Raw genomic sequence first — 57671 nt, 5'->3', positions numbered from 1 at the left:
ATAGTTCCGCGGCAGCTTTCGTAAAGTTGAGCCTAAGTGCTACGGTATAAAAAACTTTTAGCCTAAAATCCATTTTTAAATAATTAAGGTATTGTTTGCATTACGGTCATTGAAAATATCCTGTTATTTTTTAAACACCAAATTATTTCATAAGATTCTGAACCGTCTCCTCCTGATACAATAAGATACAATTCTCCATTTTTACCCAGAAACAAACTTGTAAATTCTACATTTAAATCATACAAATGAGCAAGTGCCTCTTTTGGAAAATTATAAGTATTATTGTTTTGTATAATTTTTATAGATTTAAATTCGTTTCGGGGAATTGAATTACTAAATCCCCAAAAATCAGATTTATTATCTATTATATATCCGCCATCTTTTATTCTGGAAATAGTATGTTTCGTTTTATCAAAAGCTTTTATTTCAACATCAACCTGTAAGTTATCTTTCTTAAGAGTACTTTTATTTGCATTTTGATTTAGCAAATTTAGTTTCTTTAATTCATTCAAATATAAGATTCTGCTTTTATGAATAAAACCTTCTTCGTTTATACTTTTATATCTTAAAAATTCTTTTATTTTTGGATCAGGATTAACAGGAAGCCAAACTTTCAACCATTCCCCTTTAGGCTCCGGATCTTCATATAAACTAATGAAAAACACCTGACCTTCAATAATTTTTTCAATTACTTTAGATTTTACCGTTTCTCCCTGCCTAACATTAACATAGCCATCTTTGTCATAGATAACAGCAAGTTGGGCATGTGAAATAAAACTTAGAAGAAACAGTGTAAAAGTCAATACTACACTGGAAAAATTTTTAGAATACATTTAGAAATATGATTTTTAATTTTCTCCGAATTACAACAAACCATTGTATTTGCGAACAAACCATTCTGTTGTTAGTAAAGCTGCAATTAAAATCAATAACCAAACCCAGTCAATTATAGGCGTTTTTGTCGAGATATTTTTTTCAATCGATTTGTATTCTTTATTTTCAATCAAGGTTTTGATCAAGTCATCTGCCTGATCTTGAAAAAATGCTTTCCCATTTGTTTGCAATGCCAGTTGCTCCAATTTTGAAACATCCGGATTTACAAATTGTTTTTCTATATCGAAATCTAAAATCTCAAAATGACTTGAATACGAAGTGTTTGAATTCAGTTCTTTTATTGTAAAATTATACTTGCCAGCCTGTAAACCATCTAAATTTGCCGAAAATGAATTATTGCCTTTCAACAAGTCATAATTCTTAGCCTGCTTCGTTTCAACGTTGGTTACCGTTATTGTAAGTCGCGCTTTTTCGTCAAACTCATAATTTTTATTGAAGTACTGCGCATTTATAATAATTGCTTCTCCTGAATTATAAAAACTTTCATGCGTTACAACCAATGATTTTTTAGTTGTTGCCGAAGCAAGAAACTGAATTATTTTGTCTGTAAAAATATCATACTTAGAAAAAGATTGCTGATCTATATGACTTTGCAAACGCCATTTCCAGCTATTTTCTCCTAATAAAAATGCAGTACGTTTGCCTTGATTTTCGGCGAAAGCCAATAAAGGAGCATTTGTAGAAACATTTCTAATTTTAGACGAAAGCAAAACCGAAACATTTCCGTTTGTCGTAATGGTTCCAAATAAATTTTGTAATGGAGGGAAATTTTCAAATCCAATATTATCGACAGCAAACAAATTAAATTGCGACTGAAATTCGCTTAAATAATCTTCTCTCTGTCCACTCATTTTAAAAACCAGACTATTTTGCTGTTGATTTAAAAAATTAAAATCGGTATTAGTTCCTGTAATGATCAGCGTGTTTGTTCCTGCCAATTTAGTATTATCAAATATAGGTTTAAAAACGGCTGTTGGCTGGTATAATATTAAAATCGACGCCTCTTGCAACTGATTGATTTCATTTGGCTTAACCAAAATTACTTTACGCTGTGCATTCGATTCTATAGAACGTTTTAATGCCGCGATATCAGGATGATTTATGGCAGAAACAATAGCAATGGTCGATTTTTGATCTATTATTTCGACCGCAAAGTTTTTAACGTTATTGTAATTGTTTTTCTCTTTTAGGTTAGAAGAAATACTTGCTTTAAAAATCTGTAATCCCACTTTATCTGCAGGAAGCAAAAGATTTAAAGTCGCTGTCTTTTTAGAAGCAGAAAATGAAACTTTTTCTTTGACTAGCACTGAATTTCCTTGTGCAATTGAAAAATCTGCAGTAACACTTTTACCACCGGAATATTGAAGAAAAACTTCAACCGGGAATTTATTTTTATGGAACGCATATTTATTTACGTTCAATTGATTTATTTTTAAATCAAAAAAGGTAGTTGTATCTCCCACAACCAAAGGATATACTTTATTTGCAGGATCAAAACGGTATACGTAATCGTTTCCTGTAGTCTGATTTCCATCTGTTATAATAACCGTTGGGTAAACACTATTTTTATTGATGCTTTTTAAATTCCTGGCAACCTGATCTAAATTGGTTTGCTTTCCTTTAAAATCAAACTTATCCGAAATTTTTAAGTCGGTATCAAACTGATAAGACTGAATTTCAAATTTTTCCTGCAATGCAGGATTAGAAGCTAAAAGTTTATATAACTCCTCTACTTTTTTTTCCGACTTCAAGGCCGTGATAGAGCTGGAATTATCAACTACAAGAGCCAAAGGTGTTTTGGTTACTTCGAGTGCGTTTTTTGTCAATACTGGATTAATAAGCAAAACAAATAATCCAAAAATGGCTAAAAAACGCAATAAAGCCAAAAACAAAGTCATTTTTGACTTGCTTTTGGCTTTGAAATAATATTGAAAATACGACAGACCACCCGCTATTACTAAAGAAAGTAATAATAAAAAAATCGTGTTTGTAGTCATATTTAATTCAATTTATAGTTTTTAGTTTCTGGTTGCAGAACAATAAACTACAAACCATAAACAATTTAAGTATTAAGTAAGCATTCCTCCACAAACATTAAGAACTTGTCCTGTAACATAAGCACTCATATCTGATGCTAAGAATAGACATGCATTTGCAACATCTTCTGTAGTACCACCACGTTTCAACGGAATTCCTTCTCTCCATCCTTTTACAACATCCTCAGATAATTTTGCTGTCATTTCAGTTTCAATAAATCCTGGAGCAATTGCGTTACAACGAATGTTACGAGAACCTAATTCTAATGCTACTGATTTTGTAAAACCAATTGCACCTGCTTTAGAAGCAGCATAGTTTGTTTGTCCTGCATTTCCAGAAACACCAACTACAGAACTAATATTAATAATAGAACCAGCACGTTGTTTTAAAAATGTTTTTTGAATGGCTTTTGTCATATTGAAAACAGATTTAAGGTTAACATCAATAACCTGATCAAAATCAGCCTCAGACATACGCATTAACAAATTATCCTTTGTAATTCCGGCATTGTTAATCAAAATATCTACTGTTCCAAAATCAGCTAAAACAGCATCAACAAAAGTTTGCGCTTCATTAAAATCGGCAGCATTCGATTGGTATCCTTTTGCTTTTACTCCTAAAGCATTCAATTCAGCCTCTAAAGCTTCAGCAGAAGCAGCAGATGAGCTATATGTAAACGCAACGTTTGCACCATGTTTAGCGAAAACTTCAGCAATTCCTTTTCCAATTCCACGGCTAGCACCTGTAATGATGGCAACTTTTCCTTCTAGTAATTTCATATTCAAAATTAATGTTAATATTTATTTGTAGCTATTCCTGCTATCCGCTTGTATCTTTTCCTTGCAAAAAAAGCAAGAAAAAGGATACCGCTTCTATCAGGGCTATGAATGACATGTCAAATATATGATAATTCTCTTTTTAAAAAAATAACAATCGCAAATGATTTAAGGTATACCTCTCAAATTTAGAAATGAAACAAAAAAACCAGTAGCATTACACCACTGGTCATTTCTATATTCTAATCTATTTCTAATCCACCGCCTGGAAAAGGTTCTACCGGAAGAGGATCTGGTACCTTAATAATTGGAGGCAACACAATACATGGTCCATAATATGGATATGGTGTCCATTCTTTAGTGCAAATGACTGGGCCATTTCCATTAATGTTCATCTGTTCATTTGTACTAAGCATTTCAACACCTTTTAAATTCAAAAATGATTTCAACATAATAATTTAGGTTCTTAGAATTTGTTTGCTCAATCGTTTTATGTCTGTTGAGTTTTCAGACACTAAAAGCAAATTTACTTTCAAACCTAAATATACTAATAAGATCTGATTCTAAACAGATAATTGTAAGAAATTATTGTATTCACAAAATACATCGTGATTCTTCAACAACTTAGTAATCTTACAGTTCCTAATACTAAAGTTGATAATGGAGCATAAAAAAAGCACTTCAATTGAAGTGCTTTTTTTATTTTTATAGTGGCTTGTTAGCTTAGAAAGCAACATTCCATCTTGGTAATTTTGCGTTTTCATCTAAGAAATTTTGCAAAACTTGTCCTTCTACTGTAGTTGGAATTCCTTTTACATCAGCAGTAAAAGTTTCGTACCAAACCACTTCTAAAGCAGAAATGTTTTCTAACTTCATTTGTGCCGGCCAAGAATATTTTCTTCCTGTCTTTGCAAATTGATGTCCGTTTACGATTTTATCATATAAACCACCGTTTTTGCTTTTTAAAGTTCCATCGTTCTGAACAGTTCCTGTAGAACCCACCATGATTAATTCTTTTGCATCACCTTCAACAGCATAAACTACAAAAACTCCAGCACCAGATTCCGGTGCATTACATGCTTGCTCTAAACTATCTTCTACAGTAAAAGTAAAACTATTTGTTACTTTAAACTTCTCTAATTCTTTGATCATATTTCTATTTATTTTTAACCGAAGTGCTACGTTTACAATAAACTAAGCCCTCGCTAGCTGTTAGATTTCCAACAGGCTATTAATGTAAAAAAAGTCTCAACGAAATATTGAGACTTTTTTTCTGAATTTATTATTTTGAATATCAGATATTATCCTAATATTTCTTTTACTTTCTTTCCAATTTCAGCTGGAGAGTCAACAACGTGAATTCCGTTATCTCTCATGATTTGTTTTTTAGCAGCAGCAGTATCATCAGAACCACCAACAATAGCACCTGCGTGACCCATTGTTCTACCAGCAGGAGCAGTTTCTCCAGCGATAAAACCAACAACTGGTTTACGGTTACCATCAGCTTTAACCCATTTAGCAGCATCAGCTTCTAATTGACCACCGATTTCACCAATCATGATGATAATTTCAGTTTCTGGATCATTCATTAATAATTCAACAGCTTCTTTTGTAGTTGTTCCAATAATTGGATCTCCACCAATTCCGATAGCTGTAGTAATTCCTAAACCTTGTTTTACAACTTGGTCAGCAGCTTCGTAAGTTAAAGTTCCTGATTTAGAAACGATACCAACTGTTCCTTTTTTGAAAACGAAACCTGGCATGATACCAACTTTAGCTTCTCCCGGAGTAATGATACCTGGGCAGTTTGGTCCGATTAATCTAGAATTTCTTTCTTTAACATAATTATTTGCTTTAATCATGTCTGCTACAGGAATTCCTTCTGTAATAGCAATAATTACTTTAATTCCAGCATCAGCAGCTTCCATAATTGCATCAGCAGCAAAAGCTGGCGGAACAAAAATAATTGAAGTATCAGCACCAGCTTGATCTACAGCATCTTTTACTGTATTAAAAACTGGACGATCTAAATGGCTAGTTCCTCCTTTTCCTGGAGTTACACCACCAACAACGTTAGTACCGTACTCGATCATTTGAGAAGCATGGAAAGTTCCTTCGCTTCCTGTAAATCCTTGAACAATTATTTTGGAATCTTTATTAACTAAAACACTCATGATATATATTTTATGTAGTTTTTAAAATTGTGTTGCAAAAATAAGGTTTTGTAATGTATTTTCAGCCTTTTTAGCATCAAAAAATGCTAAGAAAATTGACTCATCTGATAACCTCTGTATAATTTATCGTCTTTAATTTGCCAAATCGTAGCAAAATGGGCTAATAACATTTCTTCTCTTGGGTTTTCGATCGTTTTCACGTAGTGCGAATATCGGATTGAAACCAAATCATCTTCAGCAATGATATGACTAATTCGAACTTTAGAACGCACATAAGCACGACTCAATTCGTTCGCCATCTCAAGCATCGAATCATAATTAAGAATAATTAAGCCTTTTGTACTATTCCAGTCTACCACAATATCAGGGTGCAAATAAGTTTTCATTATTTCACTATCAATTAAGGCATCTGACTTATAAAATTTTTGAACAAATTCTTTAATAGACATATTACTTCAATTTATTTAAAATTTCAGGAATCTTCTTAATATTGGCTAATTGTTTTAATTTTTCTCTTGATTCTTCAATTGGCGTACCAAAATAAGATTTCCCTCCTTCTACAGATTTTGTAACTCCGGTTTGTCCCATAATAACAGCCTTAGCTCCTATCGTAATACCACTTGTTGTACCCACCTGACCCCAAATAGTTACTTCGTCTTCGATTATAACACAACCTGCAATTCCGGTTTGCGATGCAATTAAACATTTTTTGCCTATTACAGAATCATGTCCAACATGTACCTGATTGTCAATTTTGGTTCCTTCTCCGATGGTTGTATCTCCTGTAACACCTTTGTCAATGGTACAAAGGGCTCCAATACCTACATTATCTTCAATAACAACTCTTCCACCGGAAATAAGCTGATCAAAACCTTCAGCGCGTTTTTTATAGTAGAATGCATCAGCACCTAAAATAGTTCCGGCATGAATAATAACATTATCACCAATAACAGTATGATCGTAAATGGAAACATTTGAATGTATCAAACAATTTTTACCAATAGTAACATGATTACCAATAAAACTATTAGGCTGAATTACAGTTCCTTCTCCAATAACAGCAGAATCTGCAATCGCAACATTTGCATATTGAAACGGTCTAAAATGTTTTGTAAGCGTATTAAAATCTCTAAAAGGATCATCAGAGATTAGAAGTGCTTTACCTTCAGGGCAGTCTACTTTTTTATTAATTAAAACAATTGTAGCGGCAGATTGTAACGCTTTGTCGTAATATTTAGGATGGTCAACAAAAACAATATCACCAGGTTCTACAACATGTATTTCGTTCATGCCTAAAACCGGAAAGTCTTTGTCCCCAATAAATTCGCATTGAAGCAAATTTGCAATTTCTTGTAAAGAATGGCTCTTTTGAAATTTCATATTCTATAATTAGAAAATGTATCAATCAGAAAATAAGTCAACTAGAAAATGTGTCAATTAGAAATGAAATTATTCCGCTTCTGTTAGGCATTACTTTCTAATTGACTCATTGACCAATTATTTATTTGATAAACTACTCTTTAACACGCTCCATGTAAGAACCTGAAGCAGTATCAATTTTAATTTTATCTCCTTCGTTAATAAACAATGGAACGTTTACAGTTGCTCCCGTTTCTACCGTAGCAGATTTAGTAGCATTTGTAGCTGTATTTCCTTTTACTCCTGGCTCTGCATAAGTAACTTCAAGAATTACTGATGATGGCATATCTACTGATAAAGGCAAATCAGTTTCAGTATTTACCTGAACCATTACGCTTGTACCTTCTTTCAATAATCCCGGAGCATCCAAGATATTTTTATTTAAAGAAATTTGCTCAAAAGATTCTGTATTCATAAAATGAAATTCATCTCCTTCAGCATATAAAAACTGGTAGTTATGCGTTTCTACACGCACATCGTCAATTTTATGACCAGCAGAAAATGTATTATCTAATACTCTTCCTGTAGTTAAACTTCTTAATTTTGTTCTTACGAAAGCTGGACCTTTTCCAGGTTTAACGTGAAGAAATTCTACGATTTTATAAATATCATGATTAAACTTGATACATAATCCGTTTCTAATATCTGATGTAGATGCCATTTTTTTTATTTTAGATTTTAGAGTGTAGATTTTAGATTCTAAAAAAATACTGCTCTTTTATTTTTATACTATATTACTATTCAATTTATTAAAATTCTAAGTTAGAAATCTAAAATCAGAAATCTAAACTCTAAAATTAATAATTTCCTGAATAACCTTTCATAATTCCTCTTGATGAATTTCTGATAAAATCTAAAATTTCATCTCTCTCCGGAGTAGCTTCCATCTCAGCTTCAATAATACTTAAAGCCTGAGTTGTATTGTAATTCTTTTGGTATAATATTCTGTAAATTTCCTGAATTTCTCTGATTTTATCAGTACTAAAACCTCTGCGTCTTAAACCTACAGAATTAATACCTACGTATGATAACGGCTCTTTTGCTGCTTTTGTATATGGCGGAACATCTTTTCTTACCAAAGATCCACCAGAAATCATAGCATGATCTCCAATATGAATAAATTGATGAATAGCAGCCAAACCACCGATAACAGCATGATTTCCAACTACAACGTGACCTGCCAATGCAACACCGTTTACAATAATAGCATTATTACCAATTTCGCAATCGTGTGCAATATGTGCGTAAGCCATAACTAGACAATTGTTCCCAAGAATCGTTTGTCCAGATGCAACAGTTCCTCTATTGATAGTTACACATTCTCTAATCGTACAATTATCTCCAATAATAGCAAGAGAATCCTCTCCGCCAAATTTTAAATCCTGCGGAACTGCGGAAATAACAGCGCCTGGAAAAATATTACAATTTTTTCCAATACGCGCGCCTTCCATAATAGTCACATTTGAACCAATCCAAGTACCATCACCAATAATAACATTATTGTGAATTGTTGTAAAAGGTTCAATTACAACATTTTTGGCGATTTTAGCGCCAGGATGAACATAAGCTAATGGTTGATTCATCTGTATGTTTTATATTTTTAATTAAAAATAGTCTGATTTTAGGTCACAAACCTAAACAATAAATTTCATTAAATATTATTGTTTTTTTACAATTTGTGCCATTAATTCTGCCTCAGTTACTAATTTTCCGTTTGCGTATGCATTTGCCTGCATGTGGCAGATTCCTCTTCTGATAGGAGAAATCAATTCGCATTTAAAAATTAATGTATCACCCGGCAATACTTTATGCTTGAATTTAACATTGTCTATTTTCATGAAATAGGTTAAATAATTTTCAGGATCCGGAACAGTACTTAATACCAAAATTCCTCCTGTTTGCGCCATTGCTTCTACAATTAAAACTCCTGGCATTACTGGTGCTTCCGGGAAATGTCCAACAAAGAAATTCTCATTCATTGTAACATTCTTTAAACCAACAACATGACGATCAGACATTTCTATAATTCTGTCAATCAACAAAAATGGTGGTCTGTGAGGCAACATTGCCATGATTTTATGTATGTCCATCAAAGGCTCTTTATTCAAATCATAAACAGGAACCTGGTTTCTTTGCTCAATCTTAATGATTTTACCAATCTTCTTAGCAAATTGAGTATTTACATAGTGACCTGGCTTGTTTGCAATGATTTTTCCTTGAATTCTAACACCAATCAGTGCTAAATCTCCAACAACATCAAGTAATTTATGACGTGCCGCTTCGTTTGGATAATGTAACGTCAAGTTATCTAAAACACCATTTGGCTTAACTGAAATTTTATCTTTTCCAAAGGCTTTCTTTAAATTTTCCATTGTAGCATCTGAGATTTCTTTATCTACATATACAATAGCGTTATTTAAATCACCACCTTTAATCAATCCGTTCTCTAATAAAGATTCCAATTCATGTAAAAAACTAAAAGTTCTTGAATTTGAAATTTCATTTTTGAAATCTGCAATACTTTTCATAGTTGCATTTTGAGTACCTAAAACTTTAGTACCAAAATCTACCATTGCAGTAACTTGATAGTCGTCACTTGGCATAACCAAAATCTCACTTCCAGTTGCTTCGTCAGTAAAGGAAATAACTTCTTTTACTACATAAACATTACGTTTTGCATCTTGCTCTTCTACTCCTGCTTTTTCAATAGCTTCAACAAAATATTTTGAAGAACCATCCATAATTGGCAGTTCTGAAGCATTTAATTCTATGATAACATTATCCAGATCACATCCAACTAATGCAGCTAAAACGTGTTCTGGTGTCTGAATTTTTACACCTAATTTTTCTAAATTTGTACCTCTTTGCGTATTAACAACATAATTAGCATCTGCTTCAATTACAGGATGACCTTGCAAATCTATTCTTACAAAAGTGAAACCATTATTAATAGGAGCTGGTTTAAAAGTCATTGTAACTTCTTTTCCAGTATGTAATCCAACTCCTGTTAGTGAAATTTCATTTTTGATGGTCTTCTGTTTAACCATTATTTCCATTTTTTGGGTTTATTATTTGTTTTTTCAATTCTTCAACTTCGGCTACTATCTTAGGCAGATTCTTGAAATGCACATACGATTTATTAAAATCTGTATAAGCAAGTGATGGTGTTCCCTGCAAAATTTCATCATCCTTGATATTTCTTGCAACTCCTGACTGTGCCTGAAGTCTAACATTATTACCAATAGTCAAATGACCTGCAATACCAACCTGTCCGCCAATCATACAGTTTTCACCAATTTTTGTAGAACCTGCAACACCACTTTGAGCTGCTATTACAGTATTTTTACCAATCTCCACATTGTGTGCAATTTGTATCTGATTATCCAGTTTAACTCCTTTTCTAATAATTGTAGAACCAAGAGTTGCTCTGTCTATCGTTGTATTTGCGCCAATATCTACATTGTCTTCTATAATAACGTTTCCAATCTGTGGAACTTTACTATATACTCCTTCTTCATTCGGCACAAAACCAAATCCATCTGCTCCAATAATAGTTCCAGAATGTATTGTACAATTATTACCAATTATTGTTTCAGAATATATTTTGGCGCCGGCAAAAATAAACACATTATCTCCAATAACAACATTATCACCAATAAAACTGTTTGGGTAAATTTTTACGTTATCACCTAATACCACATTTTGTCCTACGTAACTAAAGCTTCCTAAATATAAATTTTCTCCATATTTAGTTCCTTCAGACATAAAAGACTGTGGTTCTATACCATTTTTATTTAATTTTACCTGATTGTAAAACTGTAAAAGTTTAGAAAAAGAGGCATAAGCATCTTCTACTTTTATTAACGTGGTAGTAATCTCGGCTTCGGGTACAAAGCTATCATTAACAATTGTTACTGTAGCTTTTGTGGTATATATATGATTGATATATTTCGGGTTAGCCAAAAAAGTAAGCGACCCTTCCTCGCCTTCTTCTATTTTAGATAAGCGAGAAACTTCTGCATTGGGATTCCCAACAACTTCTCCTTCTAAAATTCCTGCTATTTGTTCTGCTGTAAATTTCATCGCGACAAAAATATAAAAAATAGATTTTAAATGTTAATTTTAGATAAGTTGTTTTGGAAAACAGATATAATATTTTGTCACCAATTTAGATAACGATTTCAAATTCAGCTGATCAGAAGCTTCAACGACGTCCTCAATTGTTTTATCTTTTTTAAGAATTCTTATCGGTTCTGCTGCTTTACTGTAGGCTTGGTTTTTTATTTTACCACTAAAAATAAAATAATCCGCTTCTGAAAGCGTAATACTATGCTCTTTTGCAAAATTTTCTCTTAAAGATTGTGTTTCTTCTGAAGGAATCTTCTCTGCACTCATTTTAATTTTTAGCAAATCTCTGTTAATGATCATTTTACTTAAAGTTGAAAGTATAAAATCATTCTGGTTTTGCCAAGCCTTTAAAGCACTAATGATATCAAAATCATCTAATTGGGCAAATAAGTCTAATATATCAGCATCGAAATTTTCCAGTGTAACTTTATTTTTCATAAAATACAAAAGAGGTTCGCTACATGGTAGATCAATACCTTTTAAGGTTAACTCTCTTGCTCTCTTTAAAACTTTCATTAAAATCAGCTCGGCAACCAAACTTGTTTTATGTAAATAAGCCTGCCAGTACATTAATCGTCTGGAAAGCAGGAATTTTTCAACAGAATAAATTCCTTTTTCTTCTATAACAAGCACACCATCAACAACATTCATCATCTGAATCAATCGTTCAGAATTTACATTTCCTTCTGCTACACCAGTGTAAAAACTATCTCGTTTTAAATAATCCATACGATCCATATCCAATTGACTGGATATTAATTGCAGCATGAACTTTCTATGATAATCTCCTTTAAAAACCTGAATTGCGAGGCTTAATTTTCCTTCAAACTCATCATTTAACTGATTCATGAATAATAAAGAAATAGCTTCATGATTTACATCTTCTACAATGCTTTTTTCCATTGCATGCGAAAAAGGTCCATGTCCAATATCATGCAGTAAAATAGCAATAAGTAATGCATTTTCTTCTTCCGTTGAAATTACAACACCTTTAAAACGAAGCGTTTCAATTGCTTTTTGCATCAAATGCATACATCCTAACGCATGATGAAAACGGGTATGATTTGCTCCGGGATATACTAAATACGACAATCCCATTTGGGATATACGACGCAAACGCTGAAAATACGGATGCTGAACAAGATCGTAAATAAGCTCATTTGGAATAGAAATAAATCCGTAAATGGGATCGTTAAAAATTTTTAATTTATTTATATAGGTCACTATCAGATTCTTTTTAGGTGAACAAATATAAGTAAATAACTATAAATAGATTTCTGTTTTTAACTTAAAAAACAGTTCGATAAGCCTTAACATTCTGAAAATTAATTCAAACATAGCCAAAACTAAAAAAAACTAAATTTCTTATTCTGAATTTTATACTATTTTTAATACTTTTTAAGTTCTATACTTTTAAATTGCATTAAAAATTAAAATCATTTATGGATAAGATAAAAATACTTTGGGTCGATGATGAAATCGATCTTTTAAAGCCACATATATTATTTCTTGAGAAAAAAAATTACGAAGTAACAACTTGCAACAATGGCTTAGATGCTATTGCACTTTTTGAAGAGGATAATTTTGATATTGTATTTCTTGATGAGAATATGCCGGGAATGAGCGGATTAGAAACGCTTTCTGAAATGAAGGAGAAAAAATCAGCCATTCCGATGATCATGATCACTAAAAGTGAGGAAGAATATATAATGGAGGAAGCTATTGGTTCTAAAATTGCAGACTATTTGATAAAACCGGTTAATCCAAATCAGATTTTATTGAGTTTAAAAAAGAATCTGGATCATTCGAGATTAATTTCTGAAAAAACGACTTTAGATTATCAGAAAGAATTTAGAAAAATCTCTATGGAAATGGCGATGGTCAATTCTTATGAAGATTGGGTTGAACTTTATAAAAAACTAATTTTCTGGGAATTAGAGCTTGAAAATATTAACGATCAGGGAATGATTGAAATTTTGGAGTCCCAAAAAGTAGAAGCCAATTCTCAATTCGGAAAGTATATTGAACGAAATTATGAAGATTGGTTTGCTCCTAAAGCAGACAAACCAATTCAGTCTAATACTTTATTCAAAGAGCTTGTTGTTCCAGAAATCAAGAAGAAAGACAAGCCGATTTTGTTTGTTGTTATTGATAATTTACGTTACGATCAATGGAAATCTTTTGAAACTGTTGTATCTAATTATTATAAATTAGAAAAAGAGGTTCCCTATTATTCTATTCTTCCAACTGCTACACAATATGCCAGAAACTCTATTTTCTCTGGATTAATGCCTCTTGAAATGGAAAAGCAATTTCCGGAATATTGGAAAAATGATGTGGAAGATGGAGGAAAAAATCTTTATGAAGCTGAATTTTTAAGCGCTCAGCTAAAAAGGTTAGGTTTAAACATTAAGGAAGATTATTTCAAGATTACCAATTATGCGGGTGGAAAAAAACTTGCAGAAAATTTCAAAGCATTAAAAGGAAATGATTTGGTAACTATTGTTTACAACTTTGTAGACATGTTGTCGCACGCTAAAACCGAAATGGATGTAGTTAAAGAACTTGCTTCAGATGATAAAGCATATCGTTCCCTTACTTTGAGCTGGTTTAAAAATTCACCGCTTTTGGAAATCATACAGCAAGCACAACTTTTAGGCTTTAAACTAATACTTACTACCGATCATGGAACAATAAATGTAAAAAATCCATCTAAAGTAGTGGGAGATAAAAATACAAGCTTAAATTTGCGTTACAAAACCGGACGTAGTTTAACTTACGAGCAGAAAGATGTTTACGTAGTAAAAGAACCTAAAGCGATTGGTTTACCAGCTATAAATATGAGTAGTTCGTTTATTTTTGCCAAAAATGATTACTTTTTGGCTTACGTAAATAACTATAATCATTATGTAAGTTACTATAAAAACACGTATCAGCATGGTGGAATTTCGTTAGAAGAAATGATTATTCCATTCTTGGTTTTTAATCCAAAATAGAGAAAAAGCGCAACTACAGTTTTAAGTCATAAATTAAAACTGTAGTTGCGATTATAAAATAAATATACAATGAATATCATTTTTTCATTAGATCAAATTAATGAAGTAGCGGAAAAAATTCTAGCTCAGAATCCAAAGAAAATTATTCTATTTAATGGAGAAATGGGGGTTGGAAAAACTACCTTAATTAAACAATTATGCAAGACTTTGGGAGTTCAAGACGCTACAAGCAGTCCAACCTTTTCTTTAGTTAATGAATACTACACTACTAATAATCAAATTGTTTATCATTTTGACTTTTACAGACTAAACAAAGAAACAGAAGCTCTTGATATGGGAGTTGATGATTATTTATATTCCGGAAATTGGTGTTTTATTGAATGGTCTGAAAAAATCGAAAATCTAATTCCTGAAGAACATTCTGTTGTATCGATTACCTTATTGGAAGATGGAAATAGAGAATTGAAATTGATGTAATTGTGAGGAAATAATTTTAGAAAATCAATTTAATTTCATCACATAGTATTAGCAGAAAATTTGCATTAAATTTAAAACTTTTTACGTAATTTGTACTCTTAATTTTTCGCACAACACATGTCAATAACCTTAACTCCATTTACGAAACAACAATTGTTGCCACAAGAAGAAAAACTTGAAGTTGGTCGATTTAAAAGAGAGCTTTTCATTGGGATTCCAAAAGAAACAAGCTATCAGGAACGTCGTATTTGCCTGACTCCCGATGCCGTAAATTCGTTGACCTACGAAGGTCATCGCGTTATGATTGAATCCGGAGCCGGAGAAAGTTCAAGTTATTCAGATAAAGAATACTCAGATGCTGGTGCCGAAGTAACAAAAGATACTAAAAAAGTTTTTGGATGTCCTATGCTGCTTAAAGTAGAACCTCCAACATTGGCTGAAATCGAAATGATTAATCCCGAGACAATCATTATTTCTGCGATTCAGTTAAAAACAAAAAAGAAAGCGTATTTCGAAGCTTTAGCTCAAAAAAAAATAACCGCACTCGCTTTTGAATATATCAAAGATGAAGACGGGTCTTACCCTGCTGTAAAATCATTAAGTGAAATTGCCGGAACTGCTTCTATACTTGTTGCTGCAGAATTAATGATTACAAATGAATTTGGTAAAGGCCTTTTATTCGGTAATATTACTGGCGTCCCTCCTACTGAAGTTGTTATTTTAGGTGCAGGAACGGTAGGTGAATTTGCTGCTAAAACAGCCATTGGTTTAGGTGCTAATGTTAAAGTTTTTGACAATTCTATTACGAAATTACGTCGTCTTCAAAATAATTTAAACCAACGCATTTTTACATCAACAGTACAACAAAAAGCTTTACTCAAAGCATTACGCCGCTGTGATGTAGCTATTGGAGCAATGCGAGGAAAAGAACGTTGTCCTATCATAGTTACTGAAACAATGGTAGAACACATGAAGAAAGGTGCCGTAATTGTAGATGTTAGTATTGATACCGGAGGTTGTTTTGAGACGTCTGAAGTTACCACACACGAAAAACCTACTTTTATAAAAAGTAATGTTTTACACTATTGTGTACCTAATATTCCATCTCGTTATTCCAAAACAGCATCCCTTTCTATAAGCAATATCCTAACTCCGTATTTACTGCAAATAGCCGAAGATGGTGGTTTAGAAAGTGCAATACGATGCAACAAAGGTCTTAAAAACGGAATTTACCTTTATCATGGCATATTAACGAATAAAGCTATTGGTGAATGGTTCGATTTACCGGATAACGACATCAATTTACTTGTGTTTTAAAAGAACTTTAGCTTACCTTTGCAACAAAAAAAAATTCATGAAGTTCGTACATCGTTTTGCTTATTATTTGATTGGTTTAGTTATTGGGTGCTTTTTCGTAGCACTTGTGTTTAGTGGAAAAGATACTCGTTGCAACTATTTTCCTAATGCGAGAGTTTTGAATAATTTAAGGACAAAACCTTTTCATTATTCAGAAAAAGCGGTTCAGATTCTTAATGAAAAATGGGTTGATACCGCTGATATAAAAAATACATTAAAATTTGGTGATGTTGATTTTGATAATAGTAACGTTCCTTTCAACAAAGGAAAACTTTATATTATCGAAGGAAAGACACTTAAAAATCAAGAGATAATTCTAAAAATTACTAATTACGAAAACAAAGCAGTTTTAGAAGAAATTATAAAAAAATAGATAGATAATAAAAAAAGCCAGTTCTAAAACTGGCTTTTTTGTTACTCTTTAATAATACGTTTAATGTCAACTTTATTTTCTGAATCTACTACTTTAATAAAGTATATTCCTTTACTCAGGTTTTTTAAAGAAATCTGATCTTCATTCCCTTCTGCGGATTTGTTTAAAATTAGCCTTCCTGTATTATCATATAAATATAAAGAATGATTTGCATTATCTATCAAACTAATATTTACAATATCTGAAGCTGGATTTGGATATAGTACTACTTTTGCCACCTTGTCAAATGTTGCTATACTTAACGTAGTATTGTCTGTACCGCAATCTTCTGAAAATTTCATATCTAAGTATGACAATCTTTTTGTTAACCACTCGGAGATATAATCTATCTCGTTTTCATTGGCAGTGAAATCGGGCCACGCCATATTCTCTCTTTCATATATACCATTTTGCTTTAAAACATCATGATTTGAAACAAGCATTTCCATAATATTAGAATGAGTGATTATGGTACTTCTTAATTCAATCCATCTCGATTTTAATTTCTCATGAAAGCCGCCTTCTGAACAATCGTTAAATAGACGTTTATACAAACCGTTCTTTAATATATCATCTGTAATATTTTCATGCTGACCATTCCATATTGTACCAAAAGTACCATCTAAATCCCATGGAACATAAAAATAAGGTTCATTTGAACTGTATCTGGCAACATAAAGATTCTTCCCCGTGTTGTCTGTAGCTCTTAATACATTAAGAAATATAAAATAATCTACTGCATTATCAATTTGAAATCTACTTTTATAATTATTATTAAAAGTCTCTTCATTCGAATTTAAAATGAAATTAGTAAAATCATATAAATTTGCCCAATTTGTTTCTTCGTTTGGATATTTATATTCCATGCCACTCCATAACAAGCTATTGTTATCATAATCAGACAAAGCTGTAAATGTTGAAGCGCCACCCCAGGTATCACCTTTATAAAGCTCGCCCCTAATTTTACCATTGTGTTTTTTTAATTTGAGCAGCTTTCTTTTGACTTTTTCACCAACACAATATACACCTCGATATTCACCATTTACAAATAATTCTACATACTTCATTTCAATCCCGCTTACTGCATCAGGTTCAGAATTAATGTAATAAGGTTTATGAATTAATCTCCACAAATCATTGTTGGTTTTACTATGAAATCTAAGAGACTCATTATACATTGCTTGCAAATTCCACCCATCTTCTGCATGCATTCCAAGCAAACTAACATCATGAGTTTCAGTACCGTCTTCATCACTCCAAAATTCTATTTCCAGTGATTTTTTAGCCAATGTTTGAGAATATGCCCCTCTATACTGAATACCAATATTAGAAACAACACTATTTTGATTACTCTCAATCATTTTAAAAGTTGCCAAAACACTTGGCTCATCAACAATAGCATCAGTTACTCCAATACTAATTAAAGGCAGTTGAGTAAAATAAAGAATATAGACTTTACTATCAACTGAACTAATAATATTGTAAGGTGTACCAATTACAATACTATTAACCGGCGTTTCGAAACTGTAATCTGCATCTAATGCAATACTTCCTTTTTCACCAACCCAAGTAGTGTTAACGAAATTTACATTAAGATTAGTAACAATTAATGCTTTATTTAAATCAATATGAAATTGATTAGAAGGAATAAGAATTTTTTCATTTGCCTGAGAAATGTAGGTACAGCAAATCGCAAAAAGTAAAAGTAATTTTTGTTTCATATCGTGGTATTTGAATTCGAAACAAAAATAAAATTAACTTTTACATTTCCCACTTAATTTCAGAAATTCCTTTGGATTTCAAGAACGAATTTGTCTTGCTAAAATGTTTGTTTCCGAACCACTTCCCTTGATTGGCGCTCATTGGCGAAGGATGTCCGGTTTCTAAAACATGATGTTTTGACCTGTCTATTTTAATACCTTTTTTCTGAGCAAAACTACCCCATAATAAAAAAACTACATCCTCTTTCTGTTCCGAAATAGCTTGAATTACTGCATCTGTAAAAAGATTCCATTTTAGGTGCTTATGACTATTAGGACTATCCTTACGAACTGTTAAAGATGCATTTAGCAATAAAACACCTTGAGCTGCCCATCTTTCTAAATTACCCGACGAAGGCATAAAAACAGAATCGAAATCTGTATTTATTTCGCGGAAAATATTACGTAAAGAAGGAGGAATTTTTACATTATCATTAACCGAAAAACTTAATCCATTTGCTTCGCCTTCTCCATGATAAGGATCCTGACCAATTATTACTACTTTTAAATCATTAAAAGAACAATGATTAAATGCTGAAAAAACTAAATCTAAAGGAGGATAACAAGTATAATTTTTGCACTCCTCTTCTAAAGCAATAAGCAATTCTTTAAAATAAGGCTTACCAATTTCATCTGCTAAAACAACTTGCCAATCTGGAGAAAGGTTAATATTCATTGGGAATTAGATTTTAACTACAAATTACGCAAAGTTTTTTTCAAAGTACTAATTAATAGTGCAATTTCGTTTTAAAACTTTGTAACTTTGAACCTTTACAACTTACGATATAAATGATTTCCATTACAGAAAAAACATTACAAGATTTACAATTTCCAACAGTACTCGAAACTATTTCGGCAGGCTGTAACACAGATATAGGAAAAGAAAAAGCTTTACAAATAACACCATTCAGAGATAAAGAAACTTTGATGCAGGCTCTTATGCAAACATCTGAGTATGTTTCTTCTTTTCAAAACAATAACGCAATTCCAAATCACGGATTTGATGCCATCACTCATGAAATCAAATTTTTAGCGATTGAAGACAGTTTCTTAGAAGTAGGAAGCTTTAGAAAAATTGCTACACTTTCATCGACATCAAATTTCTTATTGAATTTCCTTAAAAAGTTTGACGATTATTATCCAAATTTAAATGCACGAGCTTCAAGAGTAGAATACACTAAAGACATTGTAACTTTAATTGATGCTATCGTTGATAAATATGGTGAAATAAAAGACAATGCTTCACCTGCCCTTTTAAGCATTCGCCAAAATATGAATATCGTTCGTGGTAAAGTCAATCAGAGTTTTGGTACTGCGCTTACACATAACAACAGTCTTGGTTATTTAGATGATATCAAAGAAAGTTTTGTACAAAACCGAAGAGTTCTAGCTGTTTTAGCAATGTATCGTCGTAAAGTAAAAGGTTCCATTTTAGGAAGTTCAAAAACAGGAAGTATTGCTTATATTGAACCTGAAGCTACTTTACAATATTCCAGAGAATTAAGCAATTTAGAATACGAAGAAAAAGAAGAAATAACACGAATTTTAAAGCAGATGTCAAATGCTATTCGTCCTTATTTACCATTACTAATTGAATATCAGGAGTTTTTAAGTGATATTGATGTGGTTGCAGGAAAAGCAAAATATGCTAATAGAATTAACGGAATTTTACCTACCATTACTGAAGAACGAAGATTATTTTTCAGAGAAGCTTATCATCCGATTTTATATCTTAATAATAAGCAAAAAAACGAGATTACGCATCCACAAACAATTGAACTAAAACAAGATAACCGAATAATTGTTATTTCCGGACCCAATGCCGGAGGAAAAACAATTTCTCTTAAAACAGTTGGTTTATTACAATTAATGCTACAATCAGGAATGTTGATTCCTGTTCACGAGCGTAGTGAAACATTTTTGTTTGACAGAATTTTAACAGACATTGGTGACAATCAATCTATTGAAAACCACCTTAGTACTTATAGTTACCGATTAAAAAATATGAATTACTTCTTGAAAAAGTGTAATAAAAAAACCATGTTTTTAATTGATGAATTTGGTACCGGATCTGATCCTGAATTAGGAGGTGCACTGGCTGAAATTTTCCTGGAAGAATTTTACCATCGTGAAGCTTTTGGAATTATTACTACGCATTATTCTAATCTAAAAATACTTGCTAACGAATTGCCTTTTGCTACAAATGCAAACATGATGTTCGACGAGAAATCGCTCGAACCGATGTATAAACTTGCTCTAGGTCAAGCTGGTAGTTCTTTTACTTTTGAAGTAGCACTAAAAAACGGTATTCCGTTTGGATTAATCAATCGTGCGAAAAAGAAAATCGAAGTTGGAAAAGTCCGTTTTGATAAAACAATTGCAACCCTTCAAAAAGAACGTTCTAAACTTGAAAAAACTTCTATCAACCTAAAAGAAGAGGAAACACGAGCAAGAGAGGAAAGTAAAAAGATGGAGAATATCAATGTAAAAATCAAGCAAAAATTGGAAAGCTATCAGGAATTGTACGATAGCAATCAAAAAACAATTTACATTGGTCAAAAAATAGAAGACATTTCAGAGAAATACTTCAATAATAAAAATAAGAAAGAGCTTATCGGTGAATTTTTAAAAATTATTGAAATTGAAAATTCAAAACGTAAAAAAGCAACTCCTAAAGAGGTTAAAGCAATAATCGAAAAGAAAAAAGAAGTTATTGCAGAAGTTTCTGTTCAGGTAGAAGAAATTAGAAAAGAGAAAAAAGAGAAAAAACTAAAACCTGTAATAGAAAAACCAAAAGCAATTTTAAAAGTTGGTGATCGCGTTCGAATGTTAGATGGAAGATCGGTTGGAAGTATCGATTCGATCGAAAAAAATAAAGCAACTGTAAATTATGGAATCTTTACTTCTAAAGTAAGTTTAGACGAATTGGAATTAGTTGAAGCTGCAAAAAAGTAATTTTTTTTATATTAAGATAAGATTTATAGTCGTCAAAAATGTAAAAATTAGTCAGAAATTAAAATAAACCCTTTAATTGCATCATTTTTTAAAATACAATCTAGAAGATGGATATTTTTAAAAAACAGCTTAGAAGTGATTTATAAAAGCCGTTTTTAATTATTTAAAATTATAAAAATTACTTATTTAATAGATATCATTGATAGTTGTTTTTTTTGCTATTTGACATATTTTCCAATAAAAACTTTAAGCCTAAATCTAGCAGTCCAATAAAATTTAAACAAAACTCCAGAATCCAAAACTTAGAAAATGCAAGATCTTCCTAAACAGAAAAAAATAATTCTCTTTGATGGTATTTGCAATTTATGCAATGGAGCGGTTCAGTTTATCATTAAACATGATAAAAAAGATATTTTTAGGTTTGTTGCTTTACAATCTGAACTAGGACAAGAAATTTGTAAGCATATAGGTGTCGATCAAACAAAAATCGATAGTATCATTTTGTACAATCCTGGTGTTGCTTATTATTACAAATCTTCGGCTGTTCTCGAAATTGGAGAAGATTTGGGCGGAATTTATAGCCTTGCTTCTATTTTAAAAATTTTCCCTGAAAAGTTCCGAAATTATATTTACGATTATATTGCTAAAAATCGGTACAAATGGTATGGCAAAAAAGAAAGCTGCATGATTCCGACTCCGGAATTAAAAGCTAAATTTTCATAGCATTTATCAAGCAAAAAAGCCTCAAATTCATCTGAATCTGAGGCTTTTAAATTTTTAAACAGAACGATTAGTTTCTGATTAACTTTTTGTATTTCAAACGTTTTGGAGTTAAATCTCCACCTAAACGTTTCTTCTTATTTTCTTCGTATTCAGAGAAACCACCTTCAAAATAGTATACTTCAGAATCTCCTTCGAAAGCTAAGATATGTGTACAAATTCTATCTAAAAACCATCTGTCGTGAGAAATAACAACTGCACAACCAGCGAAGTTTTCAAGACCTTCTTCAAGTGCACGAAGTGTATTTACATCTAAGTCATTGGTAGGCTCATCTAATAAAAGTACGTTACCTTCTTCTTTAAGTGTCATTGCTAAGTGCAAACGGTTACGTTCTCCACCAGAAAGCATTGATACTTTTTTATTTTGATCACTTCCTCCAAAATTAAAACGGCTTAAGTAAGCACGAGAGTTCACCTGACGTCCGCCCATCATGATTAATTCCTGACCATCACAGAAATTTTCCCAGATCGATTTATTAGGATCAATATTAGAATGCGACTGATCTACGTAAGCGATTTTTACAGTTTCTCCAACTGAAAATTCTCCACTATCTGTTTCTTGCTCTCCCATAATCATTCTGAAAATAGTAGATTTACCAGCACCGTTTGGCCCGATAACACCAACAATTCCAGCCTGAGGTAAAGTGAAATTCAAATTATCATATAATAATTTATCTCCAAACGCTTTTGCAACATTTTTAGCTTCAATAACATTTGTTCCTAAACGTGGACCGTTCGGGATATAGATTTCCAGATTTTCATCCAGTTGTTTTTGATCTTCGTTTAATAATTTGTCATAATTCTGCAAACGTGCTTTTTGCTTTGTCTGACGACCTTTTGCTCCTTGACGAACCCAGTCTAACTCACGCTCTAAGTTTTTACGACGTTTTGAAGCAACTTTTTCTTCAAGTGCCATTCTGCTTGATTTTTGATCTAACCAAGAAGAATAATTTCCTTTCCATGGAATACCTTCTCCTCTATCTAATTCAAGAATCCAACCTGCAACATTATCAAGGAAGTATCTATCGTGTGTTACAGCAATTACTGTTCCTGCATATTGCGCTAAGTGTTGCTCTAACCAAAGTACACTTTCAGCATCCAAGTGGTTGGTAGGCTCATCAAGTAACAATACATCAGGCTGTTGTAGTAACAAACGACATAAAGCTACACGACGGCGCTCTCCACCAGAAAGGTTTTTAATTGGTGTATCTCCATCCGGAGTACGTAAAGCATCCATTGCGATTTCAAGTTTGGTATCGATTTCCCAAGCTCCTAATGCATCAATTTTATCCTGCAAAAGTGCCTGACGCTCCATTAGTTTGTCCATTTTATCTGCATCTTCATACACTTCTGGCAAACCAAAACTATCATTAATTTGATTAAATTCATCCAGAACAGCCATCGTTTCAGCTACACCTTCACGAACAATTTCAATAACTGTTTTGTTATCATCTAATTGAGGTTCTTGCTCTAAATAACCAACAGTATAACCAGGAGCAAAAACTACATCTCCCTGATAATTTTTATCAACTCCCGCAATAATCTTCAAAAGTGAAGATTTTCCGGAACCATTTAAACCTAAAATTCCAATCTTAGCTCCGTAAAAAAAGCTTAGATATATATTTTTTAATACTTGTTTGTCGCTGCTTGAGTACGTTTTACTCAATTTTGACATGGAGAAAATTACTTTCTTATCGTCTGACATGCTTATTTATTTTTAGTTTTCTATTATTAGTTTTTTATGATCTCTTACGAAAATAAGTGATTTTACAAGCTACACTCGGCCTTTTAAAGCATTAAAAACCCATGCATTAGCAAAGAAACCAACACCTACAGCTACAAATCCCCAGCCTGATACATCTCTGTATCTAAAAGCGCCAAGACCTATTAGCAATAATCCCATAAGTATCATTATAAAAGTTGCCCATCCTAAAACGGTATTTTTATTCATTCCCATAATTGTGCAATTATATTTTTAAACGTGGTATATTTTTCGAAAAGCAAATATCGTGAATTTTCACGGCTTAATTAAATATTTTGTAAAGCATTTCTTTGAGTAAATCTGATTGCTGCAAAGCGTTAGCGCCTACCCCTTTACTTTTAAGATCAACATCGCGCAGTGCACCTACGATCTGACTTACTTTTCGCATAGGATAATTCTTAATAGCTAAATCATATTCCTTTAAAAAATAAGGATTTACACCAATAACAGCCGCAACATTTTTTGGATTTTTATCCTTCAATCCGTGATACTTTAATAGTTGAATAAAAAATCCAAATACCAAACCTGTCGTCATTACAAGTGGGTATTCTTTTGGATTGTGGGCAAAATTTTCTGCTATCTTATATGCTTTTAGCTGATTTCGTTCTCCAATCGCTTTTCGAAGCTCAAATACGTTATAATCTTTACTAAATCCAATGTTCTCTTCAATATGTTGTGGTGTAATCGTAGTTCCTTGAGGTAAAATTATCTGTAATTTTTCAAGTTCATTATTAATTTTACTCAAGTCAGTACCCAAAAATTCTACCAGCATCGCATTTGCTTTTGGATCAATAGTATACTTTTTTCCTGCCAAAACACGCTTTATCCAGTCACCCACCTGATTTTCGTACAGTTTTTTACTTTCGTAAACAACACCTTTTTGAGCTAATAATTTGGTAACCTTTTTACGTTTATCTAATGTTTTGTATTTGTAACAAAACACCAAAACTGTACTTTCCATCGGATTGTTAACATAAGCCTCTATCTTGTCAATATTCCTGGATAAATCCTGCGCCTCTTTTACAATAACAACCTGACGGTCAGACATCATTGGATATCGTTTAGCTGTCGAAACGATATCTTCTACAGATACATCTCTACCATAAAGTACGGTTTGATTAAAACCTTTTTCATCTTCAGAAAGTATATTTTGCTCAATATATTCAGATAATTTATCTATATAATAAGGTTCTTCACCCATTAAAAAATAAATTGGTTTAATATTACCCGCTTTTATATCATTAACAATTTTTACAACTTCGTCCATTCATTTCTTTATTTCAAGTTTAAAATTTCAAGTTTACATTTGAAAAGTCAAACTATTTTATATTTTTGCCTCATGTTAAAATTAAATTTTCCAACATATACTTTCCGATTCAAAAATAGCGAAAATAAAGTGTCTATTTTTGATGAAATAAGGAAAAAATTTATCATTCTCACTCCGGAAGAATGGGTGCGACAGCACGTTGTTCATTATTTAATTAAAGAGAAAAATTATCCTAAATCGCTCATAAACGTAGAGAAAGTTCTAACAGTTAACGGATTAAGAAAAAGATACGATGTTGTAGTTTATAATCCTGATGGTTCTATACATATATTAGTAGAATGTAAAGCCCCTGAAGTCAGGATCTCACAAGCAACATTTGATCAGATTGCCCGTTACAATATGACAATGAAGGCACGATATTTGAATGTCACCAACGGTCTGAATCATTTTTATTGTCAGATGGATTTTGAAAATGAGAAATACGATTTTCTAATGTCCTTACCTAATTACAAAGAATAGTTAAATTAATACCTAAATACTTTTGGATAAAATAGCAGTTGTCATTTTAAATTGGAATGGTGTAAAGTTGCTTGAGCAATTCTTACCCTCAGTAATTCAATTTTCGGCAGGAGCCACCATATACGTTGCTGATAATGCATCTACAGACGATTCTGTAAATTTCGTCAAAGAAAATTTTCCGACAGTACAAATTATAAAAAACACTGCCAATCATGGATTCGCAAAGGGTTATAATGATGCCTTAAAGAATGTGAATGCCGAAATCTATGCTTTGGTGAATTCAGATATCGAAGTAACCGAAAATTGGTTACAACCCATATTAGAAACTTTTAATACTGAAAAACATACTGCGATAATACAGCCAAAAATTCTTGATTTTAAAAATAAAGAATACTTTGAATACGCTGGTGGAGCCGGTGGATTTATTGACAAATTTGGTTTTCCGTATTGTCGTGGCCGAATATTTGACACCATCGAAAAAGACGAGGGTCAATATGATGATAATTGTGAGTTATCGTGGGCATCAGGAGCTTGCTTTTTTATAAGAAGTGAAGTTTATAATGAGTTAAAAGGCTTTGATGAATCTTTTTTTGCACATCAGGAAGAAATCGATCTTTGCTGGAGAGCTTTAAATGAAGGTTATGTCATCAAGTACAACTCAGGTTCAACTGTTTATCATGTTGGTGGTGCCACTTTAAGTCAGGGAAATCCAAAAAAGACGTATCTGAATTTTAGAAATTCGTTATTAATGTTAGTTAAAAACTTACCTAAGAAAGGACTGTTTTTTGTAATTTTCTTTCGTATGGTTTTAGATGGAATTGCTGGTATTCGTTTTCTTACACAAGGAAAATTTAAGCATACTTTAGCAATATTACATGCGCATTTTTCTTTTTATTGCATATCTTTAAAGTACATTAGAAAAAGAAAATATTTCCAAATAAAGCAATACTATACTGTAAAAAGTATCGTTTACTTATATTATATAAAGAAAGTGATTGTTTTTAAAGAAATCTTTAACACTAATCAAAATATTAAAAACTAAATTTGTAATCAACGTTTAATTAAATAAAATCCCTATGAGAAAAATAGTAATCGCACTATCAGTATTAATGGCCTTAACGTCGTGTGTTTCGAAGAAGAAATACGCAGAATTAGAAGCTAAGAACAAAGAAACACAAGATTTATTAAACTCTTGCACTGTTAAATTGAATTCTTGTTTAGAAGAAAAAGCAGGATTAGCAGCTACAGCGGAAAGTTATAAATCACACAATAAAGACTTAATCAACAGCTCTAAAGACTTAACGGTATTAACAACTAAAGGTGCTGAAAATCTTGAAAAATCTTTAGAAAGCTTAAAAGAAAAAGATTTAAAAATTTCTAGACTTCAAGATGCATTAACTAAAAAAGACAGTGTTACTTTAGCTTTAGTTACTAGCTTAAAAGGAGCAGTTGGTATTAATGATCCAGACATCGAAGTTAACGTAGAAAAAGGAGTTGTATTTATTTCTATCGCAGATAAATTATTATTCAAAAGCGGTAGCTATGATGTAACTGACAAAGCAAAATCTGTTTTGGCTAAAGTTGCAAAAGTAGTAAACGACAAACCTGATTTCGAATGTATGGTTGAAGGTCACACAGACAGCGTTCCATACAAAAGCAACGGAACATTGTTAGACAACTGGGACTTAAGTGTTAAACGTTCAACTTCTATTGTTCGTGTATTAACTAATGATCTTGGTGTTAACCCTGCTAAATTAATTGCAGCTGGTAGAAGTTCTTACGTACCTTTAGTGTCTAACGATACTCCAGATGACAGAGCTCGTAACAGAAGAACTCGTATTGTTGTTATGCCTAAAATCGATCAATTCTATGATATGATTGAAAAAGAAATGAAAAAACAACAAAAATAATAGAAGTTAAAAACTTCATTACACAGAAAAAGCAGGTCAATTGACCTGCTTTTTTGTATTCTTAACTTTTTTAATAACCAATTAAATATAAATCAAGAATAGCATTATCTTCATTAACTAACTAAATTTTAACTATAATAAAGTTAAGTCAAATAATTTAATAATTTACAGGATTTAAGTTTTTTTTTACAAAATATCAATATCTCCTTTTCCTTCCCTAACAATTACAGGCTCATGTTCGGATAAATCTATTATTGTAGAACCAACATTATCGCCGTAACCCCCATCAATTACTAAATCAACAAGATTCTGCCATTTCTCAAAAATAAGTTCCGGATCTGTAGTATATTCGATTACATCATCATCGTCATGAATAGAAGTCGAAACAATTGGATTACCCAATTTTCTAACAATTTCTAAAGCGATGTTATTATCCGGAATACGAATACCCACAGTACTCTTCTTTTTAAATTCTTTTGGTAAATTATTATTACCAGGTAAAATAAAAGTGTAAGGTCCTGGTAATGCTCTTTTTAAAATTTTAAAAGTTGCTGTATCAATTTGTCTCACGTAATCTGAAAGATTACTCAAATCATGACAAATAAAAGAGAAGTTCGCTTTTTCTAATTTTACTCCTTTAATTTTTGCAATTTTCTCTAAAGCCCTTGAATTTGTAATATCACAACCCAAACCATAAACGGTATCGGTTGGATAAATTACTAAACCTCCATTCTGAAGTACTTTTACAACTTTTGCAATTGCAGCTTCATTAGGTTTATCCGGATATATTTTTATAAACTCAGCCATTTGATTTTTTGTTTAATTTGTTTCAGGTTTATTTTGTTTCAAATTATTAAGTACTGAATAATAGATTAACCATAAAGTTCAGAAAACCTGAAATTTGAAACTTTTTCCTATCCTATAACATCCAGCTTAGCAAAGCGAAGCAATAATTTCTTAATTCCTCCAACTTCAAATTTTATTTCAGCCTTCTTATCTGCGCCAACACCCTCTAAGTTAACAACTTCTCCTTTACCAAAACGCTCATGCATCACGACATTTCCAATAGTAAGTTTATTATCAAACAAATTAGAGCCTGAAGAAACTGGTGCATTTCCTGCCACAGGTTTCAATTTGCGAATATTTAAATCTTGTCGCGGCTCAGATTCAGTTTGTTTAACTGGCGGAGTTCCTCCAATTGGTTTCGCTAAACGAAGTTTTGATTTGTCGATATCACCAAAAATATCACCATCAATTGTGGGTTTGTAGCGATAATTACTTTCGGCTGGTGTTAAATATTCTAAATATTGCCCGTCAATTTCTTCTATAAAACGTGATGGTTCGCTGTCTGTAAGTTTTCCCCAACGGTAACGCGATTGTGCATACGTCAAATAAGCCTGATGTTCTGCACGTGTCAAAGCTACGTAAAATAAACGACGTTCTTCCTCAAGTTCACTTCTAGTACTCATACTCATGGCACTCGGAAACAAATCTTCTTCCATTCCCACCACAAAAACATGCGGAAATTCAAGTCCTTTTGCCAAGTGAATCGTCATCAATGCAACACGATCTTCATCACTAGTATCTTTATCTAAATCTGTCGCCAATGCAACATCTTCCATAAACTCAGACAAAGCACCACGAGCACCGTCAATTTCTCTCTGGCCTTCAGTAAAATCTTTTATACCGTTTAAAAGCTCTTCGATATTCTGAATTTTAGCCATTCCTTCAGGAGTAGCATCTTTTTTCAGTTCCTGAACTAAACCTGTTTTTTTAGCAACATAATCAGTAATGTAAAATGCATCCTGATTTTGATCAATCACCTGAAAACTCTGAATCATCGTCACAAAGTCATTTAACTTTTGCTTTGTTCCGGAATTCAGTTTCAAATCAATTTTATCGATATTTACCATTACTTCCCAAATCGAACGCTTGTAATGATTGGCAGCAATAGTTAATTTTTCAACAGTAGTATCTCCAATTCCACGTGCCGGATAATTGATAACACGAATTAATGCCTCTTCGTCCTTTGGATTAATAACCAAACGCAAATAACACAATACGTCTTTAATTTCCTTACGTTGGTAAAATGACAATCCACCATATATACGATACGGAATATCACGCTTTCTTAACGCGTCCTCCATTGCACGGGATTGCGCGTTGGTACGATACAAAATAGCAAAAGAACCATTATGCAGCTGATTTTGCATCTTCTGTTCGAAAATGGTACTCGCTACAAAACGACCTTCCTCAGCATCTGTCAAACTGCGGTGTACCTTAATCTTTTGTCCAAAATCATTCGCAGTCCAAACTACTTTATCCAGCTTTGTTTTATTATGTTCCATCACAGTGTTTGCTGCTTCAACAATATTTCTGGTTGAGCGGTAATTCTGCTCCAAACGGAACATAATTACACCTTCATAATCTTTCTGGAAATTCAAAATATTATTAATGTTTGCCCCACGGAAAGCATAAATACTTTGCGCATCATCACCCACCACACAAATATTCTGAAACTTATCTGATAACGCTCTAACAATCAAATACTGAGAGTGATTCGTATCCTGGTACTCATCAACCAGAATATACCTAAAACGATTCTGATATTTTGCTAAAACCTCAGGATAACGAGTTAATAACTCATTGGTTTTTAATAATAAATCATCAAAATCCATTGCTCCCGCCTTGAAACAGCGTTCAACATATTGCTGATAGATTTCTCCCAATCTTGGTCTTTTCGCCATTGCATCGGCTTCTACCAATTCAGGATTATTAAAATAGGCTTTAACCGTAATCAAGCTGTTTTTATAACTTGATATACGTCCTAAAATTTGTTTTGGCTTATAAATATCACGATCCAGCTGCATTTCTTTGATAATAGAAGAAATCAATCTCGCCGAATCCTGAGAATCATAAATCGTAAAATTTGATGGATATCCCAAATGATCCGATTCTGCACGAAGAATACGGGCGAAAATAGAGTGGAAAGTTCCCATCCAAAGATTCTTTGCTTCAGATGCTCCTACAATATCCGAAATCCTGTGCTTCATTTCACGAGCAGCTTTGTTCGTAAACGTAAGCGATAAAATATTGAAAGCGTCAATACCCTGCGCCATCAAATAAGCAATCCTAATAGTTAAAACACGGGTTTTTCCTGAACCTGCACCAGCAATAATAATCATTGGCCCGTCTTTCTTTAAAACAGGCTGTCTCTGTGCTTCATTGAGCTGGTCAATGTATTTCTGCATGAAATTTTTCTCCATAATTACTGCAAAAATAAGAATTATTGGTTGAAATAGCTACTAAGTTTTTTTTGAAGGCTCTAAGTTTCTGAGGGGCTAAGTTGCTAAGTTTTTTTGAAGCAGAACAATTGGCATTTTTACAAACATAGTTCCCGCTTTCGGCTATATCTCTCCTCCCGATATGCATCGGGATACGAGGATACCGCCTCTATCGGGGCTAAAAACAAACAATTGGCTTCTTTTAAGAAAGTTGCTATCTTAGAACCGTAGCAACTTAGAAATTCAGAAGCTTACTTATAAAATACGTCGTAAGCAAAACGAATAAGTGTTCCTATTACTACAACCAAGAAGAAAATTCTAATAAAGCCATTTCCTTTATTAATAGCCAATTTTGCACCTAGCCATCCGCCAAGTCCGTTGCTAATAGCCATTGGAATTGCAATTGACCAAATAATCTTTCCTTTTATCAAAAACAAACAAATCGAACCGAAATTGGTTGCCAAATTCACCATTTTAGCATTCGCAGAAGCATTCAGAAAGTCAAAACCCAAAAGAGCTATAAAAGCTACTACAAAAAAGCTTCCTGTACCGGGACCAATAAATCCATCATAAAAACCAACAATTATACTTATAACGACAGCATAAATTATTTGAGTTGTGGGTGAATGATCTTTAGCAACATGTTGTCCAAAATTTTTCTTTGCATAAGTATATACAAATAATAATGACAAAACCACCAGCAAAAGTGGTTTCATAAAATCATTGCTAACTAATGTTAGTATTGTAGAACCTAAAAATGCGGATGGAACCGCTAAACACATCATAATCAATAACAATCTCCATTGAATAACTACTTTTTTAAGATATTGAAAAGCTGCAAAAGCCGTTCCGCTAAAAGCTGGGATTTTTAACGTTCCAATAACAGTAGAAACAGGTAAATTTGGCAATAAAATCAATCCCATTGGTGTCTGGATTAGCCCGCCGCCACCAACAATTGCATCAATAAAACCGGCAGCGAATGCCGCTAAACAAAGAAAAATTATAATGTATGAATCCATTTTTATTGTGTATTATTGGTTTTGATCATTGTTTGCAAAAGTAAACTTCCAGTTTGTTTATTACAAACCGAAAAAAGTATATTTTTGTTTAAAAAATTATTAAAAATGGATTTTACAAGAGTTATAGAATTAGCCAGTTATACGCTACCTGCAATCGTGACCGGATTTGTAGCATACAGTTTTTTTGAATTGCATATTAAAAACAATGACAGAAAGCGTGCTTTTTTACTAAACAAACAAGCGCACAAAGAATCGCTGCCAATTCGTTTACAAGCTTACGAACGTATGACATTGTATTTAGAGCGTATCAATTTGACAAAATTATTAATTAGAGTTTCGCCTATTTCAAATGAAAAACATGACTACGAAAATTTTGTAATCGAACAGATTGAACATGAATTCGAGCACAACCTAACGCAGCAAATTTACATGTCTGATGATTGCTGGACAATTATTACAACTGCTAAAAATGCTACTATACAAATGATTCGAAAAGCTGCAATGAGTGATCGTGTCGATAATGCCGATAAACTACGTGAGGTTATTTTAAATGATTTATTAGAAAAACAATCACCAAGTAATGCCGCTTTAAGCTACATCAAAAACGAAGTTGCCGAACTTTGGTAAAAATTATAAGTTTTGACAAGATTAATACTTTTTAGTCTTGTCAAAAACTATTTAGTTTCCTGTTATTTCCACCAATTCAGTTTAGGCATCGTCAGCCAACCATACTTTTTGTATTTCTCTGAAACACTTACTTCTGCTGCTCCAATATCAAAATCGCAATTTACGTTAGGCACTCTGTAATCTCCCCAATTACATAATTTGCTCTTCTGCGTGCTATCTGATTTCCATGTCCCAACAAACGCGTTATTAAAATAACTATCTGAATTTATATCAATATCATTATAACGCATGCTATTGTTTTTATCCAAATACCAAATTGTTTCCAGTGTACCTTCAAAATTACCGGTGCTTTTCTGTGTTTTATTTTCTATGAACTTATAGTTCGCAGTTAACAAACCCTGACTTTTTATACCTTGATCTTTGTATTCATCATCATTACCAAAACTTGGATTTTTAATTTCCTGAATTTTTATGATCGTTATAGTCCCTGTAAAATCGCAAATATTTCCTTTCACCTGAGATTTTCCATAAACACCATACTCATTTTGATTCTTTAAATCCTTTTTAACGGAAATTAATTTAATCAAAATTCTTTCATAATTATCACCAATAACACCAAAGACAGCATTATTATCTGTTTTTGTCCACAACTTCGAAAAATCGTATTTCTGGTATTTATTGATCTCGTTTTTCTCCAATAAGTTGTTCTTATTTAAAATGGAAGTTTTACATATTTTTTGCTGCGCACCTACAACTGAAACAATAAAAAGACAAATAGCAACACTAAAATTCTTCATAATTTAAATTGATATCTATCGGTTATCGCTCATTACTTCAGATTTATTCTGTGCATATTCGAATCCTTGATCCCACCACTCTTTCATAACATCTTTATTAAAAATAAGGGCGTTATCTGTTAGCTTTGTAGGTGTGTAGTATAAATTAAGTTTTACATTCTTATTGTTTGCCATAAGTTTTCCTATAGCAATATCATGTTTTTCTACCTGTCCCAAAGCAATCCTAAACAAGTCAATCATCAGTGAAAACGGGTTCTTACCAATAACCATCTTCTCTGTGTTCACTTCGGTTTCTAAAATAATTACATCAATTTCGGTAGCTCCGCGATTAATGGCTTCGCGTATCGGTACAAGACTCGAAAATCCGCCGTCTCCATACTCAAAATTATCTTTGGTAACCAAACTCATAAACGGAATATAGTTACTTGAAATCCAAGTCCAGTCACAAAATTCTTCGTAGGTACAATCTTTAACGGATTTATACTCTGCTTCATTTTTTGTTAGATTGGTTACGGTGACAATAACATCGCTTTTGAGCTTTTTAAGTTTATTAAAATCAGAAAGAGAAAAATTTGCTTTAATGTATTTCTGCAAACCTTTACTTTCCCCAAAAGTTCTTTTACCTCTAAAAAACTGACGAAGCACATTAAAGTGATTAATGGTTACAATATCAACTCCGTTTTTTACTTTAACGACAAACGGGCAAATATTAAATATTTTGCTCATGCTTACATTGGTATACACCCAATGAATTTTTTTAATATGTCCTAAAGCTAAATGCGGAATCAACAAACTTCCGGTAGAGGTGCCTAAAAACAAATCATATTCATGCAGTTTTTCTTCTATTAAATACTGCGCCACGCCACCGGCAAATGCGCCTTTACTCCCACCACCAGATATAACCAATGCTTTCATACTTTATTTTTAAAAAAGATTCTCTTTTTTTGGAGAATAGAAAATAGACAAATAACATCTGTCATAAGGTTTTTCATTCCTTACTTAAATTCTACTCTTGTTTATTATCTGTTCTTAAACTATCAATAACAAACAATAAACCAACAACCATCAACTAAAAACCACCAACCAAAAAACCATCTACTCCTTCAACAAGCGGTTTAACTGAAACTGTTCTTCGGGTGTCAAATTAGGCAAAATTCTCTCAAAGGAAGCACGTATTTCGGAATTTTTTAATAAAAAACGAATAGAATCTCTACCAAATTTAGAAAACTGCCACATGTGATGTGTTGTAGAATTAACTAAGTTACTCAAAATCTGATCGTTGATAATTTTAAAAGCGATCAGTTTTTCAAGTGCATTTTGTCTCGTACCAGCTTCGTATTTAGTTGATGTAAAATCGACTAATTCCGCCGCAAAAACTTCCGGATTAGCCGTATAATTGGGAGTTGACAAAGCTAAACTAAGCCACATCGTACGAAGATTATAATCATTGAAACCAATCCAATCCTTTGACAAATCTAAATATCGTTTTTGATGCTCCGGAAAATTTTTCCATAATCGGTACAAAGCGATCTCCTGCGTTTGATACGATTTATCAGTTAGTAAGCTTTCATAGTCAATTCTGAAATCCTCTGGTATTGTTGTCAAAGTTCCGGCAACAGCCTGACGTACCTGCCAGTTATCTGATTTTAAAGCAGCTTGTAAAATGACTTTCTTACCTTCGTATTTTTCAGTTTCTATTTGCTTTACAATCGCTTCTTTTATACTGTAATGAACATTTGAATTTAAAGTATTCAATAAAAAATCTACTTTTTCAGCTAATGATGTTTTCTTCAATTTATCAACCTCTAAACGAATCTGAATAGCTTTATTTTTACTCAATAAAGCATTAGCCGTTGGCGTATCGAAAGCTACAGATTCAAGCCAGGTTTTTTGGAAAGAATTTAAATCAAAGTCGGATACTTTTTTTATTTCATCAAAGAAATTCTGCGTGTTTACGTTTTGGTAGGCATATTTCTTCAAATAACTTTTAATTGCTTTTTTAAAGGCTTTATCTCCTATCGATTCATGCAGTACAAAAAGTGCCCAAGCTCCTTTTTCATAAAACGTCAATGAACTCGCTTTTCCGTTCAAAACCGGAATTAAATCCGTTCGGGAAGCAAATTTTAACTGTTGCGCTGTTTCATATAATTTGGCATAAAAATAATCATCGCCATAAATATCACGTTCCGCCAACAAAGCATAATAGGTCGCAAATCCTTCCTGAAGCCAATGATGCGTACTGCTTTCTGCCGTAATCAAATCACCAAACCAATGGTGCGCCAATTCATGAGCATCAACATTGGTATAACTTCTATCTTCAAAACCAATAGAATCAACTACATAACGTGTCGTGAAAAGTGTTGAAGTCGTATTTTCCATTCCGCCATACAAAAAATCACGAACAGGAATTTGTCTGTAAATATCCCAAGGGTATTTCACACCAATTTCTTTTTCCAAAAAGTCAAAAATACGCTTAGAGTAACGATACGTCGGTTCAAATCGCTCCGAATCTTTTGCTTCTAAATAATATTCAAGCGGAATTTTAGATTTAGCCTTTGCTTCTTTTTTATCAAATTTTCCAATAGCGAGCATGAGTAGATAAGAACTCATAGGTTTCGTCATTTTGTATTGCCAATAGAACTGATTATTATTTTCGGTTTTATTTTCCAGAACTCCATTCGCAACCACTTTATAATCTTTATCAAAGGTAATTCCTAAATTGAATATTACTTTTTCGTTTACATCATCAAAACTAGGAAACCAATTACTGGTGTATCTTCCCTGCCCTTGCGTCCAGATTTGAACTTCAGCATTTTCTATAGTAATAAAGTACAAAGCTTGTTTCGGCTTTACGAAGTATTCAAAAGATAATTTATGATTTTCTCCTTTTTGAAAATTAGATACAATTTGTAATTCTTTAGCTGTATTTACAAAAACAACTTCTTTATCATCAATCTTAACTTTAGAAAACTCCATGTTTTTTGCATCAAGCTTAATCGTATCAATCGCTTGCAAAACATCAAATTGATAATTAACTATCCCTGAAACTGATTTCTCAGCCGGATTTAACTTCAATTGTCCGTTAACCGATTTAAAATCTACAAACTGAGTTTGTTGCGCAAAAACAAAACTGGTAATAAAAAGAAAAATGTATTTCATGGAGAATTAAAGTTTCATAGAATCCTTTTCCCAAGATCTTGGGTTGGTTTTTATATAATTATAAATAATTTCAAATCTTTCGTAATTACGAACGATATGATCGTAATAATTGGATTGCCATATCGAAACAGATCCATTAATTTGTTTTGTTGTAACCGATTTAAACAAAGCGACAAATGACGATATTGAATTTGTTTTTCGAGATAATTGAAATCCCAATTTATTTTCATTTTTATTCACATTCACGTGTTTATTATCATACATATTCACGCAATCATTCACATGGTTATTCCGTAGAGACGCATTGCAATGCGTCTCCGCAACGTATTTTTCGTTATTATTATCAATATTCGTTGTCGATTTGACGAACGCAGACGCACAATGTGTAGACGTGTATGGTGGAGACGCACTGCTGTGCGTCTCTACCGCAGATTCGTTGTCGACAAATTGTGCGTTGACAATTTGCGGTTCCATAATTTCGATTAATAAATGTACATGATTCGGCATAACGATCCAATTATGGAAAAACCAATTTTTACGAATTTTTATCGATTTCAATAATTCATTTTCTACAATTTGACCATTCTCATTTAAAATCATTTTATCCTCTTCAATAGATCCAAACAGGCATTCTCTACTTTTGGTAACAATTGTAATGAAATAAATTGCTGCACTGGAATAATCCCAATTTTTCAATCTATTGGAATCTATTTTAAACTTATCTTTATATAATGTCATTTTTTGGCGTGTAAAATCCCAAAGTTACAAAGGTTTCGTTAACAAATCGAATGAAATTTGTAAGTTTACAGTAGAAAATTACAATACATTGTCACTACCTAAAAAAGCCATATTCAACTGGAGCAGCGGAAAAGATTCTGCTTTGGCGTTGTACAAAACACTTCAAAACGAGAAATATCAAATCGAATATTTGCTAACGAGTGTAAATGAACAATTTCAGCGTATTTCGATGCATGGCGTTCGTGTGGCATTGTTACAAGCACAAGCGGAAAGTATTGGTTTACCTCTTAAAATCATGCAGATTCCCGAAATGCCTACGATGGAAGCTTACGAAACGGTTATGAAAGTTACATTAAGTGAGCTAAAATCCGAAAGCATTACACATTCGATTTTTGGAGATATTTTTCTGGAAGATTTACGACAATACAGAGAATCTCAATTGGCAAAAATGGGTTTTGAGGGCGTTTTTCCACTTTGGAAAATTCCAACCCAGGATTTGATCAATGAATTTATTGCATTAGGCTTTAAGACAATTGTAGTTTGTGTAAACGAACAATATTTAGACAAAAGTTTCGTCGGACGCATCATTGATGAAGATTTTATAAAAGATTTACCTAAAAATGTCGATGTTTGTGGAGAAAATGGAGAATTTCATACGTTTACTTTTGACGGACCCATTTTTTCAAAACCTGTCACGTTCGAAATTGGCGAAGTTATTTATCGCAAATATGAAAAACCTAAAAACCAAAATCCGTCAAATACTGCCTGCGATACTAATGCAGATGATCCTTATGATTATGGATTTTATTATATTGATTTAATTTAAATGAGAAAATTATTGATTCTTACCGCAATACTAACTTTTACAATGCTTTTTCAGAGTTGCTTAGTTAGCCGATGCAAACGCCCTCAAATTGTTGGCTATATTTACGATTCTATCACCCGACAACCTATTACTAATTGTAACGTAGGCGAAAATCTAACAGATCAAAAAGGTTATTTTGAATTGAAAGAGCTTCGGTATTCGCAGTTTACTTTTATTGGTTATGAAGCTCCAACATTATTAGTCAATGAAGCTGTTCAGAAAGAAGGATATGAAACAAAATCCATATCGCTATTTAATCCGCACGGAGGCGGGCATAAAAAAGGCGCCAAACATGACGCCGATACTATTTTCCTAAAGAAAACACCAATTATTCCAATTAAATAGTGTACTAAATATTAAGAATACTATGTTGATTCATCTATCCATGTTTTTAGAAACCACAAACCTTTGCGCTTTTCAAAAACGTAGTCAATAAAAATTCCATTGTCTTTCCCTCTTTGCTGAATGGTAACGGTATTGTTTTTAGTAACCGTATTTTGTTTATAAGAAGTTCCTTGAGCGTTTAGTTTTAAAGTTTTGTATTTTTCTTTAGTAATAGTAAAATCAACTAATTCAAAATCATCATTGTTCATTTTTACAGCAAGAGGAAAAACTACTCTACTCATTTGAAAGTTTTTATCTTCATTAAACTTTTTAAAGAAAGTAGTGAACGTTTCTTCTGCATTAGCAGACTTGGCTTGAGCATTTATGCAATGACTTGTAATAATCAAAGCTACAATTAAGGCGATTTTTTTCATTATTCGTTATACATGGTTAATAAATTCGTGATGGTATTCCAGTTTCGCATAGTTGAGACAACGTTTAGTTTTTTCTCAATGTATTTTTGATCAAATCTTGTTTTCCCAGCTCCAACAGCATACTTAACAAATATTCTATTTTCATCAATACTTACTTCATCGGGCTTAAACTGACTGATTTTTAAATCATTTATGTTTTCACTTTTTAAAATAACAGAAACAAAAGCGACATAGAGCTTTTTGGTATCAATGTCCTTTTCTTTTAAAAACGGATTGTTTTTAAAGCACAATTCAAGGTCTTCTTTTGTAATGACAATTGTAGGTACTTCGTGTCCGAAAACTTTAAAAATTTCCTGTTTAATCATAAATCCCACTTTTGAAGCACTTTCTTCCTCAGTATCAACAAAGACATTTCCGGATTGCAAGTAAGTGCGAACATTTTGAAAACCAATACTTTCCAGCATCGTTTTCAAAGCATCCATTTTCATCATATTGTGACCTGAAACGTTAATGCCTCTTAGAAGTACTAAATGTGTTATCATTTTGAAATTATAATAGAATTAGTAAAGAAAAGCTCTTTATTATGTCACAAACTTACAGCTTTTTTTTATTTCATTATTTCGACAGAATAATAAATAAGTACTATTTAATGATACAATTACCAACTTAAAAGAATTTCAAAACCAATCCATTTTTAAAATTCCTAATTAAAATCTATCTTCGCTTTTATTAAAAAAAAAGATAATAGAACATGGATTACAGCAAAAAATCCAAAATCTAAAGTCTAAAATCTAGAATTATAAATGTCTAATAATCTCCTTGAAACTCCAATTGAATACCTGAAAGGCGTTGGTCCTAGTCGCGGGCAATTGTTGCGTAAAGAATTGGGGATTCATAAATATGCGGATTTAATCAATTTTTTTCCAAATAGATACATTGACAGAACCCGTTATTATAAAATCAATGAACTGCAAAACACAGGTGCCGAAGTTCAGATTATTGGAAAAATAATTAATATAAAAACAGTTGAATTTGCCAAGAACAAAAAGCGTTTAGTTGCCACTTTTGTTGATGATACCGGGCAAATTGATCTTAATTGGTTTCAAGGTCACAAATGGATTCGCGAGAGTTTAAAACTTAATGAAGTCTGTGTTATTTTTGGAAAATGTTCTTTGTACGGAAGTCAATTTAGTATGGCGCATCCGGAGATCGAACTTTGGACAGAACATGAAAAAAGCCTTCGCTCTGCCATGCAGCCTGTTTATCCGTCTACAGAAACCTTAGCCAATCGTGGCATTTCAAACAGAACGATAAACAAACTGATGGAGCAATTGTTTATCGAAACTCAGGTTTTGTTTTCTGAAACTTTCCCTCCTTATTTAGTTGAGGAACTGAAACTAATCTCCAAAAAAGCTGCTTTATTCAACATTCATTTTCCTAAAAGTACCGATGCTTTAGCGAAAGCACAATTCCGTTTGAAATTTGAAGAATTGTTTTTCATTCAGCTTCAGCTTATTACTAAGAATTTAATTCGGAAACATAAAATAAAAGGACATCCGTTTACTAAAGTAGGTGAATTTTTCAATGAGTTTTACCAGAATCATTTGCCCTTTAACTTAACGAATGCACAAAAAAGAGTGATCAAAGAGATTCGCTCTGATATGGGAAGCAATGCACAAATGAACCGATTGTTGCAGGGAGATGTTGGATCCGGAAAAACAATTGTTGCCTTTATGAGCATGCTTTTGGCAATTGACAATGGTTTTCAGGCTTGTCTGATGGCACCAACAGAAATCTTAGCCAATCAGCATTTCATTGGTTTGTCTGAATTGGCTCAGACCATGAACATCAATGTAAAAATACTAACCGGTTCTACTAAAACAGCCGCGAGAAGAATACTTCATGAAGAACTGGAAGAAGGTAGTCTACAAATTTTAATCGGTACACATGCTTTGCTCGAAGACAAAGTAAAATTTAAGAATCTGGGATTAGCCGTAATTGACGAGCAACATCGTTTTGGTGTTGAGCAACGTTCTAAATTATGGAAGAAAAACGAAATTCCGCCCCACGTTTTAGTCATGACCGCCACTCCTATTCCGAGAACGCTGGCAATGAGTTTATACGGCGATTTGGATATTTCTGTTATTGATGAATTGCCCCCTGGACGTAAACCCATTCAGACCGTTCATCGCTTTGACAGCAATCGTTTGAAGGTTTGGAAATTTTTAAGAGATGAAATTGCCCTTGGCAGACAAATATATATTGTATATCCACTGATTCAGGAATCTGAAAAAATGGATTACAAAGATCTTATGGACGGTTACGAAAGTATTTCACGTGATTTTCCATTACCACAATATTCGATTTCTATTCTGCACGGAAAAATGAAACCTGCTGATAAAGATGCGGAAATGAAACGCTTTTCAGAAGGGAAAACCAATATCATGGTCGCAACTACCGTAATTGAGGTTGGTGTAAACGTGCCCAATGCGAGTGTAATGATTATAGAAAGTGCAGAACGTTTTGGTTTATCACAATTGCACCAGTTACGTGGACGTGTAGGTCGTGGCGCTGAGCAGAGTTATTGTATTTTAATGACCAGCCATAAACTAAGCGAGGATAGTAAAACCAGAATGGAAACGATGGTAAAAACGAATGATGGTTTTGAAATCGCCGAAGTAGATTTAAAACTTCGTGGTCCCGGCGACTTAATGGGAACACAACAAAGCGGTGTTTTGAATCTTCAAATTGCTGATATTGTCCGGGATCGTGATATTTTGGGTTTAGCCCGAAATTATGCTATGAAAATCTTAAAAGAAGATGCTCCCCTGCAAAAACCGGAACACGCTATACTGAAAGCTGTATTTATTGAGCTGACAAAGAAGAAAAACATCTGGAATTACATCAGCTAAAATTAATTTTTGTTAAAAAATCAACTTCAAATTAAACCTTTTCTTAAAAAGCATGTCTAACTGTAAATTTTACAGAAATAACCGTTAAAAGACGTATAAATTTAACGTTGCGCAAGTGTTAAATAAAAGCTAACATCGTTTGATATCGAATCAAAAAGTTAATTTTGTGAGCTTGCTAATACAGTACCAAAAACATAATATTTACCTCTATTTTATGAAAATAAAAAATCTGATTTACGCCCTACTAATTCTTGGCTTTGGAAGCTTTATCGCGTACCGAGTTGTAACGAATAAAAATAAAAAAGAAGACTCTAAAAAAACAGGCGGCAAAGATACTCCAACAGCTGTAACAGGAATTGTGGTTAAAACAGCCACTTTTGATAACAATTTATCTTTATCCGGATCAATTGAAGCCAATGAGCAAATAGAAATTCGTAGTGAAATCTCCGGAATTGTAGAAGGTATTTATTTCAATGAAGGTAATAATGTTAGTAAAGGTCAGGTACTTTTCAAAATAAATCATCTTGAACTGCAAGCGCAATTAAAACAGGCAATCACCAAAGAAGGTTTAGCTGCCGAAAATCTTAGAAGAGCCAAATTATTATTAGAAAAGGAAGCTATTAGTCAGGAAGAATTAGATATTTCTATAGCTGACCATGCCTCAATGCAAGCTCAGACACAATTAATAAAAGCTCAAATTGCAAAAGCTACAGTTCGTGCACCATTTTCAGGAAAAATAGGATTACGTTCTATTTCAACAGGAACCTATATTACACCCGCTATATTGGTGGCAAAATTAGTGAATACTGGAAAACTAAAAATTACTTTTTCAATTCCGGAAAAATATGCTTCGCAGGTAACATCAGGTTCAAGTATAGAATTTACTGTTTCAGGATCGACTAAAGTCTATACTGCAAAAATCTACGCTGTTGAACCGGAAGTTGCGGTAGCAACCCGTACACTGCAAATTCGTGCGATTACAGATAATGTAGATGGGAAACTTTTCCCGGGTACTTTTGCAGATGTAAAACTTCCGTTGAATATTATCAAAGATGCAATTGTAATTCCTTCTGAAGCTATTATTCCTGTTCAAAGTGGTAAAAAAGTATATATCGCTAACAACGGAAAGGCTAAAGAAGTAATGGTGCAGGCAACAACAAGAACAGATGCTTCTATTTTGATTTTAGAAGGCTTAAAAGCTGGTGACACTTTAATTACAAGCGGTGTAATGTCACTAAAAAATGAAGCTCCGATAAAAGTTAATGTTAAGTAAGTCTATTAAGTCGAAAGTTGTAAAGTCGAAAGTTTGAAAGTTATATAGAAAGCTGAAAGATTTGAAAAAATCTACAATCTGAAATCTAAACTCTAAAATCATAAATCTAAAATCAAAAAATGAGTTTATCAACCACAAGTATCAGGAGACCTGTTTTAACCATTGTACTGAATCTATTGATTATTTTATTCGGTTTCATTGGTTATACTTTTCTGGGTGTTAGGGAATTCCCTTCTATTGACCCGGCACAGGTTTCTATCAGAACGAATTATACAGGAGCGAACTCCGATATTATTGAATCTCAGATTACAGAACCGCTCGAGAAAGCCGTAAATGCTATCGATGGTATCCGAAATATAACATCATCCAGTAATCAGGGAAGCAGTAATATTACCATTGAGTTTAATCTGGACAAAGATCTTGAAGAGGCGGCGAATGACGTTCGTGATAAAGTTTCACAGGCGATTAGAAATTTACCACAGGATATCGATGCTCCGCCCGTAGTTTCTAAGGCAGATGCTGATAGTGATGCTATTATTTCGATGACAGTTCAGAGTGATACCCGAAGTTCATTAGAACTAAGTGATTATGCTGAAAACGTAATCTCACAACGTTTAGAAACTATTCCGGGTGTAAGTGGTGTTCAAATTTGGGGACAAAAACGTTACGCAATGCGTTTGTGGATCGATCCTGCAAAACTAGCGGCTTACGGCTGTACGGTAGCCGAAGTACGTACAGCACTGAACTCTCAGAACGTTGAATTACCTTCCGGAAAATTAACCGGAAACAGCACTGAACTTACTGTAAAAACGATTGGAAACCTTTCATCACCGGAAGAATTCAACAATATTATCATTCGTACAGATGGTGATAAGATCGTTCGTTTAAGCGACATTGGAGGTGCAGAACTAGGACCTGAAAATATTGAAACAAAATTAAGCCAGTCTGGTTTACCGATGATTGGTCTGGCAATTGTTCCTATGCCGGGAGCTAATTACCTTGACATTTCATCTGAATTTTATAAAAAATACGAAGCCTTAAAAAAGGATCTTCCTAAAGATATTAAACTTAATATTGCCCTTGACAATACTATTTTCGTAAAAAAATCGGTACTCGAGGTAGCAGAAACACTGGGGATATCGGTAATTCTGGTAATCATCATTATTTATCTATTCTTTAGAGACTGGGCAATTGCTTTCAGACCTTTAATTGATATTCCGGTTTCCCTAATTGCGACATTTTTTATCATGTGGCTTTTTGGATTCTCGATTAACGTATTGACTTTATTGGCAATTGTTCTGGCAACAGGACTCGTCGTCGACGATGGAATTGTAGTTACTGAAAATATTTTTAAGAAAGTTGAAGAAGGAATGTCGCCGATTGAAGCAGCGATAAAAGGTTCTAATGAGATTTTTTATGCCGTAATTTCTATTTCCGTAACCTTAGCAGCAGTATTCTTGCCTGTTATTTTCCTGGAAGGTTTCGTAGGGCGACTCTTTAGGGAATTTGGTGTCGTGATTGGTTCTGCTGTACTTATATCAGCCTTTGTATCATTGACTTTAACACCAATGCTGAACGCCTATTTAATGAAAGGCGGTGAACAGAAAAAATCTAAGTTTTATGTCAAAACAGAGCCTTTCTTTGAAAGATTGAATAGCGGTTACGCAGAATCATTGTCTCGTTTTATAGAGAAAAAATGGCTTAGTTTCCCAATTTTGATTGCTTGTTTTGGATTGATCTACTTATTCTTTACCATTCTGCCAAAAGAAACAGCACCTTACGATGATCGTAGTTCTGTAACCATGCGTATGACAACACCGGAAGGTTCTTCATATGAATACACAGATCGCTTTATGCAGGAAATCTCAAAATTGGTAGACGATTCTATTCCCGAGAAAAAAGTAAGTTTGGTTATCACAGCACCTGGCTTTGGAGCTTCGGCAACTAACTCAGGTTTCATCCGATTGTCTTTGAAAGAATCTGATCAGAGAGAACGTTCTCAAAAAGACATTGCAGATAAATTAACGAAACTAACCAAACAATATCCGGACGTTAAAACATCTGTTATCCAGCAACCTACAATTGCTGTTAACAGACGTGGAGGATTACCAATACAATATATTATTCAGGCGCCAACTTTTGAGAAACTGAGAGAAAAAATTCCGGTTTTCATGAGTGAAGTTGGTAAAAGCGATGTATTCTCGATTACGGATGTGAATCTAAAATTTAATAAACCGGAGATCAACGTAAGTATCGATCGTGAAAAAGCCGAAAGTTTGGGTATTTCAATACTTGATATTGCACAAACGCTACAACTTTCGTTAAGCGGACAGCGTTTTGGTTATTTCATTAAAAACGGAAAACAATATCAGGTAATTGGTCAGTTTGATCAAAAAGACCGTTCTAAACCATTGGATTTGACTTCGATGTTTGTGAAAAACAAAAATGGACAATTAATTCAAATGGATAATGTGGTGCATGTTGAAGAACAAAGTAATCCGCCACAATTGTACCACAACAACCGCTATATGTCAGCAACTGTTTCTGCAGGTTTAGCGCCAGGAAAAAGCATCAGTGATGGTATTGCTGCAATGGATCAGATCAAAGCAAAAGTACTTGACGAAAGTTTTACAACAGATTTAAGTGGAGAATCACGCGATTTTGTGGAAAGTAGTTCTAATACATCATTCGCCTTTGGATTGGCATTGTTATTAATCTTTTTGATTCTTGCGGCTCAGTTCGAAAGTTTTATCGATCCTTTAATTATCATTCTAACGGTTCCAATGGCGGTTGCAGGAGCTTTATTCTCTTTATGGTTATTCAATCAAACGTGGAATATTTTTAGTCAGATTGGTACGGTAATGCTTATTGGTCTGGTAACTAAAAATGGTATTTTGATTGTAGAATTTGCTAATCAGCTACGTGAACAGGGCAAACCGAAATTAGAAGCCATTTTAGAAGCTTCAGAAGCACGTTTACGTCCTATTCTTATGACGAGTTTAGCGATTGCATTAGGAGCTTTACCAATTGCCATGTCGCTTGGAGCGGCTTCTACAAGTAGAATTGGAATGGGAGTTGTTATTGTTGGAGGAACTATTTTTTCTCTTGCCTTAACGTTATTCGTAATTCCAGCCATCTATTTAATGTGGTCTAAAGCCAGAAAACACTATCCTGAGTTTGATCATATTGAAGAATATGAAAGAGAAAGTAATAAATAATTTATTAGCTTAAAATTCAGTAGTAATAAATCAAACTACTGAATTTCAAGCAAAAGAAAATCGATATGAATACTAAAATTTTATTTAGCCCTTTAGTCTTCTTCTTTTTATGTTTTACTAGTGCTCAGGCGCAAGTAACGCTTACTATTGAAGATGCTATGACAATAGCATTAGAGAATAATTTTGAAATTAAAATTGCCAAAAATAACCTTAAGATAAGTGAAACCAATGTAACGTTTGGAAATTCCGGAATGTTGCCAAAAGCTACCGCTTCAATTGTAGACAATAACAGCATTCAAAATTCGTCTCAAATCCGTCAGGATGGTACAGAAACAGCATTGAATAATGCCAAAAACAACAGTTTATCTTACGGTGTAAGTCTGGGATGGACTATTTTTGACGGAATGAAAATGTTTGCACGTCATGATCATTTGCAAGAACTTCAAAAATTAGGTGATGCTGAGTTAAAAAGAATCATTTTAGTAAAAATTGGACAGGTAAATTCAACGTACTACGATCTGGTACAGCAGCAACAAGCTTTATCAGCTTTAGATACCACAATTGTTATTTCTACTCAAAGATTGACTTTGGCACAAAACCGTTTCAGCATTGGAAAAGCTTCTAAATTAGAAGTTTTGAATGCTCAGGTTGATTTAAATTCAGATCAGGTTGCCTTATTAAGACAAAAAGAATTGTACGCCAATACCAAGATTTTAATGAATCAGCATTTGGCACGCGATCCTAAAATTGATTATAAAGTTTTTGATAATGTAACCGTAGACAGTTCTTTAGTTTTAGCCAATCTGCTGGATTTGGCACAAAAGCAAAATCCTGTTTTACAATCGCAGATTATCAATAAAAGAATAGCTGAATTACAGCTTAAGCAAGTACGAGCAGATCGATATCCTGTTGTAACACTTACCTCAGGTTATAATTTTAATGAAAGTCAGTCTAGTTTAGGTTTTACCTCTGAGGCATCGTCACGAGGTTTCAATTATGGATTTAATGCTACGTTAAATATTTTTGACGGTTTCAATCAACACAGAAATGAAAAGGTTGCAAAACTTCAGATCGAAAATACACAAATTGCTATAGAACAGCAAAATATGGTAATTAACACACAATTAAGCACTGCTTTTCAAACCTATCTTACTAATTTAGAATTAATTCAATTGGAAGAAAGTAATGAAGCGATTGCGAAACAAAACCTTGATATTACGCTAGATAAATTCAAAATTGGAACCATTACTACAATCGATTTCAGAACAGCCCAGCTTAATTATGTGAATGCAAAAGTACGTTACAGCAACGCACAATTTCAAGCAAAATTATCTGAAATTGCACTAAAAGAATTAGCAGGAAATATTAATTTTTAGATTAAATTTGTTTCAAAAAAACTAGTTCGAATGATCTCGTACAACACAAAAGATTGGTTTACCTTTATTTTTCATTTTCATAAATCCGATACGGTTAGAAAATTATTACCAATCATGATTGCGATCGGAATTTATTCCGCTGCAATTGGTTATCTTGAAGTAGAACATTTTAAACTGGGTAAAAACGATTACATTCATAATATTCCGATCATGCATGGAATGCTGGGTTTTGTGATTTCGCTTTTGCTGGTTTTTAGAACCAATACCGCTTACGATCGTTGGTGGGAAGGGCGCAAATTATGGGGAGGTCTTGTTAACAGCAGCCGTAATCTTGCTATAAAACTTTCGGCTATACTGAAAGACGAAAACGACAGAAAGTTTTTTAGAAAATACATTCCAACTTATGCAATGGTTTTGCACACGCATCTGCATGATTCAGAAACAGGTTTGATGCTTTTTGAAGATGTTGAACTTGAACTGGATCAGCACAAACACAAGCCAAATCAGCTAATGCGAATTATGTTTGGGAAAATCAATGACTTGTATGACGCCAAGAAAATTACAGGAGACCAGCTCATTATTCTAAATAATGAATTACAATCCTTTACCGATATTTGCGGAGCTTGCGAAAGAATAAAAAATACGCCTATTCCCTACTCGTACAGCGCTTTCATCAAAAAATTCATTTTCTTTTACATCATGACGCTTCCGTTTGGCTATTCTGTAAGTTTAGGCTATCTGGTAGCTCCGGTTGTTGTTTTTATCTTTTATGTTTTAGCGAGTTTAGAGCTTATTGCTGAAGAAATCGAAGACCCTTTTGGAGATGATGAAAACGACCTTCCGACAAAAAAAATAGCGGAAAACATTAAAAAACATGTTGAAGAGCTGATTTAAGAAAACGTTAAAGCTCGTTATTTGTATACATATTTTCATTAAATTTAGATGTTTCACCTACAAATTTAATGGCAATGCAAAATCAACGTGTTTTACTTCATCCTCCTCATTTATCTAATGAAAAATCATTAAAAACACTTGTTGAAAACAGGAGCGTTTATACGCTGAATCATTGCGAATTAAATATTTTTGAAACCTACGAATCCAGTAATCTGGTTCCTTTAAAATTTAATGATTTTGTCGTAACGAGCATGCTTCGGGGTAAAAAAGTGATGCATTTGTTTGATGAACCGGGTTTCGATTATCTTCCAGGAGAAACTGTTGTGATTCCGTCGAATATAGAAATGAAAATAGATTTTCCGGAAGCCAGCAAAAAGAATCCAACACAATGTTTGGCATTAGCCATTGACAAAGCCAAAATAACAGATACCTTAAATTTTCTAAACGAACGTTATCCAAAAGAAGGAAACGATGTTTTCTGGCAATTAAATTATCAGAATTATTTTTTCTACAATAATATCGATCTCGCCACAACCATCAATAAACTGATAAAAGAATGCATGAGTACATCCATCACCAAAGATGCACTTGCTGACCTTACCTTGCAGGAACTATTAGTCCGAATCATTCAGACACAAACCATAAAATCTATAGACGAAGGTATTACCGTTCAAGCTAATAACCCAATTTTTGAAGTAACGGAATTCATTAAATTAAATCTAAAAGAAAACATCAATTTAAAAACACTCAGCGACAAAGCCTGCATGAGTACAACATCTTTCTATCGTTTCTTTAAAAGAGAACTCGGAGTAAGTCCAATTGAGTATGTTTTAAACGAAAAAATCAAGCAAGCCAAAAAACTGCTTCAAAATCCAGGCATTCAAATCAATGAAGTTTGTTATTTATCGGGTTTTGAAGATGCTAATTATTTTATAAGATTATTTAAAAAACATGAAGGCATTACGCCTAAGCAGTATCAGTTGTTGTTTGTTAACTGAGGTTCTGAGGGGCTGAGTTACTAAGGAATTGTGAGTGTGTTTATTCCATAAAGCCTATTTTAAAGTTAGTTAACTCCCGTTTTGTCATTTTTGACAAGATTGTAAACACTTTGGATTTTAATGATACGCTGATGACACAGATTCGCTATGCGAAAACACAGATTAACACGGATTCTCTTCATTCCTTTTTGTCACGTCTAACGAAACCTTTGCACCTCTGAACCTCAGAACCTTTGTCCCTAAAAAAAAATCAATCTATAAAACTCACTGGCTCTAAATCCTTTTCTTCCTCTTCAGTAAAAATGCGGTATTCGATTTGAAATGTCTTTTTTAAAGGTGTTTCCAGAGAAAAACCACCAACTCCAAAAGCGTCAATTACAGTTAGTGTAAAATGAGCATGTTTCCAGTATTCAAACAAATCTTTGTCTACCCAGAATTCTGTGTCTTCAATAGTTCCGATACACACATCTCCCATTCGCTGGTAATAGCCTCCTTTTTCAAAACATTGCGGTTGTGTACCTTCACAGCATCCGCCGGCTTGATAAAACATCAGTTCACCGTGCTTTTCTTTTAGAATTTTTATTAATTCAATTGCTTTATCTGTGGCGTCAATTCTTCTTATCATGATCGTTTTCTTTAAAAAATTAAACTTATAAAAAAAGGTAAGTCAGAAACTTACCTTTTTCGAACATTATAATAACAAATTAAAAGAATCCTAATTTCTTTTTGTCATAAGAAATCAGCATGTTTTTTGTCTGACGGTACTGACCTAACATCATTTTATGGTTCTCACGACCAATTCCGGATTGTTTGTAACCTCCGAATGGTGCTCCTGCCGGATAAGAATGGTATTGATTGATCCAGACACGTCCTGACTGAATCGCTCTTGGAACCTGATAAATTTCGTGTGCATCACGTGTCCAAACTCCTGCTCCTAGACCGTACATGGTGTCGTTAGCAATTTCGATGGCTTCTTCCGTAGTTTTAAAAGTCGTTACAGCCAAAACCGGTCCGAAAATTTCTTCCTGAAAAATACGCATTTTGTTATGTCCTTTAAACAATGTAGGTTTGATGTAATAACCTCCTTCAAGATCACCGCCTAAGTTATTTTGATCACCTCCAGTTAATAATTCAGCACCTTCTTCTTTCCCTAATTTAATATACGACATGATTTTCTCCTTTTGAACCAAAGAGGTCTGCGCACCAATCATAGTCGATTTATCTAATGGATTTCCAGCAATAATAGCTTCCGTTCTTTCAATTACTTTGGCAATAAACTTATCGTAAATATCTTCGTGAATTAACAATCTCGACGGACAAGTACAAATTTCACCTTGATTTAAAGCAAACAATACAGCACCTTCTATTGCTTTATCAAAAAAGTCGTCGTCATGATCTGCTACAGAAGGGAAGAAAATATTTGGTGACTTACCTCCTAATTCTAATGTAACCGGAATAATATTTTCGGTCGCGTATTGCATTACCATACGTCCCGTTGTTGTTGAACCTGTAAAAGCTGCTTTGGCTACTTTTTTATTGGTTACTAATGGGCGACCCAACTCAGCACCAAATCCGTTCACAATATTTAAAACTCCTGCAGGAAGAATATCTCCAATTAATTCCATTAAGACTAAAATGGAAATTGGCGTACTTTCAGCTGGTTTCAAAACAATAGTATTACCTGCTGCTAAAGCAGGAGCAATTTTCCAAACCGCCATTAGAATAGGGAAATTCCACGGAATAATTTGAGCCACAACTCCTAATGGTTCGCTAAGTGCGATAGAAACCGTTTGAGAATCCAGTTCAGCAATCGAGCTTTCCTCTGCACGAATTACACCTGCAAAATATCTGAAATGGTCAATTGCCAATGGAATATCTGCTGCCAAGGTTTCTCTAATAGGTTTTCCATTGTCAATAGTCTCAACAGTAGCAATGTACTCCAGATTATCTTCTATTTTTTGAGCAATTTTGTTTAGCAGAATACTTCTTTCTGTTACAGATGTTTTTCCCCAGGTTTTAAAGGCTTCATAAGCAGCATCAACAGCGAGTTCCAAGTCTTCTTTCCCTGAATGTGCTGCTTTCGTAAATACTTTTCCGTCGATTGGAGAGATTACGTCAAAATACTCTCCTTTTACAGGAGCTGTAAATTTTCCGTTGATATAATTGTCATATTTAGCCTTAAAATCAGGTCTTTTAGCGGTAGTGCTCATAATAGATAGTTTTTTGATTCATTTCAAATTTACCTCCCTATTTCAAAACAGAATAGCACTATTCGTTCATCTAATAGCACAAAAATTGCACATTCATTTTTATAACTAATATTTAATATTAATTTATCAAAATTTTAGCACCAAAAATATAAAAACCTCAGAAACAGTACTTTTTTAGCACATTAAAAACAACTCGAAAAAAGCAAATAATTTCTTTCCTAGTACAACGCGCAATCCTTATATTTGCAACCTTATTTAAGAACAAAAAAGTTAACATGAAAATATCTTACAACTGGTTAAAACAATTTATTAAAACGGACTGGACATCTGAGCAAACTTCAGAATTACTTACAGATTTAGGTTTAGAGGTTGAAGTTGTCGAAAAATATGAATCAGTAAAAGGCGGTTTGGCAGGAGTTGTTGTAGGACACGTACTTACTTGCGAAAAACACCCTGATGCTGACCGATTAAGAATTACAACAGTAGATGTTGGTTTAGAAGCTCCTATACAAATTGTTTGTGGTGCTGCCAATGTAGCTGCCGGACAAAAAGTACCGGTTGCCACCATCGGAACTGTATTATATGATAAAGACGGTGCTGAATTTACAATCAAAAAAGGTAAAATTCGCGGTCAGGAAAGCCACGGAATGATTTGTGCTGAAGACGAATTAGGTTTAGGCAAAAGTCATGACGGAATTATGGTGCTTGACGAAGCATTAGTACCTGGAACACCTGCGGCTGAAGTTTTTCAAATAGCTAATGATGAAGTTTTCGAAATCGGTTTAACGCCGAATCGTGCAGATGCAATGAGTCATTTTGGAACTGCACGTGATTTAAGAGCCGGAATGCTGCAACGTGGTGTAAACGTAGAATTGATTACGCCTGCAGTAAGTAACTTTAGAGTTGACATGCGTACATTAAAAATTGATGTAAGTGTAGAAGAACCTCTTTTAGCTCCTAGATATTGTGGTGTAACGATTTCAGGAATTACGGTTGGAGAATCTCCTAACTGGTTACAAGATCGTTTAAAAGCAATTGGATTAACTCCAAAAAATAATATTGTTGACGTTACTAATTATGTTTTGCATGAATTAGGTCAGCCGCTTCATGCTTTTGATGCTGCAAAAATCAGCGGAAAAGTAATTGTTAAAACACTTCCTGCAGGAACAAAATTCACAACACTGGATGATGTTGAAAGAACCTTACATGCAGAAGATTTAATGATCTGTGACGAAAAAGGTCCGCTTTGTATTGCGGGTGTTTTTGGAGGAAAAAAATCAGGTGTTAGCGACGGAACAACGTCTATCTTTTTAGAAAGTGCTTACTTCGATGCTGTTAGCGTTCGTAAAACAGCAAAGAGACACCAATTAAATACAGATGCTTCTTTTAGATTTGAAAGAGGAATTGATCCTACGATTACAGAATATGCTTTGAAACGTGCTGCTCTTTTGATTCAGGAAGTTGCAGGTGGAAAAATCACATCTGATGTTGTAGAAGTATATCCTAAGAAAATTGAAGATTTCTCTGTTTTATTAAACTTTAGTCATGTTTCTAAAATTATCGGACAGGAAATTCCAAAAGATACGATCAAGAAAATATTAGTTTCTCTTGACATCAAAGTAAACAGTGTTTCTGATTCTGGTTTAGGATTAACGATTCCTGCTTACCGTGTGGATGTACAACGTGAAATTGATGTGATCGAAGAAATTTTAAGAGTTTATGGATACAACAACATTGAATTCTCTAAAAAATTCAATGCGACGGTTTCTAATTCACCAAGAACAGAAGACTATAAAGTACAAAATGTAATAGCATCACAACTAAACTCACAAGGGTTTCATGAAATGATGGCTAACTCTTTGACAACGGCTGCGTATGCTAAGTTATCGACTGCTTTAAAAGAAGAACATAATGTTACGATGTTAAATCCTTTGAGTAGTGATTTAGCAACGATGCGTCAATCGTTGTTGTTTTCTGCACTTGAAGCTATTTCATACAACATCAACAGAAAAAATGCTGATTTAAAATTATTTGAATTCGGAAAATCGTATCATAAATATTTGAACGGTTACGAAGAGCACAAACATTTAACGTTATCATTATCTGGAAACAGAAACAAAGAAAGCTGGACAAATCCTCAAAAATCAACTGATTTCTTTTTACTAAAAGGATATGTTACTGCTATTTTATCACGTTTGGGAATTGAAAAAATTTCGAATGCTCCGGTAAGTTCTGATGTTTTCGCTGAAGGAACTTCTATTTGCTACAACAATGACACCTTGGTTGAAATGGGAGTGGTAAAAAAATCAATTCTAAAACATTTCGGAATCAAACAAGATGTTTATTTTGCTGATTTCAATTGGGATTTAGTATTGAAAATCATCACTGGAAAAATTAAATACACAGAGATTCCAAAATATCCTGAAGTTCGCCGCGATTTAGCCTTGCTAATCGATCAAAACACAACTTACGAGAGTATATACAAATTAGCAAAACAAACAGAGAAATCGCTCTTAAAAGACGTTAATTTGTTTGATGTTTACGAAGGTGAAAAACTTCCACAAGGCAAAAAGTCTTATGCTTTGAGTTTTACTATTCAGGACAGCACAAAAACGCTGACAGATGCTCAAATTGATAAGATTATGACAAAACTGCAACAATCATTCGAAACCGAACTTGGTGCCGTTTTAAGATAAACAATAGCATTCTAAATAAACAAACCCGATCTACTTCAAAATAGATCGGGTTTTATTTTTTATGGAATAAATCTTTACGGAAATTCTATTAGTTTTTCATTTGCTAAATCATACTCGTATAACTTTCTGTCTTCATTATCGATATAAAGCCATTGAACAATACTCGTACGATGCTCAACTTCTGTTGCAATACCTAAAACAATATAATTACGATTCTTTTCCTTGCGTTCTTCTATTGAATAGGTCAAATCTGAATTAGCTTGTATATGCGACTTTACAAGCTCGCGAGTTGAATTGGCCAAATAATATTCTACAACATCATACAAATAATCTTTAAATTCTGTACTATACTCATGTTCACCTGACCAGGTATATTTAAGTTCTTTGGTATATTTTTTTCGAAACAAACTTACCGATCCTTCTTTTATTTTTTTAGCACTGATAAACCATTCGGTATACTCCAGTCTTTCTCCGTCTCCGGCAACAAAAGAACTATCGATTTTCCATTTTACTTCAAATATATCGCCTCTGGTATAATTCATTTCGTCCTGAATGTTAGAGGTCAGACCAATTAGTTTGTTATCCTTTTTAATTACAAAATACGAATAATCTCCTCCAGTATCAAACATCACGAATTCTGCTTCGTCTGTGTATACTTTCTCTAATTCTAATTTTTCGCCGGGACGAAGATCACTTGCCAAACTGTCCAGCAAATTTTGATTACTTGTTTCTTCAATAACAGTTGAGTCTTTCTGAACGGTGTCCTCAACTTTCTTTAAATCTGTTCTTTTCTCTTCTTTACATGAAATTAGTAATGCCAATACTGCCAAACAATAAAGTTTCTTCATTTGCTCTAAATCTATTAGTAGGTTATAGCAGCAAATATAGTATTATCCTTTATTTTTTCTCTTCCGTTTAAGAAAGAAAGTTCCATCAGAAAATTAAATTGTATAATCTCCCCTCCTAGTTCTTTTACCAAAGTTTCCATTGCTTTTGCCGTTCCTCCTGTAGCCAAAACATCGTCATGGATTAAAACGCGTTCTCCTTTTTTTATAGCATCTACATGTATTTCCAATGCATCTGTACCGTATTCTAAATCGTAGGAAGCCGAAATAGTATCAAAAGGTAATTTCTTTGGCTTACGAACAGGAACAAACCCCGCATTCAATCGATCTGCTAATAACATCCCGAAGAAAAAGCCTCGACTTTCTGCTCCTATTACTTTGTCTATTTTTTGACCTTTTAGTGATTCTACTAAAATTTCAAGGCATTTGTGTCTCGCTTCTGGATCATTTAGCAACGGAGTGATATCTTTAAACAAAATTCCTTCTTTCGGAAACCCTTGAATATCACGCACATAATTTTCTAACTGCATTTTTTTTAAATTTTATTTGATTTTACCCTTGTTTATCTCACATTTATCCCTATCTTTGCACCCGCAATAAGCAATCAACAAAGGTATAAAAAAATATCTTATTTGAAATAAAAAAGGCCTCGTGGCGCAACTGAATAGCGCACTTGATTACGGCTCAAGAGGTTACTGGTTTGAATCCAGTCGAGGTCACTACTCGGGACAAAAGAAAAATATCATCTTTTGTCCCGTTTTTTTTTGCTCGTAATCTGTTGTTTACCAAATAGATACAGTTGACCATTTCATTGATTCGAGCGGTTCGGATTTTGTTTTCTTGAAATGTGAAATTTTCGGGAAAAATTAAACCAATTAATTCTCTGCAATCAGCTAAAGTCGCACCATCAAAGGCGTCGCCTAGCTTGATAAGGTTTTCCAATCCGGTCGTCGTTAATTGCTCTATACTGGCTCTGTCGTCCTCTACATTGCCAATGTCTTTTTCCAGCTTACTGATAACTGCATTGTATTCAATTTTCATTAAATTATAATCCTCAGCATCAATTTTCTCGGTAACTAATAAATTTCTTGCCACTGATAGTTTCTTCTCATAAACTGCAATCTGCTCAAGGGACTTCTTTTTTTCACTAGCTATTACTCCAGTATGCTCTCTATAACCTTCAAGCAAGACTGCTGTATACAGTTTCTTTACTTCTGCTAAAGGTTTAAATTTATTTAAATGTTCTTTAAATACTTTATTAGCTACTTCTGAGTTTATTCTCCATTTGCACTCTTTATCACAGTGATAATAGTAATAATATTTGCTTCTTCCTTTGCATTTGCTTCCTGTTAACTTTTGACCGCACTGTGGGCAAAGAAAAAAACCTCGCAAGGGAAAATTCTCTATAGTTTTAACTTTCGGTCTGTATGTCCGTAGTTCAAACAAAAAAATCTCTCAATTTGAGAGGCTTTTGATGCGATATTAACAGGGGCTGGTTTAATTTTATTTAAATATTTATGTACCTTAGCAAGGCTAAAAAATGCTTGAGAAGCATTTTTTATATCCCTTTATATGAAAGCACTTTTAAAACAAAACATTGCTAAACATATTTCTCTTTTAGAAAATGAAATAGAAGATTTTTGCAATTTATTTAAGCAAAAGTTAATCCCTAAAAAAAACTTTTTACTCAGAGAAGGCGAGATTTGTAAATTTGAAGGCTTTGTCACCAAAGGGCTATTTCGTGTCTATCATATCGACAAAAATGGTTTTGAGCAAATACTCTATTTTGCAATTGAAAATTGGTGGATTACCGATATTGACAGTTTTACTGCCGAAACCCCTTCACAACTTTTCATAGAAGCGCTTGAAGACAGCGAAGTGCTTATAATTTCTAAAAAGGATAAAGAGTTTGCCTATGCTAATTTACCTCAAATTGAAAAACTATTTCGAGTAATGACCCAAAAAACGCACGTTGCCCTTCAACGAAGAATGATTGATAATTTGAGTAAAACGGCAGAATCCCGCTATATAGAATTTACAGAAAAATACCCACAGCTTCTCCAGCGCCTTTCTAACATCCAAATAGCTGCCTATTTGGGAATTACCAATGTTTTTCTAAGTAATATTCGAAAGAAAATTGCGGTGAAAAAATAAGATTTCCCTTTATTTATTAAACTAGTTTAATGTTTTGATATCGCATATCGTTTCATCTTTGCAGTGTTAATCTAAAACAGCACAAGAAATGAAACACACTATCTCGACAGTATTTATAACAAGTTTAATTTTATTTAATATGGAATCACAAGCACAGAGTTTCAAAACAATTGAAATTAAAGATTTTAAACTTCAAATTTACAACGCATCAGAAAACAGCTTTGGC

General features: G+C 33.2%; 53 protein-coding genes and 1 tRNA gene (1 of these 54 running past the window's edge). 21 read left to right on the top strand and 33 right to left on the bottom strand.

Translation table 11 applies throughout. From position 1 onward, the window contains the following. From B0A66_RS15460 to B0A66_RS15395, 14 genes are all read right to left on the bottom strand, one after another. A protein-coding gene (locus B0A66_RS15460; RefSeq protein WP_089050756.1) for a LysR family transcriptional regulator crosses the window boundary here: on the bottom strand, positions 1 to 73 show its start. Its footprint begins 824 nt before the window's first position; 73 of the gene's 897 nt are visible here — the first part of the coding sequence; its start codon is at positions 71 to 73; its stop codon lies beyond the left edge, outside the window. Between the two features lie 10 nt (positions 74 to 83). Beyond that, on the bottom strand, positions 84 to 833 hold the full coding sequence (locus B0A66_RS15455; RefSeq protein ID WP_089050755.1) for a hypothetical protein: 750 nt from the start codon (positions 831 to 833) through the stop codon (positions 84 to 86). A gap of 30 nt (positions 834 to 863) precedes the next feature. Then, the gene (locus tag B0A66_RS15450) at positions 864 to 2891 is read right to left on the bottom strand and encodes a hypothetical protein (RefSeq protein ID WP_089050754.1); all 2028 of its coding nucleotides are present in this window, start codon (positions 2889 to 2891) and stop codon (positions 864 to 866) included. Positions 2892 to 2963: 72 nt separating this feature from the next. After that, on the bottom strand, positions 2964 to 3710 hold the full coding sequence (gene fabG, locus B0A66_RS15445; protein ID WP_089050753.1) for a 3-oxoacyl-[acyl-carrier-protein] reductase: 747 nt from the start codon (positions 3708 to 3710) through the stop codon (positions 2964 to 2966). 239 nt (positions 3711 to 3949) lie between these two features. Further along, positions 3950 to 4123 (bottom strand): hypothetical protein, encoded by a 174-nt coding sequence (locus B0A66_RS22910; RefSeq protein ID WP_165766625.1) that lies wholly within the window; start codon positions 4121 to 4123, stop codon positions 3950 to 3952. Between the two features lie 307 nt (positions 4124 to 4430). After that, the gene (locus B0A66_RS15435) at positions 4431 to 4859 is read right to left on the bottom strand and encodes a hypothetical protein (protein ID WP_089050751.1); all 429 of its coding nucleotides are present in this window, start codon (positions 4857 to 4859) and stop codon (positions 4431 to 4433) included. A gap of 149 nt (positions 4860 to 5008) precedes the next feature. Next, complete coding sequence (sucD, locus tag B0A66_RS15430) at positions 5009 to 5881, bottom strand: succinate--CoA ligase subunit alpha (RefSeq protein ID WP_089050750.1); 873 nt, start codon at positions 5879 to 5881, stop codon at positions 5009 to 5011. A gap of 86 nt (positions 5882 to 5967) precedes the next feature. Next, positions 5968 to 6330 carry a nuclear transport factor 2 family protein gene (locus B0A66_RS15425; protein ID WP_089050749.1) on the bottom strand — a complete coding sequence of 121 codons (363 nt, stop codon included), beginning with the start codon at positions 6328 to 6330 and terminating at the stop codon, positions 5968 to 5970. Between the two features lies 1 nt (position 6331). Then, the gene (locus B0A66_RS15420; RefSeq protein ID WP_089050748.1) at positions 6332 to 7261 is read right to left on the bottom strand and encodes a UDP-3-O-(3-hydroxymyristoyl)glucosamine N-acyltransferase; all 930 of its coding nucleotides are present in this window, start codon (positions 7259 to 7261) and stop codon (positions 6332 to 6334) included. A gap of 133 nt (positions 7262 to 7394) precedes the next feature. Further along, complete coding sequence (gene efp, locus B0A66_RS15415; RefSeq protein ID WP_035624093.1) at positions 7395 to 7961, bottom strand: elongation factor P; 567 nt, start codon at positions 7959 to 7961, stop codon at positions 7395 to 7397. A gap of 136 nt (positions 7962 to 8097) precedes the next feature. Beyond that, entirely contained in the window at positions 8098 to 8883 is a 786-nt protein-coding gene (lpxA, locus tag B0A66_RS15410; protein WP_089050747.1) for an acyl-ACP--UDP-N-acetylglucosamine O-acyltransferase, read from the bottom strand. 75 nt (positions 8884 to 8958) lie between these two features. Further along, positions 8959 to 10347: a bifunctional UDP-3-O-[3-hydroxymyristoyl] N-acetylglucosamine deacetylase/3-hydroxyacyl-ACP dehydratase gene (locus tag B0A66_RS15405; RefSeq protein ID WP_089050828.1), complete on the bottom strand. Its 1389-nt coding sequence runs from the start codon at positions 10345 to 10347 to the stop codon at positions 8959 to 8961. Further along, positions 10340 to 11383: a UDP-3-O-(3-hydroxymyristoyl)glucosamine N-acyltransferase gene (lpxD, locus tag B0A66_RS15400; RefSeq protein WP_089050746.1), complete on the bottom strand. Its 1044-nt coding sequence runs from the start codon at positions 11381 to 11383 to the stop codon at positions 10340 to 10342. The genes B0A66_RS15405 and lpxD overlap by 8 nt, the downstream gene beginning before the upstream one ends. Before the next feature lie 39 nt (positions 11384 to 11422). Further along, entirely contained in the window at positions 11423 to 12652 is a 1230-nt protein-coding gene (locus B0A66_RS15395; RefSeq protein ID WP_089050745.1) for an HD domain-containing protein, read from the bottom strand. A gap of 218 nt (positions 12653 to 12870) precedes the next feature. Between B0A66_RS15395 and porX the strand changes: the two genes are divergently transcribed. The 4 genes from porX to B0A66_RS15375 all read left to right on the top strand — a co-directional run bounded on the left by porX (position 12871) and on the right by B0A66_RS15375 (position 16630). Then, entirely contained in the window at positions 12871 to 14424 is a 1554-nt protein-coding gene (porX, locus tag B0A66_RS15390) for a T9SS response regulator signal transducer PorX (protein WP_089050744.1), read from the top strand. A gap of 69 nt (positions 14425 to 14493) precedes the next feature. Beyond that, positions 14494 to 14901, top strand: a complete 408-nt coding sequence (tsaE, locus tag B0A66_RS15385) for a tRNA (adenosine(37)-N6)-threonylcarbamoyltransferase complex ATPase subunit type 1 TsaE (protein ID WP_089050743.1) — start codon at positions 14494 to 14496, stop codon at positions 14899 to 14901. 117 nt (positions 14902 to 15018) lie between these two features. Next, positions 15019 to 16218, top strand: coding sequence for an alanine dehydrogenase (locus tag B0A66_RS15380; RefSeq protein ID WP_089050742.1), 1200 nt, complete (start codon positions 15019 to 15021; stop codon positions 16216 to 16218). 37 nt (positions 16219 to 16255) lie between these two features. Next, positions 16256 to 16630: a DUF4258 domain-containing protein gene (locus tag B0A66_RS15375; protein WP_089050741.1), complete on the top strand. Its 375-nt coding sequence runs from the start codon at positions 16256 to 16258 to the stop codon at positions 16628 to 16630. 41 nt (positions 16631 to 16671) lie between these two features. On the opposite strand, the gene B0A66_RS15370 is transcribed toward B0A66_RS15375, so the two are convergent. Both B0A66_RS15370 and ung read right to left on the bottom strand, forming a co-directional pair. After that, a complete protein-coding gene (locus B0A66_RS15370; RefSeq protein WP_089050740.1) occupies positions 16672 to 18390 on the bottom strand; it encodes a CotH kinase family protein in 1719 nt (572 codons plus the stop codon). Between the two features lie 40 nt (positions 18391 to 18430). Beyond that, entirely contained in the window at positions 18431 to 19105 is a 675-nt protein-coding gene (ung, locus tag B0A66_RS15365) for a uracil-DNA glycosylase (RefSeq protein ID WP_089050739.1), read from the bottom strand. A 113-nt stretch (positions 19106 to 19218) separates the two neighbouring features. On the opposite strand from ung, the gene B0A66_RS15360 reads away from it, so the two are divergent. Further along, positions 19219 to 21384, top strand: coding sequence for an endonuclease MutS2 (locus B0A66_RS15360; RefSeq protein WP_089050738.1), 2166 nt, complete (start codon positions 19219 to 19221; stop codon positions 21382 to 21384). A gap of 309 nt (positions 21385 to 21693) precedes the next feature. Then, complete coding sequence (locus B0A66_RS15355) at positions 21694 to 22107, top strand: thiol-disulfide oxidoreductase DCC family protein (RefSeq protein WP_089050737.1); 414 nt, start codon at positions 21694 to 21696, stop codon at positions 22105 to 22107. A 67-nt stretch (positions 22108 to 22174) separates the two neighbouring features. On the opposite strand, the gene ettA is transcribed toward B0A66_RS15355, so the two are convergent. The 3 genes from ettA to holA all read right to left on the bottom strand — a co-directional run bounded on the left by ettA (position 22175) and on the right by holA (position 25193). Next, positions 22175 to 23869: an energy-dependent translational throttle protein EttA gene (gene ettA / locus B0A66_RS15350; RefSeq protein WP_089050736.1), complete on the bottom strand. Its 1695-nt coding sequence runs from the start codon at positions 23867 to 23869 to the stop codon at positions 22175 to 22177. A gap of 69 nt (positions 23870 to 23938) precedes the next feature. Next, positions 23939 to 24121: a CAL67264 family membrane protein gene (locus B0A66_RS15345; protein WP_035666747.1), complete on the bottom strand. Its 183-nt coding sequence runs from the start codon at positions 24119 to 24121 to the stop codon at positions 23939 to 23941. A gap of 67 nt (positions 24122 to 24188) precedes the next feature. After that, positions 24189 to 25193: a DNA polymerase III subunit delta gene (gene holA, locus B0A66_RS15340; protein ID WP_089050735.1), complete on the bottom strand. Its 1005-nt coding sequence runs from the start codon at positions 25191 to 25193 to the stop codon at positions 24189 to 24191. Positions 25194 to 25265: 72 nt separating this feature from the next. On the opposite strand from holA, the gene B0A66_RS15335 reads away from it, so the two are divergent. The 3 genes from B0A66_RS15335 to B0A66_RS15325 are packed head-to-tail and all read left to right on the top strand — an operon-like array spanning position 25266 to position 27622. Continuing rightward, the gene (locus tag B0A66_RS15335) at positions 25266 to 25712 is read left to right on the top strand and encodes a type I restriction enzyme HsdR N-terminal domain-containing protein (RefSeq protein WP_089050734.1); all 447 of its coding nucleotides are present in this window, start codon (positions 25266 to 25268) and stop codon (positions 25710 to 25712) included. Positions 25713 to 25734: 22 nt separating this feature from the next. Further along, positions 25735 to 26754 carry a glycosyltransferase family 2 protein gene (locus tag B0A66_RS15330; RefSeq protein WP_089050733.1) on the top strand — a complete coding sequence of 340 codons (1020 nt, stop codon included), beginning with the start codon at positions 25735 to 25737 and terminating at the stop codon, positions 26752 to 26754. A 34-nt stretch (positions 26755 to 26788) separates the two neighbouring features. Further along, positions 26789 to 27622, top strand: a complete 834-nt coding sequence (locus B0A66_RS15325) for an OmpA/MotB family protein (protein WP_089050732.1) — start codon at positions 26789 to 26791, stop codon at positions 27620 to 27622. Between the two features lie 186 nt (positions 27623 to 27808). On the opposite strand, the gene B0A66_RS15320 is transcribed toward B0A66_RS15325, so the two are convergent. The 3 genes from B0A66_RS15320 to B0A66_RS15305 form a co-directional block, all read right to left on the bottom strand. After that, entirely contained in the window at positions 27809 to 28429 is a 621-nt protein-coding gene (locus B0A66_RS15320) for an L-threonylcarbamoyladenylate synthase (protein WP_089050731.1), read from the bottom strand. 107 nt (positions 28430 to 28536) lie between these two features. Continuing rightward, complete coding sequence (locus B0A66_RS15315) at positions 28537 to 30873, bottom strand: ATP-dependent helicase (RefSeq protein ID WP_089050730.1); 2337 nt, start codon at positions 30871 to 30873, stop codon at positions 28537 to 28539. A gap of 284 nt (positions 30874 to 31157) precedes the next feature. Then, a complete protein-coding gene (locus tag B0A66_RS15305; RefSeq protein WP_089050728.1) occupies positions 31158 to 31925 on the bottom strand; it encodes a sulfite exporter TauE/SafE family protein in 768 nt (255 codons plus the stop codon). A gap of 105 nt (positions 31926 to 32030) precedes the next feature. Between B0A66_RS15305 and B0A66_RS15300 the strand changes: the two genes are divergently transcribed. Beyond that, a complete protein-coding gene (locus B0A66_RS15300; RefSeq protein ID WP_089050827.1) occupies positions 32031 to 32552 on the top strand; it encodes a DUF7935 family protein in 522 nt (173 codons plus the stop codon). 62 nt (positions 32553 to 32614) lie between these two features. Here the strand turns inward: B0A66_RS15300 and B0A66_RS15295 are convergent, their stop codons facing one another. The 4 genes from B0A66_RS15295 to B0A66_RS15280 all read right to left on the bottom strand — a co-directional run bounded on the left by B0A66_RS15295 (position 32615) and on the right by B0A66_RS15280 (position 37246). Further along, positions 32615 to 33349: a hypothetical protein gene (locus tag B0A66_RS15295; protein WP_089050727.1), complete on the bottom strand. Its 735-nt coding sequence runs from the start codon at positions 33347 to 33349 to the stop codon at positions 32615 to 32617. Positions 33350 to 33364: 15 nt separating this feature from the next. Continuing rightward, complete coding sequence (locus B0A66_RS15290) at positions 33365 to 34264, bottom strand: patatin-like phospholipase family protein (protein WP_089050726.1); 900 nt, start codon at positions 34262 to 34264, stop codon at positions 33365 to 33367. Between the two features lie 180 nt (positions 34265 to 34444). After that, entirely contained in the window at positions 34445 to 36508 is a 2064-nt protein-coding gene (locus tag B0A66_RS15285) for a M1 family metallopeptidase (protein ID WP_089050725.1), read from the bottom strand. A gap of 6 nt (positions 36509 to 36514) precedes the next feature. Then, a complete protein-coding gene (locus tag B0A66_RS15280) occupies positions 36515 to 37246 on the bottom strand; it encodes a transposase (RefSeq protein WP_089050724.1) in 732 nt (243 codons plus the stop codon). 88 nt (positions 37247 to 37334) lie between these two features. Here B0A66_RS15280 and B0A66_RS15275 point away from each other — a divergent pair, with 88 nt between their 5' ends. Together B0A66_RS15275 and B0A66_RS15270 are read left to right on the top strand one after the other, a co-directional pair. Further along, on the top strand, positions 37335 to 38072 hold the full coding sequence (locus tag B0A66_RS15275) for a Dph6-related ATP pyrophosphatase (protein WP_089050826.1): 738 nt from the start codon (positions 37335 to 37337) through the stop codon (positions 38070 to 38072). Beyond that, positions 38073 to 38456, top strand: a complete 384-nt coding sequence (locus B0A66_RS15270) for a peptidase associated/transthyretin-like domain-containing protein (RefSeq protein ID WP_089050723.1) — start codon at positions 38073 to 38075, stop codon at positions 38454 to 38456. It begins immediately after the preceding gene. 20 nt (positions 38457 to 38476) lie between these two features. Here the strand turns inward: B0A66_RS15270 and B0A66_RS15265 are convergent, their stop codons facing one another. Together B0A66_RS15265 and B0A66_RS15260 are read right to left on the bottom strand one after the other, a co-directional pair. Continuing rightward, positions 38477 to 38869 (bottom strand): DUF4348 domain-containing protein, encoded by a 393-nt coding sequence (locus tag B0A66_RS15265; protein ID WP_089050722.1) that lies wholly within the window; start codon positions 38867 to 38869, stop codon positions 38477 to 38479. Continuing rightward, positions 38869 to 39411 carry a DUF1697 domain-containing protein gene (locus B0A66_RS15260; protein ID WP_089050721.1) on the bottom strand — a complete coding sequence of 181 codons (543 nt, stop codon included), beginning with the start codon at positions 39409 to 39411 and terminating at the stop codon, positions 38869 to 38871. The genes B0A66_RS15265 and B0A66_RS15260 overlap by 1 nt, the downstream gene beginning before the upstream one ends. Before the next feature lie 261 nt (positions 39412 to 39672). Between B0A66_RS15260 and recG the strand changes: the two genes are divergently transcribed. From recG to B0A66_RS15230, 6 genes are all read left to right on the top strand, one after another. After that, positions 39673 to 41781 carry an ATP-dependent DNA helicase RecG gene (gene recG / locus B0A66_RS15255; RefSeq protein WP_089050720.1) on the top strand — a complete coding sequence of 703 codons (2109 nt, stop codon included), beginning with the start codon at positions 39673 to 39675 and terminating at the stop codon, positions 41779 to 41781. A 214-nt stretch (positions 41782 to 41995) separates the two neighbouring features. Next, positions 41996 to 43054 carry an efflux RND transporter periplasmic adaptor subunit gene (locus tag B0A66_RS15250; protein ID WP_089050719.1) on the top strand — a complete coding sequence of 353 codons (1059 nt, stop codon included), beginning with the start codon at positions 41996 to 41998 and terminating at the stop codon, positions 43052 to 43054. A 119-nt stretch (positions 43055 to 43173) separates the two neighbouring features. After that, entirely contained in the window at positions 43174 to 46272 is a 3099-nt protein-coding gene (locus tag B0A66_RS15245; protein WP_089050718.1) for an efflux RND transporter permease subunit, read from the top strand. A gap of 65 nt (positions 46273 to 46337) precedes the next feature. Further along, complete coding sequence (locus B0A66_RS15240; protein ID WP_089050717.1) at positions 46338 to 47648, top strand: TolC family protein; 1311 nt, start codon at positions 46338 to 46340, stop codon at positions 47646 to 47648. A gap of 30 nt (positions 47649 to 47678) precedes the next feature. After that, positions 47679 to 48542 (top strand): bestrophin family protein, encoded by an 864-nt coding sequence (locus tag B0A66_RS15235; RefSeq protein ID WP_089050716.1) that lies wholly within the window; start codon positions 47679 to 47681, stop codon positions 48540 to 48542. Between the two features lie 74 nt (positions 48543 to 48616). Further along, the gene (locus tag B0A66_RS15230) at positions 48617 to 49540 is read left to right on the top strand and encodes an AraC family transcriptional regulator (RefSeq protein ID WP_089050825.1); all 924 of its coding nucleotides are present in this window, start codon (positions 48617 to 48619) and stop codon (positions 49538 to 49540) included. 250 nt (positions 49541 to 49790) lie between these two features. On the opposite strand, the gene B0A66_RS15225 is transcribed toward B0A66_RS15230, so the two are convergent. Beyond that, entirely contained in the window at positions 49791 to 50165 is a 375-nt protein-coding gene (locus B0A66_RS15225) for a DUF779 domain-containing protein (RefSeq protein ID WP_089050715.1), read from the bottom strand. A 79-nt stretch (positions 50166 to 50244) separates the two neighbouring features. Continuing rightward, complete coding sequence (locus B0A66_RS15220; RefSeq protein WP_089050714.1) at positions 50245 to 51750, bottom strand: aldehyde dehydrogenase family protein; 1506 nt, start codon at positions 51748 to 51750, stop codon at positions 50245 to 50247. Between the two features lie 275 nt (positions 51751 to 52025). Here B0A66_RS15220 and pheT point away from each other — a divergent pair, with 275 nt between their 5' ends. Next, positions 52026 to 54446 carry a phenylalanine--tRNA ligase subunit beta gene (pheT, locus tag B0A66_RS15215; protein WP_089050713.1) on the top strand — a complete coding sequence of 807 codons (2421 nt, stop codon included), beginning with the start codon at positions 52026 to 52028 and terminating at the stop codon, positions 54444 to 54446. A gap of 74 nt (positions 54447 to 54520) precedes the next feature. Here pheT and B0A66_RS15210 read toward each other — a convergent pair whose 3' ends face one another. Beyond that, positions 54521 to 55294, bottom strand: a complete 774-nt coding sequence (locus B0A66_RS15210) for a hypothetical protein (protein WP_089050712.1) — start codon at positions 55292 to 55294, stop codon at positions 54521 to 54523. Positions 55295 to 55308: 14 nt separating this feature from the next. Continuing rightward, positions 55309 to 55821: an adenine phosphoribosyltransferase gene (locus tag B0A66_RS15205; protein ID WP_089050711.1), complete on the bottom strand. Its 513-nt coding sequence runs from the start codon at positions 55819 to 55821 to the stop codon at positions 55309 to 55311. Positions 55822 to 55936: 115 nt separating this feature from the next. Between B0A66_RS15205 and B0A66_RS15200 the strand changes: the two genes are divergently transcribed. Then, positions 55937 to 56010 (top strand) — tRNA-Arg (locus B0A66_RS15200). Here B0A66_RS15200 and B0A66_RS15195 read toward each other — a convergent pair. Continuing rightward, positions 55976 to 56737: a zinc ribbon domain-containing protein gene (locus B0A66_RS15195; RefSeq protein ID WP_244283511.1), complete on the bottom strand. Its 762-nt coding sequence runs from the start codon at positions 56735 to 56737 to the stop codon at positions 55976 to 55978. The genes B0A66_RS15200 and B0A66_RS15195 overlap by 35 nt on opposite strands. 126 nt (positions 56738 to 56863) lie before the next feature. Here B0A66_RS15195 and B0A66_RS15190 point away from each other — a divergent pair, with 126 nt between their 5' ends. Then, a complete protein-coding gene (locus B0A66_RS15190; protein ID WP_089050710.1) occupies positions 56864 to 57445 on the top strand; it encodes a Crp/Fnr family transcriptional regulator in 582 nt (193 codons plus the stop codon). Positions 57446 to 57671: the final 226 nt, after the last annotated feature.

Source organism: Flavobacterium hercynium (genome assembly GCF_002217285.1).
Classification (GTDB): domain Bacteria; phylum Bacteroidota; class Bacteroidia; order Flavobacteriales; family Flavobacteriaceae; genus Flavobacterium; species Flavobacterium hercynium.
This window is presented reverse-complemented; position numbering and strand designations above follow the sequence as displayed.

What these genes read in the sequence shown, in the direction of transcription:
- holA (WP_089050735.1), bottom strand. Translation starts at nt 25,193, where the DNA reads ATGGACGAAGTTGTAAAAATTGTTAATGATATAAAAGCGGGTAATATT.
- B0A66_RS15380 (WP_089050742.1), top strand. Translation starts at nt 15,019, where the DNA reads ATGTCAATAACCTTAACTCCATTTACGAAACAACAATTGTTGCCACAA.
- B0A66_RS15425 (WP_089050749.1), bottom strand. Translation starts at nt 6,330, where the DNA reads ATGTCTATTAAAGAATTTGTTCAAAAATTTTATAAGTCAGATGCCTTA.
- B0A66_RS15205 (WP_089050711.1), bottom strand. Translation starts at nt 55,821, where the DNA reads ATGCAGTTAGAAAATTATGTGCGTGATATTCAAGGGTTTCCGAAAGAA.
- B0A66_RS15295 (WP_089050727.1), bottom strand. Translation starts at nt 33,349, where the DNA reads ATGAAGAATTTTAGTGTTGCTATTTGTCTTTTTATTGTTTCAGTTGTA.
- B0A66_RS15285 (WP_089050725.1), bottom strand. Translation starts at nt 36,508, where the DNA reads ATGAAATACATTTTTCTTTTTATTACCAGTTTTGTTTTTGCGCAACAA.
- B0A66_RS15225 (WP_089050715.1), bottom strand. Translation starts at nt 50,165, where the DNA reads ATGATAAGAAGAATTGACGCCACAGATAAAGCAATTGAATTAATAAAA.
- lpxD (WP_089050746.1), bottom strand. Translation starts at nt 11,383, where the DNA reads ATGAAATTTACAGCAGAACAAATAGCAGGAATTTTAGAAGGAGAAGTT.
- B0A66_RS15375 (WP_089050741.1), top strand. Translation starts at nt 16,256, where the DNA reads ATGAAGTTCGTACATCGTTTTGCTTATTATTTGATTGGTTTAGTTATT.
- B0A66_RS15290 (WP_089050726.1), bottom strand. Translation starts at nt 34,264, where the DNA reads ATGAAAGCATTGGTTATATCTGGTGGTGGGAGTAAAGGCGCATTTGCC.
- fabG (WP_089050753.1), bottom strand. Translation starts at nt 3,710, where the DNA reads ATGAAATTACTAGAAGGAAAAGTTGCCATCATTACAGGTGCTAGCCGT.
- porX (WP_089050744.1), top strand. Translation starts at nt 12,871, where the DNA reads ATGGATAAGATAAAAATACTTTGGGTCGATGATGAAATCGATCTTTTA.
- B0A66_RS15300 (WP_089050827.1), top strand. Translation starts at nt 32,031, where the DNA reads ATGGATTTTACAAGAGTTATAGAATTAGCCAGTTATACGCTACCTGCA.
- B0A66_RS15450 (WP_089050754.1), bottom strand. Translation starts at nt 2,891, where the DNA reads ATGACTACAAACACGATTTTTTTATTATTACTTTCTTTAGTAATAGCG.
- B0A66_RS15355 (WP_089050737.1), top strand. Translation starts at nt 21,694, where the DNA reads ATGCAAGATCTTCCTAAACAGAAAAAAATAATTCTCTTTGATGGTATT.
- B0A66_RS15405 (WP_089050828.1), bottom strand. Translation starts at nt 10,347, where the DNA reads ATGGTTAAACAGAAGACCATCAAAAATGAAATTTCACTAACAGGAGTT.
- tsaE (WP_089050743.1), top strand. Translation starts at nt 14,494, where the DNA reads ATGAATATCATTTTTTCATTAGATCAAATTAATGAAGTAGCGGAAAAA.
- B0A66_RS15245 (WP_089050718.1), top strand. Translation starts at nt 43,174, where the DNA reads ATGAGTTTATCAACCACAAGTATCAGGAGACCTGTTTTAACCATTGTA.
- recG (WP_089050720.1), top strand. Translation starts at nt 39,673, where the DNA reads ATGTCTAATAATCTCCTTGAAACTCCAATTGAATACCTGAAAGGCGTT.
- B0A66_RS15250 (WP_089050719.1), top strand. Translation starts at nt 41,996, where the DNA reads ATGAAAATAAAAAATCTGATTTACGCCCTACTAATTCTTGGCTTTGGA.
- B0A66_RS15315 (WP_089050730.1), bottom strand. Translation starts at nt 30,873, where the DNA reads ATGCAGAAATACATTGACCAGCTCAATGAAGCACAGAGACAGCCTGTT.
- B0A66_RS15190 (WP_089050710.1), top strand. Translation starts at nt 56,864, where the DNA reads ATGAAAGCACTTTTAAAACAAAACATTGCTAAACATATTTCTCTTTTA.
- B0A66_RS22910 (WP_165766625.1), bottom strand. Translation starts at nt 4,123, where the DNA reads ATGCTTAGTACAAATGAACAGATGAACATTAATGGAAATGGCCCAGTC.
- B0A66_RS15420 (WP_089050748.1), bottom strand. Translation starts at nt 7,261, where the DNA reads ATGAAATTTCAAAAGAGCCATTCTTTACAAGAAATTGCAAATTTGCTT.
- B0A66_RS15240 (WP_089050717.1), top strand. Translation starts at nt 46,338, where the DNA reads ATGAATACTAAAATTTTATTTAGCCCTTTAGTCTTCTTCTTTTTATGT.
- B0A66_RS15370 (WP_089050740.1), bottom strand. Translation starts at nt 18,390, where the DNA reads ATGAAACAAAAATTACTTTTACTTTTTGCGATTTGCTGTACCTACATT.
- B0A66_RS15235 (WP_089050716.1), top strand. Translation starts at nt 47,679, where the DNA reads ATGATCTCGTACAACACAAAAGATTGGTTTACCTTTATTTTTCATTTT.
- B0A66_RS15305 (WP_089050728.1), bottom strand. Translation starts at nt 31,925, where the DNA reads ATGGATTCATACATTATAATTTTTCTTTGTTTAGCGGCATTCGCTGCC.
- B0A66_RS15360 (WP_089050738.1), top strand. Translation starts at nt 19,219, where the DNA reads ATGATTTCCATTACAGAAAAAACATTACAAGATTTACAATTTCCAACA.
- B0A66_RS15280 (WP_089050724.1), bottom strand. Translation starts at nt 37,246, where the DNA reads ATGACATTATATAAAGATAAGTTTAAAATAGATTCCAATAGATTGAAA.
- B0A66_RS15265 (WP_089050722.1), bottom strand. Translation starts at nt 38,869, where the DNA reads ATGAAAAAAATCGCCTTAATTGTAGCTTTGATTATTACAAGTCATTGC.
- B0A66_RS15210 (WP_089050712.1), bottom strand. Translation starts at nt 55,294, where the DNA reads ATGAAGAAACTTTATTGTTTGGCAGTATTGGCATTACTAATTTCATGT.
- pheT (WP_089050713.1), top strand. Translation starts at nt 52,026, where the DNA reads ATGAAAATATCTTACAACTGGTTAAAACAATTTATTAAAACGGACTGG.
- B0A66_RS15230 (WP_089050825.1), top strand. Translation starts at nt 48,617, where the DNA reads ATGCAAAATCAACGTGTTTTACTTCATCCTCCTCATTTATCTAATGAA.
- sucD (WP_089050750.1), bottom strand. Translation starts at nt 5,881, where the DNA reads ATGAGTGTTTTAGTTAATAAAGATTCCAAAATAATTGTTCAAGGATTT.
- efp (WP_035624093.1), bottom strand. Translation starts at nt 7,961, where the DNA reads ATGGCATCTACATCAGATATTAGAAACGGATTATGTATCAAGTTTAAT.
- B0A66_RS15260 (WP_089050721.1), bottom strand. Translation starts at nt 39,411, where the DNA reads ATGATAACACATTTAGTACTTCTAAGAGGCATTAACGTTTCAGGTCAC.
- B0A66_RS15345 (WP_035666747.1), bottom strand. Translation starts at nt 24,121, where the DNA reads ATGGGAATGAATAAAAATACCGTTTTAGGATGGGCAACTTTTATAATG.
- B0A66_RS15335 (WP_089050734.1), top strand. Translation starts at nt 25,266, where the DNA reads ATGTTAAAATTAAATTTTCCAACATATACTTTCCGATTCAAAAATAGC.
- ung (WP_089050739.1), bottom strand. Translation starts at nt 19,105, where the DNA reads ATGAATATTAACCTTTCTCCAGATTGGCAAGTTGTTTTAGCAGATGAA.
- B0A66_RS15455 (WP_089050755.1), bottom strand. Translation starts at nt 833, where the DNA reads ATGTATTCTAAAAATTTTTCCAGTGTAGTATTGACTTTTACACTGTTT.
- ettA (WP_089050736.1), bottom strand. Translation starts at nt 23,869, where the DNA reads ATGTCAGACGATAAGAAAGTAATTTTCTCCATGTCAAAATTGAGTAAA.
- B0A66_RS15220 (WP_089050714.1), bottom strand. Translation starts at nt 51,750, where the DNA reads ATGAGCACTACCGCTAAAAGACCTGATTTTAAGGCTAAATATGACAAT.
- B0A66_RS15270 (WP_089050723.1), top strand. Translation starts at nt 38,073, where the DNA reads ATGAGAAAATTATTGATTCTTACCGCAATACTAACTTTTACAATGCTT.
- B0A66_RS15320 (WP_089050731.1), bottom strand. Translation starts at nt 28,429, where the DNA reads ATGGCTGAGTTTATAAAAATATATCCGGATAAACCTAATGAAGCTGCA.
- B0A66_RS15435 (WP_089050751.1), bottom strand. Translation starts at nt 4,859, where the DNA reads ATGATCAAAGAATTAGAGAAGTTTAAAGTAACAAATAGTTTTACTTTT.
- B0A66_RS15325 (WP_089050732.1), top strand. Translation starts at nt 26,789, where the DNA reads ATGAGAAAAATAGTAATCGCACTATCAGTATTAATGGCCTTAACGTCG.
- lpxA (WP_089050747.1), bottom strand. Translation starts at nt 8,883, where the DNA reads ATGAATCAACCATTAGCTTATGTTCATCCTGGCGCTAAAATCGCCAAA.